The organism is Kitasatospora sp. NPDC028961, assembly GCF_055564815.1.
On record NZ_JBVHVO010000003.1, the window covers coordinates 423,215 to 479,908 of the forward strand.

A 56,694-nucleotide genomic window follows, 5' to 3' on the forward strand; every position below is an offset into this window, starting at 1 on the left:
GCACCATCGAGACCACGCCCCGACCCGCCTGCTTGCGGATGTCCTCACCCAGCGTGGGCCGGGTGGCGGGGCTGTAGAGGGTCGCGCCCAGCGCGGTGGCGAGGACGGCCGCGTCGCTCTCCGCCGAGAAGGCCCTGGGCTGTTCGAGGAAGAGCCGGCCGCGTACGTCGTCGGCGAGGTGGCCGAAATGGCGCATGGTGCTCTCCTCAGGGGTTGCGGCCGCCGGTCCCGGCGGGGTTCGTGCTCAGGGGCGTGCGGGGTTCGTGCTCGGGGATGTGCGGGCGGTGCTCGGGGGTGCGGAAGGGGGCCAGGAGGGGGTGCGGAGGCGGCTCGGGGGGTGCCGCGATCAGGTGGGGAGTCGGGCTGCGGGAGGTCGGAGTGCGGGCCGTCGGGCACCGTTGCGGGGTGCGGGGCGTCACGATGGTTAACCGGTCCACCGGGCCCGGTGGTTCCCGGGCGCGCGCTGCTGATCCCCCTCGCCGAACCCCCCGGGGCCCTCTGGCCGCCTATCGTACGGACGACTTCCGGTCGAATGCGATTCGGAAACATCGAATTCTCGGAAGATTACCCTCCGCTTCACAAACCGCAAGCATTGGCAAAGTCCGATGGCCGCGCCCCCTCCGGCCACGTTGTCCGAAGGGGTGGCGAACAGGCAGGATGGTCCGCTATGACGCACGTGATGGCCAAGGGCGCCAACATCGCACTGCCGGTGGCGGCGGTCCGCGCCGTGCTGCGCTGGAGCGCCACGCCCGGTGCGCCGGACGTGGACGCCTCCGCGCTGCTCCTCGGCGCCGAGGGCAGGGTTCGTTCGGATGCCGACTTCGTCTTCTACAACCAGCCGAGGCACCCGTCGGGCCTGGTGCGCCACCTGCCCAAGCAGCAGACCGCCGCCGGCGCCGAGATCGCCGACACCGTGGAGGCGGAGCTCGCCAAGCTGCCGCCCGAGGTGGACCGGGTGGTGCTGGCCGGCTCCTCCGAGGGCGGATCGTTCCGCTCCGTGACCGGGCTGCGCCTGCTGCTCTTCGACGCCGGCGCCGGAGAGGGCGCCGCCGCGCTCGCCGAGTTCGCGATGCCCGAGAACGACGACGTCACCGCGCTGGTCGCGGGCGAGCTCTACCGCCGGGCCGGGTCGTGGAAGTTCCGGGCCGTCGGCCAGGGCTACGCGTCCGGGCTGATCGGCCTGGCCACCGACTTCGGGATCACCGTCGAGGACGGCGCGGCGGACTCCCGCGGCGCCGGTCCGGCCGACCGGCCGGGCCCGCACGCGCCGGCGGCCGACCCGCGCGCCGCCGTGCCGGACCCGCGCCCCGTCGCCCGCCCCGAGCCGGGCACGTACACCCTGGCGCCCGCCGTCCCGCTCGGCGCCGCGCAGGCCGCCGCCCCGCAGCCGCCCGCGTCGGCCCCGGCCGTACCCGCCCACGCTCCCCCGCCGCCGCAGGCGCCGCCCGCGATGCCGACGACCGCGCCGACCGTCCCGCCCGCGCCCCCGGCCCGGCAACCGGGGTACGGGTACCCGCAGCCCGGCCCCCAGCAGGGCGGCTACGGCTATCCCCAGCAGACCCCGCGCCCCGGGTACGGCTACCCGCAGCCGGCCCACCAGGCACCGCAGCAGCCCTACCCGCAGCAGCAGCAGGGCACCTACGGGTACCCGCCGCAGCCCGCACCGCAGCAGCAGGGCGGCTACGGCTACCCCCAGTCGGCCACCGCGCCGCCGTCCCAGCAGCAGGCCCAGCAGCCCGCGCCGCCGGCCCCGCAGCCCCCGGCCACCCCCGAGGAGTTCGCGCTGCCGCCGCAGGGCCCGCAGTTCCAGCCCCGCTGACCGCCGCGCGGGGCCGCTACTCCGGCCCGGACGGGCCCTTGTACCCGCGCTGCCACTGCATCCCGAAGCCGTACAGCCGGTCGATGTCCGCCTGGAAACCGTTGACGTAGCGCACCTCGCGGCGCACCGTCAGCTGGTTGTCCCCGGAGTTCTCGATCAGCACCACCGCGCAGGAACGGGCGGCCGGGGCGCGTTCCTCCAGCTTGATCTCGATCCGCGGACCGGTCTGCGGCACGATCGTCACCACCGCGTTGGCCTGCTCGAACGCGGGTGTGCCGTCGTAGATGTAGACGAAGATGAGCAGCCGCTTGAACTGGTCCTTCTTCTCCAGGTTCACGTACATCGTCTCGCCGGACGGCGCCCCGTACTGGTCGTCGCCGCTGAGCTTGACGAAGGGCGCGCGCTGGAGGTCCCCGAAGTAGCCGCCGAGCGGTTGCACCACGCCCCGGCTGCCGTCGGACAGTTCGTACATGCAGGCCAGGTCGAGGTCGACGTTGAGCTGGGCCCCCTGCTGCGCGTCCGGCTCCATCGGGCTGAGGATGCGCGGGCTGAACCAGCGCTTGAGCGCGTCCCGGCCGGAGGAGCGCGGCGCTCCTATCCGGGTGGTCCAGTGCAGGTTGACGTAGAGGTAGCCGGTGGTGGCCGCGGCCCCGGTGATCGCGTGCTGCGGTGTCGACTTGGTGAGTGTGATCTTGTGCTGCCCGCCCGGGTCCAGGGTGTTCCGCTCCCCGCGCAGGTACTCCCAAATCGAGGCCATCCCAGTCCTCCCCCAGGGCCGCCGGTCGGTCCGGCGGTCCGTCGCCCAATGATCCGGCATCAGCCCGCCCGCCGGGTACCCGAACTGCTTACCCAGCCACGTGAACCGGACACCGAGAGTGCACCGGCGGGACACCGGCGGACCACCGGCCGACCACCCGAGGGCGGCCGGGAGCCGACGGCGGGTCGGCTGGCGGGACGAAGGTCCCCTCCCGTAACATGCCGCCCCTTCGGACGCGATATCGTCTAGCCGCACAGGTGTCCCGACCGCCCCTGCCCGGGCGCGGTGGGCGCCCGGCGGCGAGGACGCACCGTCAGGCCCTGTCCCGGCGACGGGATCTGATCGTCTGTGTCGCACTGTGACCTGTCCCCTGCGGAAACCCGAGGCCCGACCCGCAATGAACCTGACCTCCATACAGCTGGTCTGGACCGTCATCGGCGGCGCAGCCCTGCTGTTCACCGCCATCCTGGTGGCGACGCTGCGCTTCAAGAACACGACCAAGAACGAGGACTCGGGTGACTCCTGGGAGCGCACCGAGGAGCGCCGCCGGCGCAAGGAGATGATCTACGGAATCTCCTCCTACGTCCTGCTGTTCTGCTGCGCCGGCGTCGCCGCCGCGCTCTCGTTCCACGGCCTGGTGGGCTTCGGCAAGGAGAACCTGGGCCTGTCCAACGGCTGGGAGTACCTCGTCCCGTTCGGCCTGGACGGCGCCGCGATGTTCTGCTCCGTCCTCGCCGTGCGCGAGGCCAGCCACGGTGACGCGGCGCTCGGTTCGCGCCTGCTGGTCTGGGTGTTCGCGATCGCCTCGGCCTGGTTCAACTGGGTGCACGCCCCGCGCGGCGTGTCCCACGACGGCGCCCCGCAGTTCTTCTCCGGGATGTCCATCTCGGCCGCGATCCTGTTCGACCGGGCGCTGAAGCAGACCCGCAAGGCCGCGCTGCGCGAGCAGGGCCTCGTCCCGCGTCCGCTGCCGCAGATCCGGATCGTCCGCTGGCTGCGCGCCCCCCGCGAGACCTACGCCGCCTGGTCGCTGATGCTGCTGGAGAACGTCCGCAGCCTGGACGAGGCGGTCGAGGAGGTCCGCGAGGAGCGCCAGACGAAGGAGGCCGCCAAGCTGCGTGCCCGCAGCGCCGACCGCCGCGAGCGCGCCGAGCTCAAGGCCATCTCCCGCCAGAGCGGGATGCTGGCCCGGGCCCGCGGCGGCCGTCAGGTGCCCGCGCTCACCGCTGCCGGAGACGGCCCGAACGCTTCGGAGCCTGCCCTAGCCGCTGACGCCGACGCCACCTCCCAGACCGGCCGCTCCGTGCTGGAGCCCGCTTCGCTGAGCGCCCTGGAGGCCGGCCGCCGCCCGCGGGCCGCCGTCGGGTCCTCCTCGACCGACCCGTTCGGCGACTCGTCCTACCTCGGCAGCGGCTCCTCGTCGTCCTCCTACCGCAGCTCGACCATCGACCTGACGGCCGACGACGACACCCTGTCGATGCCCAAGCTGGACTCGCTGGAGCGCAAGCTGCGCGCCATCGAGCAGCAGCTCGGCTGACCCTCCCGCAGCGGGGACAACCGAACCGAGCACCACGCACGCAGAACGGCCGCCCCCTCACCGGAGGGGGCGGCCGTTCTCGTCGGGCCCCGGGGCGACGGCCCCGGGTGCGGAGCGCTACTTGCCGGCGCTCGCCAGTTCGTGGTCGTCCCCGCCGCCGCCCGCGGCGGCCTCCTTGCGGTTGCGCAGGATCGACGAGCCGAGGGCGAGGCCGATGAAGGCGACACCGATCAGGCCGGTGACGATCTCCGGGATGTGGTACTCGATGCCGACCAGCAGGATCACCGAGAGTGCGCCGATCGCGTAGTGCGCGCCGTGCTCCAGGTAGACGTAGTCGTCGAGGGTGCCCTGGCGGACCAGGTAGACGGTCAGCGAGCGGATGTACATCGCGCCGATGCCGAGGCCCAGGGTGATCTGGAAGATGTCGCTGGAGATCGCGAACGCGCCGACCACGCCGTCGAAGGAGAACGACGCGTCCAGCACCTCCAGGTACATGAAGAGGAAGAACGCGGCCTTGCCGCCCACCTGGACGATGGACTTCCCGGACTTGCCGGACTTCTCCTCCTCCTCCTCGGCCTCCTCCTCCAGACCCGCCTCGAAGATCGAGGAGAGCCCGTTGACGGCGAGGTAGGTGACCAGGCCGAGCACACCCGCGAGCAGCACCGTCTCGGCGTGCTCCCCGGCGAAGAAGTTGGACGCCAGCAGCAGCGTGACCAGCGCGACGACCGTCGAGAAGGCCTCCAGCTTGCCGACCTTCTCCAGCGGACGCTCGATCCAGGCCAGCCAGTTGTAGTCCTTCTCCTCGAAGATGAAGTCGAGGAAGATCATCAGCAGGAAGACGCCACCGAACGCCGCGATGGCCGGGTTGGCGGCCTCCAGGTACTGGGCGTAGGTGGAACCCTCGTAGGTCTTGTCGGAGTTGAGCGCGAGGTCGATGACGGTTGCGGGGCTGAGGTGCGCGGTGAGGCCGACGACCAGCAGCGGGAAGATCAGCCGCATACCGAAGACGGCGATCAGCACGCCGACGGTGAGGAAGATCTTCTGCCAGTACGGGTTCATCCGCTTCAGCACCGTGGCGTTGACCACCGCGTTGTCGAACGACAGGGAGATCTCCAGGATGGAGAGGATCAGCACGATGCCGAATCCTTCAGCTCCCCAGAGCAGGCCGGCTGCGATCAGCCCGATGACGGTGATCGCGAATGACCAGCCGAAGGTGCGGAGGAACACGGGACTTGGTTACCTTTCGAGTTCATGGCGCCGAGGACGTCGACCGCGTCGGACGCGGGTCTCGGGCCGCCGTTACTGTACGTTCACGCCGAAATCGAGGGCAATGCCGCGCAGACCCGAGGCGTACCCCTGGCCCACCGCGCGGAACTTCCACTCGCCCGCGTAGCGGTACAGCTCGCCGAAGATCATCGCGGTCTCGCTGGAGGCGTCCTCGGTCAGGTCGTACCGCGCGATCTCCTGCCCGTCCAGGGAGTTGACCACCCGGATGTAGGCGTTGCGCACCTGACCGAAGTTCTGCAGGCGCGACTCGGCGTCGTAGATCGACACCGGGAAGGCCACCTTGTCCACCTGCGGGGGGACGAGGTCCAGGTTGACCAGCACGACCTCGTCGTCGCCGTCGCCGTCGCCGGTGAGGTTGTCACCGGTGTGCTCGACCGAGCCCTCGGGGCTCTTCAGGTTGTTGTAGAAGACGAAGTACTCGTCACCGAGCACCCGGCCGCCCGAGCAGAGCAGCGCGCTCGCATCGAGGTCGAACGGCGCACCGGTGGTCGAGCGGGCGTCCCAGCCGAGGCCGATCTGGACCTGCGTCAGATTCGGCGCGGCCTTGGTGAGCGAGACGTTTCCACCCTTGGCGAGCGTGACACTCATGGCTGTCCTTCCTCCCTTTTCCTCCCGGGGCGCATCTCAAGGTCTATTCCCCCGTGGCCCCGCCCGGCCTCCTTCGGCCGGCTGAACTTCCTGAACTCCTATCCTTCCAGTGCGCCGGACCGGCTCGAAGCCGGGGCGCACGAACCGGTGACCCCCGGGCCGGGTCCCCACCCGCCGCCCGCCCCGGGCGCCACGAAGCCGCACAGCACGGACCCGAGCGACACGGCCCCGGACAGCACGAAGCCGGGGCGGCCGCCGACGCCCTCGCGTCCGCGGCCGGCCCCGGCCCGGTGGTGCTCCGTCAGGCCCGGTGGGCCCGCCGCCCGGCTCAGACGTTGACGCCGAAGTCCTGGGCGATGCCGCGCAGGCCGGAGGCGTACCCCTGGCCGATGGCGCGGAACTTCCACTCGGCGCCGCTGCGGTACAGCTCGCCGAAGACCATCGCGGTCTCGGTCGAGGCGTCCTCGGAGAGGTCGTACCGGGCCAGCTCCTTGTTGTCGGCCTGGTTCACCACGCGGATGAACGCGTTGCGGACCTGGCCGAAGTTCTGGGTCCGGTTCTCGGCGTCGTAGATCGACACCGGGAAGACGATCTTCTGCACATCGGCCGGCACGGTCGCCAGGTCGACCTTGATGGCCTCGTCGTCGCCCTCGCCGGCCCCGGTCAGGTTGTCGCCGGTGTGCTCGACCGAGCCCTCGGGGCTCTTCAGGTTGTTGAAGAAGACGAAGTTGCCGTCCTTGTCGACCTTGCCCTGGTCGTTGCAGAGCAGGGCGCTGGCGTCCAGGTCGAAGTCCGTGCCGGTGGTGGTACGGACGTCCCAGCCAAGGCCGATGACCACGGCGGTCAGGCCAGGGGCTTCCTTGGTGAGCGAGACATTGCCGCCCTTGCTCAGGCTGACACCCACTTGTCCTCCAAGATTCGGGAGGCACACGCTGGTGCCCCCGTGGTGCGGTCGGAGGTGCGGCGACGATTGCGCCGAGCCTCTGACCAGCCAACGGACCGATCGTAGTGCCGGGTTCCCGTCCTGGCCGGAGAACGGCCCGGCGTGGCTGTTCGAATCCGCACGGGGGCCCGCCCCGCGGTCCGTCCGCAGCCCGCCGGGCCCGTCCGGCGCCCCCGGGAAGGGGCGCGCGGGGGCCTCAGAGCGCGCCGAGGACCTTGAGGTACTCCTGCTCGTCACGGGCGTCCGGCAGGTCGTTGACGACGCTCCAGCGGACCACGCCGGCCTTGTCGATCACGAAGGTGCCGCGCACCGCGCAGCCCTTCTCCTCGTTGAAGACGCCGTAGGCGCGGGAGACCTCGCCGTGCGGCCAGAAGTCGGAGAGCAGCGGGTACTCCAGGCCCTCCTGCTCGGCGAAGACGCGCTGGGTGAACGGCGAGTCGTTGGAGACGCCGAGCACCTGGACCTCGTCGTTCTGCAGGCGCGGCAGCTCCTTCTGGATCGCGCAGACCTCGCCGGTGCAGACGCCGGTGAAGGAGAACGGGTAGAAGACCAGGACGACGTTCTTCTCGCCCCGGAAGTCGGAGAGCCTGACCAGCTCGCCGTGCTGGTTCTTCAGCTCGAAGTCCGGAGCCTCGGTGCCGACCTCGATGGCCATGGTGGGACCTTTCTGACGCGACAGGGCCGCGCGGCGGGCGCGGCGAGCGCCATCCTTGCATTCGCCGACCCCGATTCGGCCGAACGGGTGAGGCGGCCGGCGCTCGGGGCGGCCGCTTTCGCCCTCGGCGAACGCGACCCCCGGCAGGGGATCCAGCCCGGAACGCGAAACGGCCGGGCCCCGCTGGAGGAAGCTCCAACGGGGCCCGGCCCTGGATCGCGGCTCAGGCGCGAGGGGCGGTCAGCGCTTGCCCGCCTTGGCGGCCTTGGTCGCCAACCGGGTGGCGGCCCAGTCCTTGGCGATGGCGATCGAGCTGGTCTGCGAGAGGCCGGCGGTCCGGGCCGCGTCGGCGATGTCGGACGCCTCGATGTGGCCGTCCCGGCCGGTCTTGGGCGTCAGAAGCCAGATCAGGCCGCCCTCGGCCAGGTATTCCAGGGCGTCGACGAGGGAGTCGGTGAGATCTCCGTCGTCGTCGCGGTGCCACAGCAGGACGGCGTCGGCGACGTCGTCGTAGTCCTCGTCGACGAGATCTGTCCCGGTGATCTCCTCGATGCCCTCGCGGAGTTCCTGGTCACTGTCTTCGTCGTACCCCAGCTCCTGGATGATCTGGTCCTTCTCGAATCCGAGACGGTGGGCCGGGTTGGACTTGTCCGCGGGGTCCGCGGTCGCGCTCACGGGAATAACCTCCAGTATTCGGCTCGGCATCCATGCCGAGGCTGTGGCCGTAGTCCACACGGGCGCGGCGGTTCGCGCAAGTACCCGACCCCCGATCCCCTCCAAAGGTTGACGTGTCGCAGGGGGACACGCCGGTCGACGTGTCGTGAATCACACCGATTTGCCCTTCTCTGCATGGGACAAGGATGCTTCGGGTGACCCCGGTCCACAGGCCGTACGCGTGCCCGAGATGCGAACGGCATTCGGGTCCGCGCGTGCGCGGGCGTAGAGTCTCCTGTTGGCCCTCACCCCGACCGCCCGCCATCGGACGATCGGGCAACCAGGTCGGACCACCTCTGTTCGTAACACCCGGTGGTGCGGGGCGCAGGCAATAGCGCCTGCTCCGCGCGCCGCCAGACCGCTCCGCCTACCGGGCGCAGCGGTTACCGATCGGTAGAGATGACGGATCTCCGAGCGCGGTAGCACGATGGAGGCGGCGCGACACACCTCAGTTTCGACCGACAGTGAAGGAACAGCGTGGCTTCCGGATCCGATCGCAACCCGATCATCATTGGCGGCCTTCCGAGTCAGGTCCCGGACTTCGATCCCGAGGAGACCGCGGAATGGCTGGAGTCGCTTGACGCGGCCATCGACGAGCGGGGGCGCGAGCGTGCCCGCTACCTGATGCTCCGCTTGATCGAGCGCGCCCGCGAGAAGCGTGTCGCCGTGCCCGAGATGCGCAGCACGGACTACATCAACACCATCGCCACCAAGGACGAGCCGTTCTTCCCCGGCAACGAGGAGATCGAGCGCAAGGTCCTCAACGCGACCCGCTGGAATGCGGCCGTCATGGTCTCCCGGGCGCAGCGTCCGGGCATCGGCGTCGGCGGCCACATCGCCACCTTCGCCTCCTCCGCGTCGCTCTACGACGTGGGCTTCAACTACTTCTTCCGTGGCAAGGACGCCGAGGGCGAGTCCGGCGACCAGATCTTCTTCCAGGGTCACGCCTCCCCCGGCATCTACGCCCGCGCCTTCCTCCTGGACCGACTGTCCGAGCAGCAGCTCGACGCCTTCCGCCAGGAGAAGTCGAAGGCGCCCTACGGCCTCTCCAGCTACCCCCACCCGCGGCTGATGCCGGACTTCTGGGAGTTCCCGACCGTCTCGATGGGCCTCGGCCCGCTCGGCGCGATCTACCAGGCCCGGATGAACCGCTACCTGGAGCACCGGGGCATCAAGGACACCTCCGCCTCGCACGTGTACGCCTTCCTCGGCGACGGCGAGATGGACGAGCCGGAGTCGCTGGGCCAGCTGTCGCTCGCCGCGCGTGAGGGCCTGGACAACCTGACCTTCGTGGTCAACTGCAACCTGCAGCGCCTGGACGGCCCGGTCCGCGGCAACGGCAAGATCATCCAGGAGCTGGAGTCCCAGTTCCGGGGCGCCGGCTGGAACGTCATCAAGCTGGTCTGGGACCGCAGCTGGGACCCGCTGCTCGCACAGGACCGCGACGGCGTCCTGGTGAACAAGCTGAACACCACGGTCGACGGCCAGTTCCAGACGTACGCCACCGAGACCGGCGCGTACATCCGCGAGAACTTCTTCGGCGGCGACCTGCGGCTGCGCAAGATGGTCGAGAGCATGACCGACCAGCAGATCCAGCACCTGGGTCGCGGCGGCCACGACCACGCCAAGGTCTACGCGGCGTTCAAGGCGGCCCGCGAGCACACCGGTCAGCCGACGGTCATCCTGGCCCAGACGGTCAAGGGCTGGACGCTCGGCCCCAACTTCGAGGGCCGCAACGCGACGCACCAGATGAAGAAGCTGACGGTCGAGGACCTGAAGCGCTTCCGCGACCGCCTGCACATCCCGATCACGGACAAGCAGCTGGAGGAGGGCTACCCGCCCTACTACCACCCGGGCCGTGACTCGGAGGAGATCCAGTACATGCACGACCGCCGCGAGGAGCTGGGCGGCTACGTGCCGACCCGCAAGGTGCGGCCGCGTCAGCTGGAGCTGCCGGGCGACGACGCGTACAAGGCGGTCAAGAAGGGTTCGGGCAACCAGACCATCGCCACCACCATGGCGTTCGTCCGGGTGCTCAAGGACCTGATGCGGGACAAGGGCATCGGCAACCGCTTCGTGCCGATCGCACCCGACGAGTACCGCACCTTCGGCATGGACTCGCTGTTCCCGTCGGCGAAGATCTACAACCCGCTGGGCCAGACCTACGAGTCGGTCGACCGCGAGCTGCTGCTGGCGTACAAGGAGTCCCCGACCGGCCAGATGCTGCACGACGGCATCTCCGAGGCGGGCTGCACGGCCTCGCTGATCGCCGCGGGCTCCTCCTACGCCACCCACGGCGAGCCGCTGATCCCGGTCTACGTCTTCTACTCGATGTTCGGGTTCCAGCGCACCGGTGACCAGTTCTGGCAGATGGCCGACCAGCTGGCCCGCGGCTTCGTGATCGGCGCCACCGCCGGCCGGACCACGCTGACCGGCGAGGGCCTGCAGCACGCGGACGGCCACTCGCACCTGCTGGCCTCGACCAACCCGGGCGTCGTCGCGTACGACCCCGCGTACGGCTTCGAGATCGCGCACATCGTCCAGGACGGCCTGCGGCGGATGTACGGCTCGTCGGCGGAGTTCCCGCACGGCGAGGACGTCTTCTACTACATGACCGTCTACAACGAGCCGATCAAGATGCCGGCCGAGCCGGAGAACGTCGACGTCGAGGGCATCCTCAAGGGTCTGCACCGGTACGCCCCGGCGACCGCCGGCCAGATCCCGGCCCAGATCCTCGCCTCCGGCGTGGCGGTGCCGTGGGCCCTGGAGGCCCAGCGCGTCCTCGCCGAGGAGTGGAACGTCAAGGCCGACGTCTGGTCCGCGACCTCCTGGAACGAGCTGCGCCGCGACGCGGTGGAGGCCGAGGAGTTCAACCTCCTGCACCCGGAGGAGCAGCAGCGCGTCCCCTACGTGACGCAGAAGCTGCAGGGCGCCGAGGGCCCGTTCGTCGCCGTCTCCGACTGGATGCGCGCGGTGCCGGACCAGATCTCGCGCTGGGTGCCGGGGCAGTACCAGTCGCTGGGTGCCGACGGCTTCGGCTTCGCCGACACCCGTGGCGCGGCCCGTCGCTTCTTCCACATCGACGCGCAGTCGGTCGTCCTGGGCGTGCTCACCGAGCTCGCCAAGCAGGGCAAGATCGACCGCAGCGCCCTGAAGGACGCGATCGACCGCTACCAGCTGCTGGACGTGGCCGCGGCCGACCCGGGTGCCGCCGGCGGCGACGCCTGAGCGCTCGGTGAGCCGGTGAACCGGTGAACCCAGGGGCCGGACCTCCTCCGTGGAGGTCCGGCCCTTCGCCGTTCCCGCCGCCGGATCCCCGGCGTGACCTCCGTCACATCCCCTTGAACCTCACACAGGTGTGAGCTCCTAGGGTCGTTCCCAGACGAACCGGACCACCCCAGGAGGTCTCCCATGAACGCCGTCCACCCCGAGCCCGCCGCCGGCGGCAACGCGTACAACCGCGGTGTGATCACCGAGTTCCGGGCCTCGGCCGGCACGGTCGGCGGCTCCTTCGCGGGCACCCCGCTGCTGCTGCTCACCACCTGGGGCCGGCGCAGCGGCGAGCCGCGCACCACCCCGCTGGTCCATCTGACGGAGGGCGGCCGACCCGTCGTCTTCGCCTCGAACGGCGGCGCCCCGGCCGATCCGGACTGGTACCGCAACCTGGCCGCCCGCCCCGAGGTCACCGTCGAGCTCGGCGCCGAGCGCTACCCGGCGCTGGCCGTCCCGGTGACCGGCGGCGAGCGGTACGAGGCCCTCTGGGCGGCCCAGATCGCCGCCCAGCCGGCGTTCGCCGCCTACCGGGCGCGGGCCGGGCGCGTGGTGCCGCTGGTGGAGCTGGTGGAGCTGCGCCGCGCGGCGGGCTGACCCGGAAGGCCGACGCGCGAAGCCGGGGGCCCCGGACTCCCGAGGGAGTCCGGGGCCACCGGCTTCGCGGTGCGCGGGCGGTCAGATGTGGACGGCCGGGCCGGCCTCGCCCTTGCCCCGGCGGGCGAGCAGCCCGAGCAGGGCGGCGGCGAAGGCCACCACGGACGCCACCGCGAAGGCGAGCGACATCCCGCTGAGGAAGGACTGGTGGACGGCGCCGGCCATCGCGTCGACCACCTCGGCCGGGGTCCCCGCCGGGGCGGGCGGGGCGAAGCCGAGCTGGGCCGCCTGCTTGAGGCCCTCGGCCTCGGCGCCCTGGACCGGCGGCAGGCCGGCCTCGGCCCACTTGCCGGGCAGCACGTCGCCGACCTTGGCGGCCATCAGGGCGCCCAGTGCCGCGGTGCCGAGGCTGCCGCCGACCTGCATCGCGGCCTGCTGGAGGCCGCCGGCCACGCCGGAGAGCTCCATCGGCGCGTTGCCGACGATCACCTCGGTGGCGCCGACCATGACCGGGCTCATGCCCAGGCCCATCAGGACGAACCAGAGCGACATCACCCCGGCGCCGGAGCCCTCGTCCAGGGTGGACATCCCGAACATCGCCACGGTGGTGATCAGCATGCCGGCCACGATCGGGACCCGCGGGCCGAGCCGGCCGATGGCCAGCCCCGCCACCGGCGAGCCGATGATCATCATGCCGGTCATCGGGAGCAGGTGGACGCCGGCCTCGACCGGCGCCATCCCGTGGACGTTCTGCAGGTAGAAGGTCACGAAGAAGATCGCGCCGAAGAACGAGAAGGCCATCAGCACCATCAGCAGCGTGGCGGCCGACAGCGGGACGGAGCGGAACAGGCTGAGCGGGATCAGCGGCTCGCGGGCGACCCGCTGCCAGAGCGCGAAGGCCGTCATCAGGACCAGCGCGCCGCCCAGGAAGAGCAGGGTGCTGGTGTCGCCCCAGCCCCACTCGGGCGCCTTGATGATGCCGAAGACCAGCGCGAACATCGCCAGCGAGAGCAGCACGATGCCGGGGACGTCGAAGGATTTGGCCGCCTTCTCGGCCCGGACGTCCCGCAGGATCCAGATGCCGAGGGCCAGGGTGAGCAGGCCGACCGGGATGTTGATGAAGAACACCGACTGCCAGCTGACGTGCTCGACCAGCAGACCGCCGACGATCGGACCGGCCGCCGAGGACGCGCCGATCACCCCGCCCCAGATGCCGATCGCCATGTTGAGCTTCTCGACCGGGAAGGCCCCGCGCAGCAGGCCGAGCGCGGCCGGCTGGAGCAGCGCGCCGAACAGGCCCTGCAGGACGCGGCAGGCGATCACCGTCTCGATGTTGCCCGCGAAGGCGATCGCGGCCGAGGTGGCGGCGAAGCCGGCCGCGCCGACCAGGAAGGTCCGCTTGTGGCCGAAGCGGTCGCCGATCTTGCCGGCGGTGATCAGGAAGACCGCGAGGGCGAGCAGGTAACCGCTGGTCACCCACTGGATCTCGGACGGCGCGGCCTTGAGGTCGGCCTGGATGACGGGGTTCGCGATCGCGACGATCGTGCCGTCCAGCGCGACCATCATCACGCCGACGGCGACGGTCAGCAGGGTCAGCCAGGGATGCCCCTTCAGGCCGCCCCCGGAGGACGAGTCGGGCTGCGGCGGGTCGTCCGCCTTGGTGCTCTTGACGACGGACTGGCTCATCTGGGGCCCTCCGGGGGCATGGCAGCGAACAGACGTGGTCGTGGCGCCCCGGGCCCACCCGTCCCCACGAGTTACCCGGCCTGGGGGCGCCACGCTCCGGAGATTATGTCAGCAACTGACATTTGGCAAACTCTGCCTTGTTGCGGGGACTGACATTTGTCAGACCGCTACAGTTGTGCACCAGTACCCCCCTCCGCCTCGCCGTCCGGAAGGCCCCCGCCATGGCCGCTCAGCGCTCGCCCCTCGCCACCGCCCCGGCCGTCCGGCCGGCCGAGGGCGCCGGTCCCGGCCTGCGCGAGCGCAAGAAGCAGCGCACCCGGGACGCCCTGATCGAGGCCGCCCACCGGCTCTTCCTCAGCCAGGGGTTCGCCGGCACGACGGTGGACGAGATCGCCGCCGCCGTCGACGTCTCGCAGCGCACCTTCTTCCGCTACTTCGCCAACAAGGACGAGGTCGCCCTCGCCGTCATGGCCGACGCCGAGGACTACTTCATCGACCGGCTGCGGGCCCGCCCCGCCGAGGAGAACCCGCTGCAGGCACTGCGGGCGGCGATCGTCGAGTCCTGGCACGACCTCGGCTCCCGGCACCGGACCGGCCCGGGCTCGGTGACCAGCGCGCTGGAACTGATGCAGATGATCGAGGACACCCCCACACTGCTCGCCGCCCACCTGCGCCGGGTCACCGAGCAGGAGCGGGTGGTGGTCCAGGTGCTGGCGGCCCGCGAGGGCCTCGACCCGGCCGAGGACCTGCGCCCCACCGTGATGGCCGCGGTCTTCGGCAGCGTGCTGCGCGCGGCCCACCTGTCCTGGAGCGCCGACCACGAGGCGTCCGGCCTGGAGGGCATGATCGCGCTGATCACCCGTCACTTCGACCAGCTCGGCCCCGCCCTGGCCGGCGACTGGCGGCCCTAGCACCCCGTCCGGGAGCGGCCCCGGCGGCCACCGGGTCATACCGGAGTACTACGGCGGAGTCCGGTCCCCGGTCCGACGCCCGTCGGCACGGGCCGCCCTAGGCTGACGGGATGATCGATCCGCCCACCGGGCCGGCCCGGGGCGGCCTGCTCCCCGGTCTGCTCGCCCCGCTCGCCCGCCCGTCCACCGACCACACCCCGCTGCTGGCCCACGCCGCCGCCCGCTGGGTCCGCTGGCTGCCGTACGTCCTCGCGCTGGCCGCGATCAGCTCCCTGCTGCCCAGCGGGATCAACGTCCTGGCCACCGACTACGGCCTCAACGTCGGCCTCGCGGCGGCCCTCTCGATCGCCCAGACCGTGCCGCTGCTGCTCGCCGTGAGCCGCCCGCTGCCCGCCTGGTGGATGATCGGCGCCGCCGACCTGCTGACCTCCCTGCTGATCCTCACCACCGGCCGGGACACCTCCTCCTCCTGGCCGTGGCCGGCCCCCGGCGTGGTCGGCTACCTGCTGCTGATGCTGCCGCTCGCGCTGCGCGAACGGCGCCGCACCCTGCTCTCCGTCTGGCTGGCCACCACCGCCACGAGCCTCGCGCTGTCGCTGCTCGGCATCGGCGCGGACGTCGGCAGCGACAACAGCCTGCTCGCGGTGGCCCTGACCGGGGCCGTCCTGGTCCTGGGCGGCGCCCTGCGGGAACGGGCCGAGGCCCAGCGGCTGCTCGCCGAGCAGGAGCACATCAGCGAGGCCGAGCGCGAGCGCCGCACCCTGCTGGAGGAGCGCGCCCGGATCGCCCGCGAGCTGCACGACGTGGTCGCCCACCACATGTCGGTGATCGCCGTCCAGGCCGCCAGCGCCCCGTACCGGATCGCCGGCGTGCCGGCCGAGGCGGCCGAGGAGTTCGGCGCCATCGCCGGCACCGCCCGCGACTCGCTGTCCGAGATGCGGCGGCTGCTCGGGGTGCTGCGCAGCGAGGAGTCCGGCACCGAGAAGGCGCCCCAGCCCGGGATCGCGCAACTGGCCCAGCTGGTCGAGACGGTCGGCCGGGCCGGGGTGCCGGCCGAGCTGGCGGTGCTCCCGGAGCTGGTCGACGCCCTGCCGCAGGCCGTCGACCTCTCCGTCTACCGGATCGTCCAGGAGGCGCTGGCCAACGTCGTCCGGCACGCGCCCGGCGCCGAGGCCTGGGTGTCGCTGGCCGTCGACGGCCCGGCCCTGCTGGTCACCGTGGTGAACGGGGCCCCGCCCGCGCGTGCCGAGTCGCTGGAGGCCGCCGCCGAGGGGACCGGTCACGGGCTGGTCGGCATGCGGGAACGCGTGCGGCTGCTGGATGGGAAGCTGGACACCGGCCCGCTGCCCGACGGCGGCTTCAAGGTGGCCGCCGTCCTGCCGATCGACACCCCCCGGGAGCCCACCGCATGACCATCCGCGTGATCATCGTCGACGACCAGGCGATGGTGCGGGCGGGCTTCGCCGCCCTGCTCGGCGTCCAGAGCGACATCGACGTGGTGGGCGACGCGGCGGACGGCGCGCAGGCCCTGGAGGTCTGCGGCCGCACCCACCCCGACGTCGTGCTGATGGACGTCCGGATGCCCGTGATGGACGGCCTGGAGGCGGCCCGCCGGCTGCTCGACCCGGCCGTCCCCGGCGCCCACCGGCCGAAGGTGCTGATGCTGACCACCTTCGACGTGGACGACTACGTGTACGAGGCGCTGCGGGCCGGGGCCAGCGGCTTCCTGCTCAAGGACGCGCCCCCCGCCGACCTGATCGCCGCCGTGCGGGTGGTGGCGGCCGGCGACGCGCTGCTCGCCCCCTCGGTCACCCGCCGGCTGATCGAGGACTTCGCCCGGACCAGGCCGGCCCGGCGCCGCGACCCCAAGCTGCGGCTGAACGGCCTGACCCCCCGGGAGACCGAGGTGCTGGAGCTGATCGCCCGCGGCCTGTCCAACCAGGAGATCGCCGCCGGCCTGGTGCTCGCCGAACAGACCGTCAAGACCCACATCGGCCGGATCCTCGCCAAGCTCGACCTGCGCGACCGCGCCCAGGCGGTGGTCCTGGCCTACGAGTCCGGCCTGGTGACGCCGGGTCAGTGACGGCCCGGCCCCGGCCCGTCCCGTTCCCCTCCTGCTACCCGGGTAGCACCCGGGAGTTGGCCCCGCGGAGTGACGTCCGCGGGGCCGCCGCGTTTCTACCTTCCTCTCCGTCGACACCTGACGGACAAGGGAGAACACGCACATGCGGCAGCCTCGCAACGAGCACCGACCCCGGCCCCGGCGCTTCGCCCGCACGGTCGCCGCCGCCGCGGTCGCCCTGGCCGCCGTACTGGGCGCCGGGGGCTGGGCCTGCGACACCCAGCACCCGGTCACCGGCCCACCGCCCGGCACCGCCGGCTGGGTCGCCGACACCACCCTCGGCCTCCGGCTGCCCGACCCGGCCACCGCCTCCCCCGCCGCGGTGGCCGCCTTCCTCGCCGAACTGCCGACCGCCCGTCAGGACGCGCTGGCCGTCCGCCACCCGCTGGTGGTCGGCAACCTCGACGGCGCCCCCGTCGGCCTCCGCTACCGGGCCAACGCCCTGGCCCTGGCCGAGGAGCGCGGCCGCGAACTCGCCCGCGCCGCCGACCCGGCGCTCACCCCGCAGGACCGCACCACCGCCCGCGAACGCGCCGAGCGCTACCGCACCCTGCTGGACGGCGACCGGCGGATCCTCGCCTTCGACCCGCGCGGACGCGGCCAGGTCGCCGAAGTCCTCGGCGACCTGGCCACCGCACCCCGGACGGCCGTCGTCGTGCCCGGCTCGGACATCGACCTGCGGAGCTTCGACCGGCCCACCGACCCGTACGGCACCCCGGCCGGGATGGCCCGCGCCCTGTACGAGGCCACCGGCCGGCAGACCGCCGTGATCGCCTGGGCCGGCTACACCACCCCGGTCGGCCTCGGCCCGGACGCCGCCACCGAGACCCTCGCCCGGGCCGGCGCCCGGCGGCTCACCCGGCTGCTGGACGGGCTCGCCGTCACCACCCGGCCGGCCGCGCCCGCCACGGTGTTCTGCCACAGCTACGGCTCGGTGGTCTGCGGCCTGGCCCGCCCCGGGCCGGAGCAGGCCGCCGCCCTGGTGGTGCTCGGCTCCCCCGGGATGGGCGTCGGCTCGGCCGCCGACCTCGACCCCCGGGTGCCGCTCTGGGCCACCCGGCGCAACGGCTCCGACTGGATCGGCGACGTGCCCAACGTCTCGCTCCTCGGCCTCGGCCACGGCGCCGATCCGACCGGTCCCGCGTTCGGCGCCCGCCCGCTGCCCGCCACCGGATCCCACGGCCACACCGGCTACTTCGCCCCGGGCACCGCCTCGCTCGCCGCCTACACCGCCCTCGCGCTCGGCCGCTGAGCCCCACCACCTCCCGAGGAGCAACGCCATGCCCCACCCGCTGACCGCCCTGCGCCGCGCCGCGCACCAGGTCGACACCCGCACCCCCGAGACCCGCGACCGCGCCCTGGACGGGCTGCGCGCCCTCGCCCTGCTCGCCGTCCCCGTCGGCCACTGGCTGCTCGGCGGCTTCACCCGCTCCGCCGACGGCGCCCTGCACAACGCCAGCCCGCTCGGCTCGCTCGGCTTCCTCGCCCCGGCCAGCTGGGTGCTCCAGATGCTCGGGGTGTTCTTCCTGGTCGGCGGCCACTCCTCGGTCCGCTCGCTGGAGCGGGCCCGCGCCCGCGGGGTCGGCCACGCCGGCTGGCTGCGGGCCCGCTCGGTGCGGCTGCTGCGCCCGGTCCTCGGGGTGGCGGCGGTCTGGGCGCTGCTGATCCCGGTGCTGGGCCGGCTCGGCGTCCCCGGCGACACCGTCCGGACCGGCTCGGTGCTGGTGGTGCAGCCGCTCTGGTACATCGGCGTCTACCTGGGGCTGACCGCGCTGACCCCGCTCTGCGTGGCCGCCGCCCGGCGGCTGCGCGGCTGGTCGGCGGGCGTCCTGGCGGCCGTGGTCGCGGTGGTCGACCTGCTGCGCTACGGCCCGTGGGCGGACGCGGTGCCGTCCTGGGTCGGGCTGCTGAACATCCTGCCGGGCTGGCTCTTCGGCTATCAGCTGGGCGTGCTCTGGGCCCACGGGCGGCTCGGCCGTCCGGCCGCGCGCCTGCTGCTGCTCGGCGGCGGCGCGCTGTTCGCCACGCTGCTGCTGGTCTTCCACTACCCCGCCAGCATGGTCGGCGTGCCCGGCGCCGGGCGGACCAACTCGCACCCGCCGTCCCTGCTGGTCCTGGCGCTGGCGGCGGTGCAGATCGGCGCCGCGGTGCTGCTGCGCGAGCGGCTCGGCCGGCTGCTGCGCCGCCCGCTGCTCTGGCTGCCGGTGGTGGCGGTCAACCTCTCGGCGATGACGATCTTCTGCTGGCACCAGAGCGCGATGCTGGCCGTCGCGGTGCCGGGCGCGGCCGTCCTCGGCACCGTGCCCGGCCTGACCGGCGCCCCGGACTCGCTGGCCTGGGCGGCCGCCCGGGTGGCGCTGCTGCCGCTGTTCGGCGCCGTCCTGGTCGCGATCGGGTGGTTCACCCGCCGCTTCGACGGCCCCTGGACGGCGTTCTCCCGCCCCTGGAAGACGGTGGCCGGCGCCGCCGCGGCGCTGTTCGCCGCGTACGCGCTGGGCGTGGTGTGAGCCGGTCGGCGCAGCCGGGGAACTGACGGGGCGTGAGCCGCACGGGCCCACGCCCCGTCCGTCGGCGACACGTACCCGGCCGGGGGATGGATCCGCATGCGGACCGACACGCACTGTGATGTCCTGTGACGGTCGGCGACGATCGGTCGTCCCCGCCCGCCCACGGCCGGGCCGTCCGCACCCGCCGGCTTCTCCCCCACACCCCCTTCCGAGGAGTCCCATGTCCCTGTCCCGACCACGGCCGAGATCCGGCCGCCGGCTCGCCGCCGTCGCCACCGCCGTCGTCTGCGCGCTGACCACCGGCACCGTCCTGACCGCCGCCACCCCCGCCGTCGCCCTGGTCCTCGCCCACGGCGGCGGCCACGACGGAGCCGCGGTCCCGGCCGACACCGCCCCGCACATCACCGCGCCCCGGGTGCTGGCCGAGATGCGCGACGACGAGGTCGCCGCGCTCGGCCCGGAGCACGCCGAGGAGCACGCCCGGATGCGCGCGGCCGTCCGCGGCGTCGGCGACTACCCGCAGACCACCCGGACCAACCGGCTGAAGGCGCTGACGGACTCCCAGACCGCCGCCAACGCCGGCTTCGATCCGGCGACCTTCGGCGCGTTCAAGGCGTACTTCCCCTCCCCCGACTTCGGCGACCACATCGCCCTGCTGCCGACCGGCAAGGTGCTGCTGTTCTCCTTCGAACGGATCGAGACCAACCCGGAGAAGGAGCCGGCCCCCACCCAGACCATCGGCCGGGAGAACGCCGGCCGGGCCTTTCTCTGGGACCCGGCCAAGGGCACCGGCACCGCCGCCTTCAAGCAGGTCACGCCGCCGGTCGTCGACATGCCGGACGGCCTCGGCCAGGAGCGCCCGGCGCCGTTCTTCTGCGCCGGGCACTCCTACCTGCCCAACGGCATGCTGGGCGTCTTCGGCGGCAACCTGGGCGGCAACGGCGGCACCGGCGCCAAGCTCTCGCTGATCTTCGACCCGTGGACCGAGACCTGGACCCGCAACCCCGACATGTCGGTCGGCCGCTGGTACCCCTCGGTGGTCACCGGCGCCGACGGCCGGCAGCTGATCATGTCCGGCCAGTCCGAGCTCGGCTGGGGCACCCCGACCCCGGTCGTCGAGCGCTTCCCCGCCAAGGGCCACCCGGTGCCGCACCTGAAGACCGAGACGCCGAGGAACACCCCGGTGGACCGGTTCAAGGCGGACGCGCCGTTCACCCTGGACTACCCGCACCTGTTCTCGCTCAACGACGGCAACATCTACGGCTTCGGCCGCCAGGCCGCCGAGCAGTGGAAGTTCGACCCGGTCAACGAGACCCGCAGCGACCTGACCGCCCGCCCGGACGGCCGCAAGCGCAACTACGGCTCGGCCGTCATGCTGCCCGGCGGCGTCAACGGCCCGGACTCCGCCCTCGTCCTCGGCGGGGACCGCGACAACCCGAGCACCCTGCGCTTCTCCAACGGCAGTTGGACCGCCGAGAAGTCCCGCGCCTTCGGCCGCACCCAGGACGACACCATCCTGCTGCCCGACGGCAAGCTGATGACCGTCAACGGCGCCTACGACATCCGGGACTACGGCAACGGCCCCTACAACCCGAACGCCGACCTCAAGTACCGCCAGGTCGAACTCCGCGACGACCAGGGCAACTGGAAGCTCGGCCCGGTCCAGCGGCTGCCGCGCGGCTACCACTCCAACGCCGTCGTGCTGCCCGACGGACGGGTCATGGTGACCGGCGACGAGCTGCAGCAGATCGCCAACAACCCGGACATCGACGGCACGGTGAGCGGCATCCCCGGCACGACCGGACCCGTCACCATGAACGGCACCATCGAGATCTACGAGCCCGCCTACCTGCACCAGGCCAACCGCCCCTCGCTCGACCGCGGGCCCACCTCCCCGGTCGGCTACGACAAGAAGTTCCTGGTCACCACCTCGACCCCGGAACGGGCCGCCAAGGCCGTCCTGCTGGCGCCGACCACCGCCACCCACTCGGTCAACACCAGCCAGCGCCAGATCGAACTGCGGCTCAGCAGCCGGGCCGGCAACCGGCTGGAGTTCCAGGCGCCGCCGGACGCCAAGGCCGCGCCCCCCGGCTGGTACATGCTCTTCCTGCTCAACGACAAGGGCGTGCCCAGCGTCGCGCAGTGGGTGCAGCTCGGCTCCCCGGCCTGATCCCGGCCTCCCCCACCCACCCCACGGAGGAACCCCATGGCAACGGATCTGAGACTGCGCCGGAGCGAGGAGATCCAGGGCGACATCGTCGCCGGCTTCAAGAAGGACAACGTCACCCTGCTGTTCCTGAAGTTCGAGGACGCCGCCAGGGCCCGCGACTGGCTGCGCGCGGTCGCCCCGCAGATCGCCACCACCCGGCAGGTCGCCGAGTTCAACGCGGCGTTCAGCGAGGCCCGCAAGAGCTCGGGCGGCGACGACCCCAAGACCCTCAAGGCCACCTGGCTGGGCCTCAGCCTCACCTACGAGGGCATGCGCCAGCTCTCCGCCACCGACCCGTTCGAACAGGCCCCGCCGGTCGGCAGCGGCCTGGAGGCGTTCAAGGAGGGCTCGGCCAAGCGGGCCGGCGCGCTCGGTGACACCGGCGACAACTCCCCGGAGAACTGGCTCTTCGGCAACGGCAGGAACCAGCAGGTGCACGCCGTGCTGACGATCGCCTCGGACACCGAGCAGGACCTCGCCGCCACCGTCACCGCCCAGCGCGAGGCGGCCGCCGAGGCGAAGATCGTCACCATCTTCCAGCAGAACGCCAGGACCCTGCTCGGCAGCCGCCGCGGCAAGGAGCACTTCGGCTTCAAGGACGGCATCAGCGAGCCCGGCGTCCGCTTCTTCGACCCGCCGGACCCGGCGAACGAGGAGGAGGTCGAGGGCCATCCGGGCACCCGGATCATTCCGGCCGGCGAGTTCGTCGTCGGCGAGCAGCCCGCCCCCGGCAGCTTCACCGACTTCCCCGGGTGGGCCCGCGACGGCTCCTTCCAGGTCGTCCGCCGGCTCTCCCAGGACGTCCCCGGCTGGTGGTCCCAGGTCTCGGTCAAGCTGAAGGAGCTCAAGCAGGCCAAGGCCGTCCCGGACACCGCCACCGCCGAGTGGCTGGCCGCCCGGCTGGTCGGCCGCTGGCGCTCCGGGGCGCCGGTCTGCAAGCACCAGGACCGCGACGTCCCGAACGACCCGAAGGCGTCCTCGGACAACGACTTCGACTTCCGGGACGACCTGGAGGGCCTGGTCACCCCGCTCTTCTCGCACCTGCGCAAGTCCAGCCCGCGGGCCGGGCTGCAGGCCCCCGACCCGAGCCGGCCGCCGTTCGACGCCAAGGAGCTCGACGGCCGGCGGATCATGCGGCGCGGCGCGCCCTACGGGTTCCCGTTCGACCCGGCCTCTGAGGGCCCCGGCGGGCCCGACGACCCGCGCGGCCTGCTCTTCGTCTGCTACCAGGCCGACATCGCCCGGCAGTTCGAGTTCATCCAGGCCGACTGGATCGACCAGCCGGACTTCCCGCCCGGCCGCAACCCCGTCCCCGGCAAGGACCCGGTGATCACCGAGGCCGACGACGTCGACTTCGAGAGCCGTGGCCCGGACGGCGCGATCAAGCACACCCCGCTGCACTTCCAGCAGTTCGTGCAGACCCAGGGCTCGGTGTACGCCTTCGCGCCGTCCATCAGCACCCTCAAGGCGCTCGCCGAGGGGCGGCTCACCGGGCAGTCGCAGGGTCAGCAGGGCGGCCAGACCTCCGCGCGGCAGGACAGGGGCTACCCGTGCGACGACTTCGTCGCCGTCCCGGACCAGTGGCGCAAGGGCGGCCGGAGCCAGTTCTGGGCGTTCCACGGCCCGCAGTGCCGCCGGATCGCGGTCGAGGACGGCGCCGCGCACACCGACCACCCGGTCGAGCGCGACACCGCGCTGACCACCTGGCCCTGCCTGCGGGGGGTCGAGCGGATCGACTGCGTCCTGCCGATGGCCGATCTGCAGAACCCGGCCGGCAAGAGCTGGTACTGGGTGTTCCACACCACCGGCGGCCGCCAGCAGTACCGGTCCGTCTCGATCACCTGCGGCGGCGGGACGTACACCGACGCCCTGGAGCGCCCGGACCGCGGCCTCTCGGCCTGGAACTCGCTCGTCGGCGTCGAGCGGATGGACTGCTTCCTCCCGGTGCCCGACCAGCAGCGGGTCGGCGGCAAGAGCTGGTACTGGGCGTTCCACACCACCGGCGGCCGCCAGCGGTACCGGCTGATCTCGGTGGCGGACGGCGCCGCGCACACCGACGTCTGCGAGCGCACCGACCGTGAACTCTCGCGGTGGAGTTCGCTGGACGGCATCACCGGGGTGGACTGCTTCCTGCCGGTGCCCGACGTCCAGCGGGTCGGCGGCCGCAGCGAGTACTGGGTGTTCCACGGCGAGAACTACCGCAAGATCTCGGTGGCCGACGGCAGTGGACACCCGGACCGCAAGATCGCCGACGACCGCTCGTGCGACGGCTGGGCCTCCCTGGTCTGAGCCGGTCACCGCGCCCCCGCCCGTGACGCGTGCCGGGGGCGCGGTGTCGGTCCACTGCCCTACGCTGCCGCCATGGTGACGTTCGATGAGTTCCGCGCGATGGCGCTCGCCCTGCCGGAGGCCGTGCAGCAGCCGACCTGGGAGATCGAGACCCTGCGGGTCCGCACGAAGATCTTCGCGATGGGCTCGCCGGACGGCACCGGCGTCAGCGTCAAGGCCTCCCCGGAGGACCAGAGCGAGCTGCTCGCCGCCGCGCCCGAGGTGTTCTCCTACCCCCCGTACGTCGGGCGGCACGGCTGGGTCGGTGTCCGGCTCGACCTGGTCGACCCGGAGGAGCTGCGCGAGCTGCTCACCGAGGCCTGGCGCCGCACCGCTCCCAAGCGCATGGTCAGGGAGTTCGACGCGGCGCAGGACCGGTGACGCCGAAAGGACACCGCCGGTTCATGTGATCCATCCCACAGTTTGAGCGGGCCCGACACCGCGCCACGCCCCCTACGCTTACCCAGGGAAGTTGGCAGTCGTACCACCTCCGGGCCCCGCCCGCAGAACGGTCACGGGCCCCTAGGGAGTTGACGCGATGCGCCGTCGGCGGTGGAAGCGTGTACTGATCGGCGCCTTCGCCGGATGCGCCGTGCTGGCCGACGCCGGCGCCGCCGCGGCCCAGGCCGCCGCGTCCACCGAGCAGTTGGCGATCTCCACCCCCCCGGCCGGCAGCGCCGCCTGGGTCGAGGACCACTCCTTCGACCGCACCCTGCCCGATCCGGCCCTCACCACGCCGGCCGCCGCCGCCGACTTCTTCGCCTCGCTGGCGCCCACCGAGCTGGACCGGCTGATCCAGGACTACCCGCTGGTCGTCGGCAACTTCGACGGCGCCCCGGTCGAGCTGCGCTACCGCGCCAACCGGATCGCCCTCACCGCCGAGCGGGACCGCGCCCGGGCCCGCGCCGCCGACCGGACCCTCGACTCCGACCTGCGCGCGCTCGCCGTCTCCCGCGCCAACGACGTCGAGCACCTGCTCGCCCCCGAGCGCCAGGTGCTCGCCTTCGACCCGCGCGGCCGCGGCCTGGTCAGCGAGGTCTGGGGCGACCTCACCGACGCCGACCGGATCTCCGTCCTCGTGCCCGGCTCCGACGCCGACCTCGGCCACTTCGACCAGGCCGCCGACCCGCTGCGCTCCCCCGCCGGGATGGCCCGCGCGCTGTACGCCGAGGAGCGGCGGCAGTCGCCCGGCACCCGGACCGCAGTGATCGCCTGGACCGGCTACGTCACGCCCTCCGGCCTCGGCCCGGACGCCGTCACCTCCCGGCTCGCCGATGTCGGCGCGCCCCGGCTGGAGCGGCTGCTCGCCGGCCTCAAGGAGACCACCCGGCCCGACGCGCCGCCGTCGCTGCTCTGCCACTCCTACGGCTCGGTGGTCTGCGGCACCGCCGCCCCCGAGATCCCCCGGGCGGCCGCCTCGCCGTCCGACACCTCCGGGATCACCGACCTGATGGTGTTCGGCAGCCCGGGCATGGGCGTGCAGAGCACCTCCGAACTGGGCACCGGCGTACACGTCTGGGCCACCCGCAACGGCAGCGACTGGATCGGCAACGTGCCGTACCTGGAGGTCGGCGGGCTCGGCCACGGCGCCGACCCGACCTCGGCCGAGTTCGGCGCCGAGCAGATCTCCTCGGCCCGCTCCTCCGGCCACAACGGCTACTTCACCGAGGGCACCGACAGCCTGCACAACTTCGCGGCCATCTCGCTCGGCCACTACGAGGACGTGGTCCGGCCCGTTCCCGAGGCCTGACGGCCACTCGGCCCCACCCCGGTCACTCCTGGTAGAGCCGGACCGCCTCGACGGCGGCCCGGGCCAGCTCCCGCCGGGCGGCCGGCGGCGCGAGCACCTCGGCGTCCGGCCCGAAGGAGAGCAGCGCTCGGACGGCCGGCAGCGCCGGGAAGCCCATTGCCAGCTCGACCCACTCGTCCGGGGCGCCCGCGCCCGACTCCGGCGGCGGCGCGGTGAGCCGGCTGCCGTGGATCCGGACGAACAGGTCCAGCCGCCCGCGCCGCACCCGGACCTTCACCAGCACCTCCTTCGGCAGCCGCTCCACCTGCTCGCGGAGCACCGCCCACACCTCGCCGAGCCCCAGCCCCGGGCGCCGGCGCACCGGCTCCTCGGTGGCCTCGGCCGCCAGCACCCGGTCGGCCCGGAACAGCCGGGGCTCACCGCGCAGATCGGCCACCAGGTACCAGACGGCGGCCTTGCTCACCAGGCCGTAGGGGTCGACGGTGTACTCGGCCGGGGCCGGCGCGCCGCTGTGCCGGTAGCGCAGCCGCAGCCGGCGGTCGGCGAAGACGGCGTACTGCAGCTCGCCGAGGTCGGGCCCGGCGGGTGCGCCGGCCTGGAGCCAGCGGGCCGGGTCCACCAGGATCCGCTCGCTGATCCGCTCGGCGGCCGGGCGGTGCGGGGCGGGCAGCGCGGCCATCACCTTGCGCAGCGCGGAGCCGAGCGCGCCGTCCAGCCCGAGATCGCTGTGCGCGCCCTGGGCGGAGAGCACGAACAGCGCCCGGGCCTCGTCGGCGGTCAGGCCGCTGACGTCGGTGCGGTACCCGGGCAGCAGGGCGATCCCGCCGTGCCGGCCCCGCTCGGTGTACACCGGGACGCCGGCCGACGAGAGCGCCTCGACGTCGCGGTAGATGGTGCGGACCGACACCTCCAGGCGCTCGGCCAGTTCGGTGGCGGACACCAGGCCGCGGGTCTGGAGCAACAGCAGGATCGAGAGCAGGCGGTCGGCCTTCATGGCACGAGGGTTCCAGAAACCCTGACGGCGGTTGTCAGGTTTTACCGGGAGATTGCCTCCCGAGAGCCGAAACCCCTTCCACTCGACGGAGCCGATCACCGATGGACACCACCCAGGACCCCCGCCCGCCGTACCTGCTCGCGCTCGGCCAGCTGGAGAAGCTGATCGCCGAGGTGACCCCGGAGGCGCTGGACCGCCCCACCCCGTGCCCCGAGTACGACCTGCGGCAGCTGCTCAGCCACGTGGTCGGCGGCGTGCACCGGCTCGCCTACATCGGCGAGGGCGGCCGGGCGGAGGACGTCGTGGCGGCCACCGGCGAGTTGGCCGACGACGCCTGGCCGGCCGCCCTCGACCGGGCCCGCGCCCGGGCCGTCGCCGCCTGGGCGGACGACGCGAAGCTGGACCGCCCCGCCGTCGCCCCCTGGGGCGAGGTGCCCGGCCGGGCCGCGCTGGGCGGCTACGTGATGGAGACGGTCACGCACTCCTGGGACATCGCCCAAGCGCTCGGCAGCCGGCTCGCCCTGGACGAGCGGTTGGCGCTGACCGCGCTGGCCGTCGCCGAGGCCGTGCTGTCGCCCGAGTACCGCGGCGGCCCGGTGCCGTTCGCCGCCGTGCAGCCCGTGCCGGACGGCGCCGACACCTACACCCGGCTGGCCGCCTGGACGGGCCGCGCGGTCTGAACCCCCGCACCGGGCGGGCGGTTCGCGGCCGGCGGGCAGGGGCGGGTCAGGCGCTCCGCTTCCTCCCCCGCGGGCCGTCCGCCGGGTCCGGGGCGTCCGCGGGGGCGCCGCGGTCGGCGATCATTCCGGCGTACAGGTCGATCTTGTAGTCGATGACGGCGAGGGTGGCGTGCAGGTCGGCGATCCGCTGCCGGACCTCCTCGCGGTGGGCGAGCAGCAGCCCGCGCCGGTCCTCCAGGGTCCGCTCGCCGCGGCGGGCCAGCTCCACGTACCGGAGCATGTCGGCGACCGTCATGCCGGTCAGCCGGAGCCGGCCGAGGAAGGCCAGCCGGTGCAGGTCGGCGTCGCAGTACCGGCGCTGGCCCGAGGCGGAGCGGTCGACCGGGTCGAGCAGGCCGATCCGCTCGTACCAGCGCAGGGTGTGGGCGGTCAGTCCGCTGGCCGCCGCCACCTCGCTGATCGTGTGCCGAGGAGTCCGGTTCGGCTCGCCGACCGGTGTGCTGAACACCTCGGAGCAGGTCCGCAGGTCGACGGCGATCGGTGCGAGTGTGGCCATGATCGGTACCCCCAGTGGTGAACGACGACGACGACGCTAGTGAGTTGGAGTGCACTCCAGGCAAGCCTGCCACCCGGGTGACCCGGCACCCGCCTTCGGCCGCCCGTTAGAGTCGGCGCCATGGAGAGCTTGCGGATGATCGAGACCTGGCCGGTGCCCAACGCCGCGGCGGCGGTGGTGCGGGGCGCGGACGGCGCGGTCCTGGGCGGGCACGGCCCGCAGCAGCACCTGTTCCCGCTCGCGTCGGTGACCAAGCTGCTCACCTCGTACGCGGTGCTGGTCGCGGTCGAGGAGGGCGTCTTCGAGCTGGACGACCCGGCCGGGCCGGCCGGCTCGACCGTCCGCCACCTGCTGGCGCACACCTCCGGGCTGGCCTTCGACGAGCACCGGGTGATGGCCGCGCCGGGCAACCGCCGGCTCTACTCCAACGCCGGGTTCGACGTCCTGGCGCGGACCCTCCAGGAGGCCTCGGGCATCGAGTTCGGCCGCTACGCCGCCGAGGCCGTGTTCGAACCGCTCGGGATGCACTCCACGCTGATCAACACCGCGCACAAGTCCCCGGCCGGCGCCGGCGGCCTCTCCACGGTGGCGGACCTCTCGCTGTTCGCGGCCGAGCTGCAGTCGCCCAAGCTGCTGGACCCGTCCACCCTGCGCGCGGCCACCCGCGAGGTCGCCTTCCCCGGGACGAGCGGCGTGCTGCCGGGCTTCGGCCACCGCCGGCCGAACGACTGGGGCCTCGGCTTCGAGATCCGGGACGGCAAGGCGCCGCACTGGACGGGCACCACCAACTCCCCCGCCACCTTCGGCCACTTCGGCCAGTCCGGCACCTTCCTCTGGGTGGACCCGGAGGCCGGCGTGGCCTGCGTCGCGCTCACCGACCGGGACTTCGGGCCGTGGGCCGCCGAGGTCTGGCCGGCGCTCGGCGACGCGGTGCTGGCCGAGCTGCGCGGCTGAGCCCGGCGGGCCCGGTCGGCGGCGCGCCGACCGGGCCGCCCTCAGCCGTACGAGACCGGCGAGTGCATCTCCCAGAGCAGCAGGACGGCGCCGTCCTGGCCCGCCGTCGGGTCGGCGAAGGCCTCGCCGGTGATCCGCACGCTGTCGCCGGGCACCATCGAGCGGCCGCCGCCCTGCGGTCCCGGTACCGTCCTGAAGCCCAGCGAGCCGGCCGTCAGATGGGCGTACCGCCAGGCGGCGGGCGGGAGCGCGGGCAGCGGCTGCCAGGGGTCGGCGGTCACCAGCCAGAGCGCGGCGTCGCCGCGGCGCAGCCGCAGGGCGTCCGTCCCGGCGTCCCGTGCCAGCCCGGAGGCGAGCAGCGTCAACCCGCCGTCCGCCGGTTCCACCCGGCGCAGCCCGTACGCCGGCGGCGCGTCGAAGACGTCCGGCTGGAGCCACATCTGGACGAAGCGGACCGGCCCGTCGGCGCCGCCGACGTTGCGCTCGGTGTGGCTGACACCGGAGCCCGCGCCGAGGTACTGGAGCATCCCGGGGCGGACCACCCCGCTGTGGCCCCGGGAGTCCCGGTGGGCCAGCGCGCCCTCCAGGACCCAGGTGAGGATCTCGGTGTCCCGGTGCTTGTGCTCCTCGAACCCCGCCCCGGGGGCGAGCAGTTCCTCGTTGCAGGCGAGCAGCGCGCCGAAGTGCGTGTTCTTCGGGTCGTAGTGGCCCGAGAAGGAGAACGCGTGTCTGGTCTCGATGCCCTCGGCCGGGGTGGAGCGGTAGCGCTCGGCGGTGCGGCGCAGGTCGGCGCGGGGGCGGGCGGGGGCGTCGGTCACGGGCTTCACCGTAGCGTGGTCCGCGGCCGGTCCGCGGGCACCGCGGCCCCGGCGGCGACGCTCCCCGGCGGACCCGGTGGCCGGGGCGGGGCCGGCGCGCCCGCGGCGCGCGACACCCGCCGTCGTGCCGCTCCGCCGGGGGCTGTGCACGAGCAGTCACTCCGGTGAGGCAGTCTTGTCCTTGTGCCAGCCGCCTCCGCGAACTCCAAGAACGATCCGACCGCCAAGCCCGACAAGAACGGGAAGAGCCCGACGCCCGGCTCCGGGCGGGACCGGCCCGGGCGGGCGGCGCCACGCCTGACCGCGCAGGAGCGCAGACTCGCGGCCGATCGGGCCGAACGGCGGGTCGCGACGCTGAAGCGGCTGGAGAAGTCCTCGGGCAAGCTGGCCACCGCCGCGATCGCGCGGATGGACGACCAGCTCGGCTGGTACCGGCGGATGCCGCCGGAGCACCGCTCCTGGATCGGCCTGGTCGCCCAGGCCGGCATCGCCGCCTTCACCGAGTGGTACCGCCACCCCGACGCCCCGCAGGCGATCTCCACCGACGTCTTCGGTACCGCGCCGCGGGAGCTGACCCGGGCGATCACACTGCGCCAGACCGTCGAGCTGATCCGCACCACCATCGAGGTGATGGAGGAGGCCATCGAGGAGGTGGCCTCGCCCGGCGACGAGGCGGACATGCGCGAGTCCGTCCTGGTCTACGCCCGGGAGATCGCCTTCGCGACCGCCCAGGTGTACGCCCAGGCCGCCGAGGCGCGCGGGGCCTGGGACGCCCGGCTGGAGGCGCTGGTCGTCAACTCGCTGCTGTCCGGCGACGCGGACGAGGGCGTGCTGTCGCGGGCCGCCGCACTCGGCTGGGGCCAGCCGAGCCAGGTCCGGGTGGTCATGGGCAGCGCGCCGGACGGCGACAGCGAGCTGGTGGTCGAGGCGATCCGCCGGGCCGCCCGCTACGCCAAGCTGCACGTCCTGACCGGGGTGCTGGGCAAGCGCCTGGTGGTGGTGGTCGGTGGCGAGAAGGAGCCGGTGCACGCGGCCCGGGCGCTGATCGGCCAGTTCGCGCCGGGGCCGGTGGTGGTCGGTCCGACCGTGCCCGACCTGCTGTCGGCGACCCGCTCGGCGCACGCCGCCGCGGCCGGCCTGCGGGCCTGCGCCGCCTGGCCGGACGCCCCGCGCCCGGCCCTGGCCGACGACCTGCTGCCCGAACGGGCGCTCGCCGGCGACCAGGCGGCGCGCCGTCAGCTGGTGGAGGAGATCTACACACCGCTCGACGAGGCCGGTTCGGCACTGCTGGAGACCTTGAGTGTCTACCTGGAGCAGGCCTCCTCCCTGGAGGGAGCCGCCCGGATGCTCTTCGTTCACCCCAACACGGTGCGCTACCGGCTCCGACGTGTGACAGACGTCACGGGCTACGCTCCCTCCGACGTACGTTCGGCCTTCACGCTGCGTATCGCACTGGCGCTGGGCCGACTCGCCGCGGCCGGGGAGCAGAGTTGACCCCGATGTAGGGAACTGACAATCCCGGATGCTTTTCTTCGTTACCGTCGCCTACCCGCCCCCGGGCGCCTGGCGAGAGAGGGTTGAACCGTGCTCGTAATCGTCGCCCCTGGACAGGGTGCCCAGTCCCCCGGTTTCCTCAGCCCCTGGCTGGAGCTCGACGGCGTCGCCGACCGCCTGCGCGGCTGGTCGGAGGTCGCCGGGCTCGACCTGGTGCACGCCGGCACAGAGGCGTCCGCCGAGGAGATCAAGGACACCGCCGTCGCCCAGCCGCTGCTGGTCGCGGCCGGTCTGGTGACCGCCCGCGCGCTGTTCCCGGACGAGGACCGCGCGCGTGCGCTGGTCGGTGCCGTGGCCGGTCACAGCGTGGGTGAGATCACCGCCGCCGCCGGCGCCGGGGTGCTGTCCGCCCACGACGCGCTGACCTTCGTCCGCGAACGCAGCCTGGCGATGGCCGAGGCCGCCGCCGCCACCGAGACCGGCATGCTCGCCGTGCTCGGCGGCGACCCCGAGGTCGTCGCCGCCAAGCTGGCGGAGCACGGCCTGACCCCGGCCAACAACAACGGCGGGGGCCAGATCGTCGCGGCCGGCACGCTAGCCCAGCTGGAGGCCCTCAAGGCCGACCCGCCGCCGGTCTCCCGGCTGATCGGCCTCAAGGTCGCCGGCGCGTTCCACACCGAGCACATGGCGCCCGGTGTCGAGCGGCTGGCGAAGCTCGCCCCGACCCTGACGGTCGCGAACCCGGAGGTCACCTACGTGTCCAACCGGGACGGCGAGGTCGTGACGGACGGCACCGAGGTGCTGGACCGGCTGGTCTCGCAGGTCTCCAACCCGGTCCGCTGGGACCTCTGCATGGAGACCCTGCAGCGGCTGGGCGCGACCGCGGTCATCGAGCTCGCGCCTGCGGGTACCCTCACCGGACTGGTCAAGCGCAACCTCAAGGGTGTAGCGACGCTTGCCCTCAAGACCCCCGCCGATCTGGACAAGGCCCGTGACCTCGTCGCGGAGCACGGCGGTCAGGATCAGGAGAACAAGGCATGAGCCAGCCCCAGATCAAGCCCGTCACCGGTGCCCGCTACTCGCGCATCCACGGCGTCGGCGGCTACCGCCCGGTCCGGGTGATCCCCAACTCCGAGGTCCTGAACTGGATCGACTCCTCGGACGAGTGGATCCGCACCCGCAGCGGGATCGCCGAGCGGCGCTGGGCCGGCCCGGAGGAGACCGTCGCCGAGATGTCGGTGCAGGCCGCCGGCAAGGCCATCGCGCAGGCCGGGATCAGCCCCGAGCAGATCGGCGGCGTGATCGTCGCCACCGTCTCGCACCTCAAGCAGACCCCCGCGATCGCCACCGAGATCGCCGAGCGGCTGGGCTGCGGCACCGCCCCGGCCTTCGACATCTCGGCCGCCTGCGCCGGCTTCGGCTACGGCCTGGGCCTGGCCGACGGCATGATCCGCGGCGGCAGCGCCGGGTACGTGCTGGTGATCGGCGTGGAGCGACTCAGCGACCTGACCGACCAGTCGGACCGCTCGACCGCCTTCATCTTCGGTGACGGCGCCGGTGCCGCGATCGTCGGCCCGTCCGACACGCCCGGAATCGGCAAGGTCATCTGGGGCTCGGACGGCTCCCAGAAGGACGTCATCTCGCAGACCCAGGCCTGGGACACCGCCTTCGCCAAGGAGGACGCCGTCAACGGCGCCGGCGAGGAGATCAAGTGGCCGGCCCTGCGCATGGAGGGCCAGTCGGTCTTCCGCTGGGCGGTCTGGGAGATGGCCAAGGTGGCCCAGCAGGCGCTCGACGCCGCGGGGATCACCGCCGACCAGCTGGGCGCGTTCATCCCCCACCAGGCCAACATGCGCATCACCGATGCCATGATCAAGGCGCTGAAGCTGCCCGAATCGGTGCCCGTCGCACGCGACATCACCGAGACCGGCAACACCTCCGCGGCCTCCATCCCGCTGGCGATGGAACGCATGCTGGAAAGCGGTGAGGCCCGCAGCGGGGACCTCGCGCTGATCATCGGGTTCGGGGCGGGTCTGGTCTACGCGGCAGCAGTCGTTACGCTCCCCTAGGCAACTTTCGCCCCAACCCATCCACAAGCCTGCGTCCGTCCGCCGGGCGGCGCATTCAACACCGAAGAGGAGCAGCCAGTATGGCTACCAAGGACGAGGTCCTGGAAGGTCTCGCTGAGATCGTCAACGAGATCGCCGGCATCCCGACCGAGGACGTCGAGGTCGACAAGTCCTTCACCGATGACCTGGACGTCGACTCGCTCTCCATGGTCGAGGTCGTCGTGGCCGCCGAGGAGCGCTTCGACGTGAAGATCCCGGACGACGAGGTCAAGAACCTGAAGACCGTCGGCGACGCGGTGGACTACATCCTCGCCAACGCCTGAGCGTTCGACTCGTTCGACGCCTGACGTCGGTCGCCTCCAGCAGGCGGCCGACACGCCGGCCGGGACGCCCCACCGGGCGCCCGGCCGGGCCATCCACGGCTCGCCGCCGCCCCCCGCACAAACGTGAGAGAAGAAGATCCAGTGACCGCTGAAAACCGTACCGTGGTCGTCACGGGTATCGGCGCCTTCACGCCGCTGGGCGGCGACGCCGCCACCACCTGGGAGAACCTGGTCGCCGGGCGCTCCGGAGTGGCTGCCCTGACCGAGGAGTGGGCCACCGAGCTGCCCGTCCGGATCGCCGCGCGCACCGCGGTCGAGCCGGGCGAGGTCCTCCCCCGTCCGCTGGCCCGCCGGCTGGACCGCTCGGCGCAGTTCGCGCTGATCGCGGCCCGCGAGGCGTGGGCCGACGCCGGCTACGAGACGCCGGCCACCGACGACTCCTCCAAGCTCGCGCCGGAGCGCCTGGGCGCCGTGATCGCCTCGGGCATCGGCGGTGTCACCACCCTGCTCGACCAGTACGACGTGCTGAAGGACAAGGGCGCCCGCAAGGTCTCCCCGCACACCGTGCCGATGCTGATGCCGAACTCCCCGGCGGCCAACGTCGGCCTGGAGGTCGGCGCCCGGGCCGGTGTGCACACCCCCGTCTCCGCCTGCGCCTCCGGCGCCGAGGCGATCGGCTACGCGATCGAGATGATCCGCAGCGGCCGCGCCGACGTCGTGGTGGCCGGTGGTACCGAGGCCGCGATCCACCCGCTGCCGATCGCCGCGTTCGCCAACATGATGGCGATGTCCAAGAACAACGACGACCCCGAGGGCGCCTCCCGCCCGTACGACAAGGGCCGCGACGGCTTCGTGCTCGGCGAGGGCGCGGGCGTGGTCGTGCTGGAGTCGGTCGAGCACGCCGAGGCCCGCGGCGCCCGGATCTACTGCGAGGCGGTGGGTCAGGGCCTCTCCTCGGACGCCCACCACATCGCCCAGCCCGAGCCCACCGGTGCCGGTGTGGCCCGTGCGCTGGCCGACCTGTTCGAGCGCAACCCGCTCGACAAGGCCGAGATCGTGCACGTCAACGCGCACGCCACCTCGACCCCGCAGGGCGACACGGCCGAGCTGAAGGCGCTGCGCAAGGAGCTCGGCGAGCACCTCGACCACATCGCCGTCTCGGCGACCAAGTCGATGACCGGCCACCTGCTGGGCGGCGCCGGCGGCATCGAGACCGTCGCCACCGTGCTGGCCCTGTACAACCGGATCGCCCCGCCGACCATCAACGTCGGCGAGCTGGACGACGACGTGGACGCGGACATCGTCCGGGACGAGCCGCGCAAGCTGCCGGAGGGCCGGATCGCCGCGCTGAACAACTCGTTCGGCTTCGGTGGCCACAACGTGGTGCTGGCCTTCCGCACCGTCTGAGGCCCGCTCCGACGCCCATGACGAAGGGGCCGGCGCTCGTGACGAGCGCCGGCCCCTTCGTCATGGTCCGGGCCGGACGGCTCCGGCCCGGACCACCTGACTCAGACCATCTGCCTCAGAGCACCTGACTCAGACCACCTGGTGCAGCCAGCGCACCGGGGCGCCCTCGCCGGCGTAGCGGAAGGGCTCCAGTTCGTCGTCCCAGGGCTTGCCGAGCAGCCGGGCGATCTCCGCCTCCAGGTCGGCCCCCTCGCTGCGGGCCCGCAGCAGGACGGCGCGGAGCCGGTCCTCGGGGATCAGGATGTCGCCGTGGATGCCCGTGACGGCGTGGAAGATGCCGAGCGCGGGCGTGCTGCTGTACCGCTCGCCCTCCGCCGTGGCGCAGGGCTCACTGGTGACTTCGTACCGCATCAACTGCCAGCCGCGCAGCGCGGAGGCGAGCTTCGAGGCCGTACCGGTCTCTCCCTGCCAGGAGAGCTCGGCCCGCCAGTGCCCGGGCGCGGCCGGCTGGCGGATCCAGTCCAGACTCACCCGCACACCGAGCACCCCCGCGACGGCCCACTCGACGTGCGGGCACAGCGCGCGGGGCGCGGAGTGGACGTACAGGACTCCACGTGTCGTCACCGGGACCTCCAGGCTGTGGACGAGGGTCGCCTTCCCCAGCTGCCTCGCGTTCGCGCCTGTAGTTGATCCACAGTTACCCACGTTAGCCGACATTAAGCCACTAAATTGAGCAAAACGGACAGGCTTTCGCTCAATGCTAATCGAATCCCCAAGGAGGTCCACCCCTCGGTGGGATCTCTCCCCCGAACGGCCCCATCGTCGGGCGGGACCACCGTACCGCGCCGCCCCGCACCATGACTGACGCACTTTCGGATCGGGCCAGAATGCGGTAGTGCGGCCCGCCTCCCTGCGCCCGGTACGCAAACCGCCCCGCGCCCGGGGAGGGCGACGGGGCGGTCGACGGGCCGATCCGGCGTCAGCCGTCCAGGCGGACCACCATCTTGCCGGTGTTGGCGCCGCGCAGCAGGTCCAGGAAGGCCTCCGCGGTGTTCTCGAAGCCGTCCACCACGGTCTGCTCCTCGCGCAGCTTCCCCTCCCGCAGCCAGCCGCCGACCTCGGCGACGAACTGCGGCTGGAGGGCCGCGTGGTCGCGCACCAGCATGCCCTCCAGGCGCAGCCGCTTGCCGATCGCCTGCGCCAGGTTGCGCGGGCCCGCCGGGGCGGTGGTGTCGTTGTACTGGGCGATCGCGCCGCAGAGCACCGCGCGGCCGTGCACGCCGAGCGCGCCGATCGCGGCCTCCAGGTGGTCGCCGCCGACGTTGTCGAAGTAGAGGTCGATGCCCTCCGGGGCGGCCTTGGCGAGCTGCTCGTGGACCGGGCCGTCCTTGTAGTTGAACGCGGCGTCGAAGCCGAAGTCCTCGACCAGCCGGGCGACCTTCTCCGCCGAGCCGGCCGAGCCGACCACCAGCGAGGCGCCCTTGAGCCGGGCGATCTGGCCGACGATCGAGCCCACCGCGCCGGCCGCGCCGGAGACGAAGACCCGGTCGCCCTCCTTGAGGCCGCCGACCGCGAGCAGGCCCGCGTAGGCGGTCAGACCGGTCATGCCGAGGACGCCGAGGTAGGCGGAGAGCGGTGCGGCGGCCGGGTCGACCTTCACCGCCTGCTCGGCGGGCAGGGTGGCGTACTCGCGCCAGCCCAGGCCGTGCAGCACGGCGTCGCCCGGGGCGAAGCCCTCGGCCGCGGAGGCGACCACGTAGCCGACCGCGCCGCCGTCCATCGGCGCGCCGAGCCGGAACGGCGGGGCGTAGGACTTCACGTCGTTCATCCGGCCGCGCATGTAGGGGTCGACCGAGAGGTAGGCGTTGCGCACCAGGATCTCGCCGGGGCCCGGGGTCCGGACCGGTGCCTCGACCAGGGCGAAGTCCGTCGGGACCGGCCAGCCCTGCGGGCGGGCGGCGAGGTGCCATTCGCGGGCGGTGGCGGGCGCTTCCTGCGTTGCCATCGGTGGTGCTCCTTGAGGTGTCTGGGTGGTCCCCCGGTGATGCCGCGCGACCTGAAAGGTTGAGCGACTGAAGTAACGATGGACATGAAAGGTTCAGGTTGTCAACTGTTCAGGTAGACTGTCACCCATGGACACCCAGCCGACCGGGGCCGCCACGCCGCAGCCCGACGAGATCACCCGTGAGGTCGTCGACCTGATGGCCAATCTGGTCGCGCTCTTCCACCGCGAGTACGAGGAGGCCGCCGCCGCCCGCTCGCTCACCGGCGCCCAGGCCAAGGTCCTCGCCCTGCTGCGGCGCGGACCGATGCCGATGCGCCACATCGCCCAGACGCTCAGCTGCGAGCCCTCCAACATCACCGGCATCGTCGACCGCCTGGAGTCGCGCGGCTTCGTGACCAGGGAGGCCGACCGGCAGGACCGCCGGGTCAAGCTCGTCGCCGCCACCGAGACCGGCTCCGCCGCGTCCGAGGAGCTGCGCGAGTCGCTGAACTTCGCCCGCGAACCGCTGGCCGCGCTCGGCCCGGACGAGCGGACGGCGCTGCGCGACCTGCTCCGCCGGATGCTGGCGGGAGCCTCCGGCCCCGGCGCATGAGAAGCGGCCGAGTGAGAAGCATCACAGGCCCCGGGGCCGATCCGGCCGAATTGGCCGCCCGTCGGCTGTAACCGAACCCTCCCCCGAAACGTCTAACGTTCGAGATTCGCACGGGCCTGCCCATGGGCCGGTGCGTGCAGGGACGACATCAGGAGACGGGGGGCCCGGGGGATGAGCAGCAGCTCGCGCCGGCGGCGCATCGTGAAGACCGCCGTGGGCCTCGCCGCCGTTCTCGTGCTGTCGGTGGCGGGGGCCGGGGCGTGGTTCTACCACCGGCTGGACAGCAACATCACCACCTTCGACGCGGGCGGCGTCGCGACCGAGCGGCCGCCGGCCCCCGTCCCGGTCACCCCGGGCGCGTCCGTCCCGGTCAACGTCCTGGTGCTCGGCTCGGACACCCGCACCGACGGCAACGCCGACCTCGGCGGCGGCGAGGAGGGCGTCGGCCACTCGGACACCGCGATCCTGCTGCACGTCTACGCGGACCACAAGCACGCCGTCGGCGTCTCGATCCCCCGCGACGCGCTGGTGACCATCCCGGCCTGCAAGCTGCCCAGCGGCCGGTGGACCGAGCCCCGGACCAACCAGATGTTCAACTCGGCGTTCACCATAGGCGAGTTCCCCCAGGGGAACCCCGCCTGCACGCAGAACACCGTCGAGGCGCTCACCGGCCTGCGGGTGGACCACACCATCGTGGTCGACTTCAAGGGCGTCGCCGCGATGACCGAGGCGATCAACGGCGTGGACGTCTGCGTCCCGAACGACGTGAACTCGCACAACATCAAGCTCAGGAAGGGGCTGCAGAAGCTCTCCGGGCAGCCCGCGGTCGACTACCTGCGGGCGCGGTACGGCTTCGGCGACAACTCCGACATCGGGCGGATGAAGCGCCAGCAGGCCTTCCTCTCCGCGATGATCAGCAAGATCCAGGGGCTCGGCTTCTCGCTGCCGACCCTGCTCCCGCTGGCCGACGCCGCCACCCGCTCGCTCACCGTGGACGAGGGCCTGGGCACCGCGATGAAGCTGGTGGACTTCGCCCAGTCGCTGCAGGGCATCAAGCTCTCCGACATCACCTTCGTCACCACCCCCTGGCGCTTCTCCGGCGAACGGGTCGCGCTGGTCCACCCCGACGTGGACACCCTCTGGAAGCTGCTGCGCGAGGACCGCACCCTGGACGGGCAGAGCACCGGCCAGGCGGCCGACCCGGCCGCCGCCTCGCCCTCCGCCGCCCCGGACGCCTCGCCCACCGCGCTCTCGCCCGAGCAGTCGGCCGTGCCGATCACCGTGGTCAACGGGGTCGGCACCCCGGGGCTGGCCGGGAAGGGCGCCGAGGCGGTCCGCGCCAAGGGCTTCCAGAACATCACCCTGGACGCCACCGGCGGCAGCCGGCTGCGCACCGAGATCGCGTACGACCCGGCCTTCAAGACCGCCGCCGACCAGCTGGCGCTGGTCTTCCCGCAGGCCCGGTCCGTCGAGGAGCCGGGCGCCGGGGGCATCGTCATCACGCTCGGCCGCGACTACCACCCCACCGCGACCACCGGGCCCGTCCCGGGCACCCCCGGTGTCGCGGGTGCCCCCGGGGCCCCGGCCGGGCCGGCGGCCGACCGGACGGCCGCACCGGGTGCCGCCGCCACCGGCACCCCGACCGGCGTCCCCACCGGCATCGCCGAGAACGCCCGCGGGGCCGACACCGACCCCTGCGCCAACCTGACCTTCGGCTAGGGAGCGGCGGCGTCGGGGTCCGCGCGGCGCGGGCGGAGGAGATCCGCGCGATGGCGACACCTCCCGCCGGAAGGCCGGGGACGCGTGGTCGCACCAGCGGGCGTCCCGGGCCCGTCAGGTCGGCGAGGGCCGGCCCTGCTGCGGGTCGGGCAGGCCGGTGACCACCGCGGTCAGCCGGGTGCCGGCCGGGAAGGCACCGGCGGCGGCCAGCTCCGTCAGGGCGGCGAGCAGCTTGGCGACGTAGCGGTGCTCCAGCGCGATCCCGTGGCGCCGCTCGAAGTCCTCGGCGAAGGCGGCGAGCGCGGCCGGCACCTTGCCGTAGCCGCCGCCGTGGTGGTCGTGGTCGATCCGCCAGTTGTCGAACTCGCGGCCGTACGCGGCCCGGTGCAGCCGGGCGACCTCGCCCTCCAGGTAGCCGGCGCCGCCGCGCAGCACCGCCACGCCGAGCGCCCGCGCGCCGGGCGGCAGTCCGGCCGCGATACCGGCGAGGGTGCCGCCGGTGCCGACCGGGCAGCAGACGACGTCCCGTGCGCCGAGGTCGGGCAGCTCCGCCGGAACGGCCGCCGCGCCAATCGCCGCCAAGGCGTTGGAGCCGCCCTCCGGCAGGACCAGGCAGGGGCCCCAGCGCCGCCGCAGAGCCGCCTCGACCCCGGCGTCGACCGCCCACCGGCCGGCCGTCTCCCGGTAGGCCGACCGCGGCAGGAACTCCAGCCGCATGCCCGCCGCCTCGGCCGCCCGCAGCGACCAGTTGCGCGGGGCGCCGGCCAGTTCCTCGCCCCGCACCAGCCCGACGCTCTCCAGCCCGAGTGCGCCGGCCGCCACCGCGACCGCCCGCAGATGGGTCGAGTAGGCACCGCCGAAGGTCAGCAGCCGGGTGTGCCCCTGCTCCACGGCGGCCGCCAGGTTGGGTGCGAGCTTGCGCCACTTGTTGCCCGGCACCGTGGGGTGCAGCAGGTCGTCGCGCTTGAGCCGGAGCTCCACCCCGGCCCGCGCCAACGCCTCGTCGGTGCAGTCCGTCAGCGGCGTCGGCAGCAGTGCGGGTTCGAGCATCGGGCCAGGATACGGAGCCGGCGGCGACGCCCCTGCGGCCGCGGGCCGGACGGGACAGCGGTCCGACCGGGGCGCTGGGATCGCCCGCCCGGGCCTCCCCGGTGCGCTGAGCACACGCACCATGGCTCACACTAGTGCTGGCACGGATATTCATACTTACTGCTCAATATTCTCAACTTTTCATCATGTCCATGGGGGATAGATGTCGATCGCGACGCCCGTCAGATCTGTGGAGGATCCGGTGACGACGGGACAGGGTTCCGCCGGGGGCGGACGGTTCCGCGTTCCGCGGGACAGTCGCCGCCCGAACTCCCGGCAGCTCTGGTTCGCCGCCGCCCTCCTCGGGCTCCCGCCGGTGCTCCACCTGGCCTCGGCCGACCTCGTGACCTTCGCACTCGTCTGGTTCGCCGCCGCGTCGCTGATCCGCTCCCGGGCCTCCGCCTTCGACCGGCTGATGATCTCCGGTGGCCTGCTGATCGGCTGGGCCTGCGCGCTCAGCCTGCTGGCCGGCTACTGGCCCTGGGGCCTCCACCCGGTCGCGCTGGCCGAGGCCACCTCCGTCCTGCTGGTCGCCGTCCTGCTCGCGCAGGGCCCCCGGCCGGCCGGCCCGCGGCACCCGCTCCGCGACCGGCTCCGCCTGCTGGTCCCCACCCGGGACCTCCCCCTGCTGTTCTGCGTCGCCGCGTCCTCGGCGTTCCTGCTCTACCCGGTCGTCCGCCGGAACGCCGTCGAGCGGCTGGCCGGCATCATCACGGCCGAGGACCTCGCCAGGCACGCCGCGCTCTACGACACCATCCTCCGTCTGGGCGGCCTCACCTCCCTGCACCAGGGCGACGCGGCCGCGACCGTGACGCAGGGCCTCGGCACCTACCCGCAGGGCAGCCACCTGACCATGGCCGTGGTCACCAGCTTCCTCCACGGCGGCACCGAACGGGGTTCGGCACTCACCCAGATCTCGCTCTTCGTGGCACTGTTCGCGATGGTCACCGCCGGCCTCACGGCAGCCGTCCTCTGGGCGGTGCAGCGTGCCGCCGGCCCGGCGCTGCGCGGCTGGCGGGGCCTGGCCCTCGCCCTGCCGACGTCCGTGTACCTGGTGGTCGTCGAGCTGCCCCGGATGCACGCCCGGGGCTTCCTGAGCGAGATCTTCGCGCTCGGGCTGCTCGCCCTGCTCGTCGGCCTGGCGATCCGGCCGCTGAACCGCGTCCGGGAACAGGTCGTCGCCCTCGGGGCCCTGTCGGTGGGCGTCTCCTTCGGCCACTACCTGCTGCTGCCGGCCGCCGCCGCCACCGTGCTCGCCTGGGCGGTCGTGCACTGGCGCGGCTGGCGTCGGCACTGGCCGACCGTGCTGGCCGTCGCCGTGGTGGCGGGCGCGCTCGTGCTGTTCCCGCCGCTCGTCAACGCCAAGTCGGCCGGTTCGGCGGACGTGCTGACCCTGCCCGGCGGCATAGCCCCGGTCGGCCGCCACCTGCTCATGCCGCTGGTGGTCTCGGCGTTCGGGGCCCTGCTGACCCGGCGTTCGCTGGCCGACAGGCCGCGCCGGGTCGCCCTGCTCACGCTCGCCGCGGTCTCGGCACTCTGCTTCGGAGTGATGGAGTACCAGCTGGTCACGGTCGGCTCGACCTCCTACTTCTACGAGAAGATGATCCACCAGCTGATGGTGGTCGGGGTGATCTGCTTCGGCGCCGCCCTGCTGCCGCTGCTCGGCCGCCGGGTGCTCGCAGGCCGCAGCGAGCGGACGGTCCCGGGAGCGCGCCGGCCCCGGGCGGACCGGCTCCGCACCGGGGTGGCCCTGCTGACGGCCACCGGCTGCCTGGGCTTCGCCGTCCTGAGCAACGCCGGCCCCGGCAGTGAACTGCCGGGTTGGTCGGGCAGCCCCGGCCGCGCACTGCTGCGCGGCGAGGACGCCCAGCCGGCGATCGCCCAACGGATCGCCGTGATCGAGGCCAACCACCCGCAGGACGGCCGGATCGCGGTCTCGCTCGCCGGCACCCGTGCCTGGAACGAGGACAACGGGGACTGGGGCTCGGCGGAGGACAACCTCTGGCTCAGCGTGCTGAACCGGAACCAGGGCAGTGCCTGGGAGCCGTGGGCCTGGTCGCTCACCCGCCGCAGTGCCGAGGAGGTGGTGAAGTTCGCCGCCGCGTCGCCGACGCCACTGCGCTTCTACGTCGACGACGCCTCGCCGGTGCTCGCGGACCTCAGGACCTTGACGGCCGGCGGCAAGCACCCCGAGCTGGCGGTCTCCGTCCTCAAGCCCGACGGCCACGGCGGCCTGACCGTCCAGCCGGCCAAGCTCGGCTGAGCCGCCGACGCCGCGTCCAAGGCGTGGGGACGTCACCGGGTACGGTGGCGGCCCCACGCCTTTGTGCGGGGCCGCCACCGTGCCCGGCGGACCCGTCCCGTGGGTCGGTACTCACCGCGGAAGCCGGGGAGGAGCGCGAAGGCGGCGAGTGCCACGAAGGCGGGGGAACGGGCGCGGCGGCCGCCGGGGGCGTCAACGTGGCTTCGAAGCGGCCCTATTCGGGTGATTCCCGGCCTGTCGGTACAGTCGCCGCCGTCGCCGGTCACTAGAGTTCGTGCAGATGACCACACCTGGTCAAGCCCGGTCGTCCGGGCGAAAGGTGGGGCGGGTGGGACTCGAACCCACGACCAAGGGATTATGAGTCCCCTGCTCTAACCGGCTGAGCTACCGCCCCGGTTCGCCGCGCGCGCCGGTGACCCGGTCACGGCAGCAGCAGACGGCCCCGGAAGGCCGTCCCGGGCAGCATAGCCGGTCGATCACCCGTGGTGCGCGCCGGGGGCGCACATGGGTGCGCCCGGACACTCACGCCTCCCCGGCCGGAGCAGCCCCACTGGCGGGCCCGTGGCGGCCCCGGGAGCCTGGGCGGATGACGGTACGTGAGCTGGCGGCGGCCGGCGCCGCGCTGGCGGTCCTGGCGGCGGCGGGCTGCACCACGGCGGCGGGCCCCGGCGGCGCCACCCCGACGGTGAGCTCCCACCCGGCCACGGCCCCCGCGGACAGCCACGGCTGGAGCAGCGAGCGGCTCCGCGGCGCGCTCGCCCGGCACACCGGCGTCACCCGCACCGCCAAGCCCACCGTGCTCAACGGCCTGGTCGGCGCCGTCTTCACGCGCAACGCGGACGGCGACCACTTCTGCACCGCCAGCGTGGTCGACAGCGCCGGGCTGAACCTGATCGTCACCGCCGCGCACTGCGTCTGGGACCCGAAGCTCGGTCAGCGCGGCGACCTGGTCTTCGTCCCCGGCTACCGGGACGGCGAGACCCCGAGCGGCGTCTGGCCCCTGCTGGCCGTCACCGTCGACCAGGCCTGGAAGGACGGCGCCGACCCGGACGTGGACGTCGCCTTCGCCGTGGTCCAGCCGCAGGGCGGCCGGCAGGTGCAGCAGGTGCTCGGCGCCAACCGGCTGGGCGTCGACCGCGGCCACCGGCTGCCGGTGAAGGTGACCGGCTACCCCGGCACCAGCGACGTCCCGATCACCTGCAGCAACACCACCTCCGAACAGAGCCCCTCCCAGCTGCGGATCGACTGCCCGGACTGGACCGGCGGCACCAGCGGCAGCCCCTGGGTGACGGATTTCGACCCGGACACCCGGACCGGGACCGTGGTCGGCGTGATCGGCGGCTACCAGGAGGGCGGCAACAGCCCCGACACCTCGTACAGCTGCTACTTCGGCGACCGCGTGCGGGCCCTCTACGACCGGGCCACGGGCTGACCGGGCCGGGCTGGCGTCGCCGCGCCCGGCCTGGTAGATCTTCCTCACGAACGGCGGACCGCAGGACCGGCAGGGCCCGCCCCGAGGACGAGACGGAGCCCCGATGGACCCCCGCCCGGTACGGCCCGCGCGCGCGGCCCAGGCGGCCGCCCTGGCGGCCCTGCTGCTGGCCGGCGCCGCCTGCGGCGGGAGCGACCGGGCGCCGACCGCCGAGGTGGCGCCGCGGAGCCCGGTGGGCGACCGGATCGGCACCCTCTCGGTGCGAACCCCGCAGGGCCCGCGGGCCTGTACGGCGAGCGTGGTGCAGAGCCCCGGGCGCAATCTGCTGGTGACCGCCGCGCACTGCGTGCAGAGCCGCCGGATCGGCCTGCTGGACGGCCTGGTGTTCACCCCCGGCTATCGCAACGGGTACTCGCCGTACGGGAGTTGGCCGGTCGAGTCGATCACCGTGGATCCGCGTTGGGTCTCCGACGACGACCCCGAGTACGACGTGGCCTTCGTCACCCTGCGGGCGGCGGGCGGGCGGGACATCGAGGACGCGGTCGGCGGCAACCCGCTCGGCACCGGCCAGGGCTTCGGCCTCGCCGTCTCGGTGACCGGTTATCCCAATGGAAGCGATGAACCGATCACCTGTTCGGCACATACCCGCTCACAGAGTCCGACCCAGGAGCGCTTCGACTGCGGCGGCTACACCGACGGCACCAGCGGGAGCCCCTGGGTCACCACGACCGGCGCGGTGGTCGGCGTGATCGGCGGCTACCAGGAGGGCGGGGAGACGCCCGGCACCTCGTACAGCGTCACCTTCGACGAGCGGGTCGCCGCGCTGTACCGGCAGGCCACCGCCTGATCCCGACTGCCCCGATCCGGCCCGGCCCGGTCGGGTCGGGTCAGGTCAGGTCGGGTCGGGTCGAGTCGGGGAAACACGAAGGCCCCCCGGTGGCCGGGGGGCCTTCGCTCTGAGCACTCACCGGGCGGGACCGGTGAAGCTCCCGCATTTGGACTCGAACCAAAAACCTGCCGGTTAACAGCCGGCTGCTCTGCCAATTGAGCTATGCGGGATCGCGGTGGACCACGGTCGCACCACGGCCAGGACGGCCGACCCGAAGGCCCGCCACCTGAGCTCCCCCAATTGGACTCGAACCAATAACCTGCCGATTAACAGTCGGCTGCTCTGCCAATTGAGCTATGGGGGATCGAGCTTCCGCTTCGGCCCCCGGTTCCCCGGGCTCCTCGGCGCTCGCTGCGGGACATACATTAGCGCACTCGGGGGGGTGGTCCGCCAATCGCTTTCCCCGGCCGCCCCGGCGGACCCCCTGCCCGGCGTGCCCCGCGCGCGCCCGGCGCGGCACCCGGGGATGCTGGGGAGCGCGGACGGTTCGCCGCCCCGCTGAACGGGTAGAGCATTGCGGCAATGGCCGCCAGGAGAGGGTGGAATCCGATCATGTGGAAGCTGTCGTTGACCGTGGGACTCGCGGCGGGCTACATCCTGGGCTCGCGGGCCGGGCGCCAGCGGTACGAACAGATCGCCAAGGCCACCCGGCAGGTGGCCCGGAACCCCAAGGTGCAGGGCGCGGCCGACAAGGCCAAGCAGCAGGCCGGCGCGGTGGCCGGGAAGGCGGCGGGTGCCGTCGCCGACAAGGTCGGCGACAAGCTGCCGAACGCCGTCACCGACCGGGTGTCGTACTTCAACCGCACCCGGGTCGAGGACGACAGCTGGGGTACCTTCCGCCCGTGACCGGGCGGTGACGGCGGGGTGGCCGGGACGGCTCCGGAGCGGTACCGAACGAGCAACACTTACCGGGCCTGGCAGCGTCCGGACGTGCGCTGAGGCATGATCTCGACATGGCCATCGTCGCGGGGATAGACAGCTCGACCGGTCGCACCCGGATCGTCGCGTGCGACAGCGAGACCGGCGCGGTGCTGCGGTCCGGCAAGGCGCCGCACCCCGTGCCGCAGGCGGCCGACCTGCGGGCCGGCGAGGCCGACCCGCAGGTCTGGCTGCACTCGCTGGGGGACGCCGCCGCCGGTGGTCTGCTGGAGGGCGTCCGGGCGATCGGCGTCAGCGCGCAGCAGCACGGCATGATCGGCCTGGACGCCGGCGGCGTCCTGGTCCGCCCCGCGATCCTCTGGAACGACCCGCGCTCCAGCGGCGCCGCCGCCGCGCTGCTGGACGCGCTCGGCGGCCCGGCGGCCTGGACGGCGGCGATCGGGGCCGTCCCCGGTCCGATGTACACCATCGCCAAGCTGCGCTGGCTGGCCGAGTTCGAACCGGCCAACGCCCGCCGGGTGGCCGAGGTGCTGCTGCCGCACGACTGGCTGGTCTGGCAACTGCTCGGCCACCCCAAGCGGCGCACCACCGACCGGGGCGACGCCTCCGGCACCGGCTACTGGTCGCCGATCACCGGTGAGTACCGGCAGGACCTGGTGGAGCTCGCGCTCGGCCACGAGCTGAGGCTGCCCGACGTGCTCGGCCCCGCCGAACCCGCCGGGCACACCCCCGAGGGCCTGCTGATCTCGGCCGGCACCGGCGACAACATGGCCGCCGCGCTCGGGCTGGGCCTGCGGCCCGGCGACGCGGTGGTCTCGCTGGGCAGCTCCGGGACGGTCTTCGCGGTGAACGAGCAGGCCGTGGTGGACGCCACCGGGCTGGTCTCCTCCTTCGCCGACGCCACCGGCCGCCACCTGCCGATGGTCGCCACCCTGAACGCCGCCCAGGTGCTCCGCTCCACGGCGGCGATGCTCGGCTGCGACCTGGACGGCCTCAGCGACCTGGCCCTGCGCTCCTCCCCCGGCGCGTACGGCCTGGTGCTGCTGCCCTACCTGGACGGCGAGCGGACGCCCGCGCTGCCCCACGCGGCCGGCACCCTGACCGGGCTCCGGGCCGAGTCGATGACCCCGGAGCACCTGGCCCGGGCCGCCGTCGAGGGCATGCTCTGCAACATCGCGGACGCGCTGGACGTGCTGCGCGCCCAGGGCGTCGGGGTGAAGCGGGTCTTCCTGCTGGGCGCCACCGGGCGGCTGCCGGCCGTGCGGCAGATCGCCCCGCAGCTGTTCGGCATCCCGGTCGTGGTGCCGCCGCCGGGTGCCCACGCGGCGCGCGGCGCGGCCCGGCAGGCCGCCTGGGCGCTGGCCGGCACCCCCGAACCGCCGCGCTGGGAGCTGCCGGAGGCCGTCACCGTCACGCCGGACGCCGAGCAGGACCTGCCGGTCGGCTCGGCGGTCCGTCAGCAGTACCGGGCCGCCCGCGAGCAGATCCATCCGGAGACGGCCGCCTGATCCGCCCGGCGGCCCGGGAGCGGGCGTGCCGCGCCGTGGAGATGCGCCTTCCGGTGGCCGGTGGCAGCGTGAGGAGCGACGCGGTCACCGGAGCGAAGGGCGACAGGAGCACATGGCGCTGCACAAGGGGACCGGCGACGACCGCCGGCTGTCCGTCAATCCGTTCGTCGGCTCCGCCGACCCGCTGAGCGCGATGGAGCTGGCCCCGCCGCTGCACCGCCTCTCCGACGGCCCGGTGGCGGCCGACACGGCGTACCAGCTGATCCACGACGAGCTGATGCTGGACGGGAACGCCAAGCTGAACCTGGCGACCTTCGTCACCACGTCGATGGAGGTCCAGGCCACCCGGCTGATGACCGAGTGCCTCGACAAGAACATGATCGACAAGGACGAGTACCCGCAGACCGCCGAGCTGGAGCGGCGCTGCGTGGCGATCCTCGCCGACCTCTGGCACGCGCCCGACCCGAGCGCCGCGGTCGGCTGCTCCACCACCGGCTCCAGCGAGGCCTGCATGCTGGCCGGCCTCGCCCTCAAGCGGCGCTGGATGAAGCGCAACGCCGACCGGTACGCGGCCGGCGCCCGCCCGAACCTGGTGATGGGCGTCAACGTCCAGGTCTGCTGGGAGAAGTTCTGCACCTTCTGGGAGGTCGAGGCACGCCTCGTACCGATGGCCGGCGAGCGCTTCCACCTCGGCACGGAGGAGGCGCTGGCGCTCTGCGACGAGGACACCATCGGGGTGGTGGCCGTGCTCGGCTCGACCTTCGACGGCTCCTACGAGCCGGTGGCGGAGCTCAGCGCCGCCCTCGACGCGCTGCAGCAGCGCACCGGGCTGGACATCCCGGTCCACGTGGACGGCGCCTCCGGCGCCATGGTCGCGCCCTTCCTGGACCCCGAGCTGGTCTGGGACTTCCGGCTGCCGCGGGTCGCCTCGATCAACACCTCCGGCCACAAGTACGGCCTGGTCTACCCCGGGGTCGGCTGGGCGCTCTGGCGGGACCACGACTCGCTGCCCGAGGAGCTGGTGTTCCGGGTCAACTACCTCGGCGGGGAGATGCCGACCTTCGCGCTGAACTTCTCCCGCCCCGGCGCGGAGGTGATCGCGCAGTACTACACCTTCCTGCGGCTGGGCCGCAGCGGCTTCACGGCCGTCCAGGGAGCCTGCCGGGAGGTCGCGGTCTACCTCGCCGGGCAGATCGAGGCGCTCGGCGACTTCCGGCTGCTGACCCGGGGCGACGAACTGCCGGTCTTCGCCTTCACCACCTCCGAGGAGGTGAGCTTCGACGTGTTCGACGTCTCGCGGAGACTGCGCGAGCGCGGCTGGCAGGTACCGGCGTACACCTTCCCCGCCGACCGGGAGGACCTCTCGGTGCTCCGGGTGGTCTGCCGCAACGGCTTCTCCCGGGACCTGGCCGACCTGCTGCTCGCCGACCTCGACCGGCTGCTGCCGGAGCTGCGGAGCCAGCCCCGCCCGCTCAAGGAGTACGGGGTGCCGCCCAGGACGGCCTTCCACCACTGACGCCGGCTCGGCCGAGGCGGGCGCGGGCGGGCCCGTGATCACGGCGGGGGAGGGCGCACAGAAGCGCCCTCCCCCGCCGTACGTCCCTCGGACGGGGCAGCCTCCCCCCGCGAGGCTGCCATGTCCGGTGGGGGATCGGGACGTCGGGGACCGGCCTGGAAAGCGGTGTCCGGACGAAACATCCGGACCGCGAAACGCACCGGTGAGAGAACTCTGCATGACGACCAGGCACCTGTTCGAGCGTCAGCCGGGGTTGTGAGACACTTCCGTCCGTCTCAGGGCCAGGACCTGGTGTTTGGGACAACATGCCGATGAGGTTGGAGACACGGGAGCGGCCCCCACGGCCCGGGCCGGAGCGCCTTCAGGCCCTTCCGGCGCCTCCGCCGCCCGCCTCCGATGTTGGGACTGACCGAATGGGCTCCGCCTGGAAGCAACTGCCGGACGACCTCTCCGTGCCCGCGCGGCGCCTGACGGAGGAGCTCCGTGCGGTCAAGGACGCCACCGGGTTCTCGCTCTCCGAGCTCGCCTCCCGGACCCACTACAGCCGGGCCTCCTGGGAACGCTGGCTGAACGGCAAGCGGGTCATCACCGAGCAGGCGCTCGACGCCCTGATCAGGGCGGTCGAGTGCGACGGCCCCGCGCTGCGGGCGCTCTGGGAGCAGACCGCGGCGGGTGCGCGGGACGCGGCCGGCACCGACGGCGTTCCGGCGGACACGGAGGCGGAGGCGGAGGCGGACCCGGACGGCCCGGCGGTCCAGGAGCCGGCGGCGGAAGGGGCCGGGGCGGACCCGGAGCCGGAGCCGGAGCCGGAGGCGGAGGCGGAACCCGCGGAGCCCGACGGCGCCGAACCGGTGGTCGAGGACCGGCCGGACCTGGCGCCGTCCGTCCGCTGGTGGCGGCGGCCGGTCGCCCTGGTCGGCTGCGCGGCCGCGGTGGCCGCCCTGATGGTGCTGGCCGGGGTCCACTACACCCGCGGCGACGGCGCCGAACCGGCCGCCGTCGCACAGGTCACCGGGGCCGGGACGGCCACGGCCACCCCGACCGCGCGGACCGCCCCGACCGAGTCGTCCTGCCAGGCGATGGGCTGCTCGCACAAGGACCCCAAGGCGACCGGCTGCGGCGCCGACGCCCGCACCCTGCTGACCGGCAACATCGGCAAGGTGGTGATCTACCTCCGCTACAGCCAGCGCTGCCAGGCCGCCTGGGCCGCCATCACCGAGGGCGCGCCGGACGACTGGGCGACCATCACCAGCAGCGGCGGCGAGACCGAGACGGCGCTGATCCACTGGGGGTACGACAACTACTCGGCGATGGTGAACGCGGGGGACCCGAACGCCACCTTCCGGGTCTGCGGCCACCAGCCGGCCGGGGACGCCTGCACGGCGGGCGTCTCGGGGCTGGCCGAGATGATCGCCTCGACCCCGATCCCGATCGGCCCGGCCTCGCCGCCGGCCATCCCCGCCGCCCCGGTGCCCAGCTCCTAGTCCAGGTAGCCGCGCAGCTGCTCGGCGAAGGCGTGCTCCCGGAGCTTGACCAGGGTCTTGGACTCGATCTGGCGGATCCGCTCCCTGGTCACGCCGAACAGCACGCCGATCTCCTCCAGGGTCCGCGGGCGGCCGTCGTCCAGGCCGTAGCGGAGCTGGACGACCTGGCGCTCGCGGTCCCCCAGCGTGGCCAGCACCGCCTCCAGGTGCTGGCGCAGCAGCAGGAAGGTGGCGGACTCGGCCGGTGAGGCCGCGTCCGCGTCCTCGATCAGGTCGCCGAGCGCGACGTCGTCCTCCTCGCCGACCGGGGTGTGCAGCGAGATCGGCTCCTGGGCCAGCCGGAGCAGCTCGCGCACCCGGGCCTCGGTCAGCTCCAGGGCGACGGCGATCTCGGCCGGGCCCGGCTCGGTCCCGCTCTCCTGGAGCAGCGCGCGCTGCACCCGGATGACCCGGTTGATCAGCTCGACCACGTGCACCGGCACCCGGATCGTCCGCGCCTGGTCGGCCAGCGCCCGGCTCATCGCCTGGCGGATCCACCAGGTCGCGTAGGTCGAGAACTTGTACCCGCGGGCGTAGTCGAACTTCTCCACCGCCCGGATCAGGCCGAGGTTGCCCTCCTGGACCAGGTCCAGCATGGTGAGGCCGCGGCCGATGTAGCGCTTGGCGACCGAGACCACCAGACGCAGGTTGGCCTCGATCAGCCGCCGTTTGGCCATCCGCCCGGTCACCACCAGGGTGTCCAGCTCCCCGGCCAGCGGGTCGGGCGGCGGCGGCTCGCGGTTGAGCCGCTCCTCCGCGAACAGGCCGGCCTCGATCCGGCGGGCCAGCTCCACCTCCTCGGCGGCGTTCAGCAGCCGGATCCGGCCGATCTCGCGCAGGTACTGGCGGAAGAGGTCCGCCGCCGGGCCGGTGGCACCCGCCGGGCCGGGGTCGGGCTCGGCGTCGAGGTCCGGCTCGGCCTCGGACCCCGGCTCCGCCGCCCGACCGGCGGCGGGCACGGCATCGGGATCGGGGTCGGCGGCCCCGGGGTGGCCCTCCGGGAGGCCCTGCGCGGGCACCCGGGCACCGTCGGCGGGCGGCGGGCCGGCCCGGCCGTGGTCGTCGTCGTGGGGGGCGAGCGGATCGGTGGTCGGGCGGGCGGTCGCGGCTAGGCCTTGGTCCACGGGCATCCCTCGGGGCGGGCGCGACTCTGGCGGACCCGCGCGCTGGACGGAGGTGGGACGCCCTCCAGTGTGCGGTACGCCACGCTTCGTGGCCGAGACTCGTGCGCGGACTTTCTCCGGCGGGCCGCGAGGGCCGCTCCCCCGGGAGGCACCCGCGCCGGCGTCGGGCCGGACCCGGCGTCAGAGCGCGGCGGCGCCCCGGCTGCGCAGGCTCTGCCCGTACTGCTGGAGCTGCCACAGCTCGGTCTGCACCGCGTGCAGTTCCTCGGCGGAGGCCCGGGTGCCGAGCCGCTGGAGGTGCCCGCGGACCTCCTCGACGCGGCGGTCGACCGCCAGCAGCCGCAGTTTGACCAGGAACTCCCCGGCGTAGATCGCGTCCACCTTGCGGCGCGAGCGCACCGGTTCGACGATCAGCTCGGTGACCAGCGAACGGACCCGGTCGTCCGGGGCCGCCTCGCGGACCGTACTGGTGAAGTCGGCCAGGGTGGCCCCGTACGCGGCGCCGCCGGCCTGGCCGATGGCGCGGCGCACGGCGGTGTACGGCGGCGTGGGGAACTCGTCCTCGCCGTAGTGGTCGAAGGCCGGGCTGACCAGGTCCGGGTGCTGCAGGGCCAGCTTGAGCAGCTCGCGCTCGACGAACTGGGCCGGGTCCCGCGGGTTGAGCCGGAAGGCCGGCGGGGCGGAGCGGACCGGCTGGGCCTGCTCGGGGCGGCGCTGCTGGCCGTTGGCGCGCGGGTTCTGCTGGCGCTCGCGCTCCCAGCGGGCCAGCTGGGAGATCCGGCGGACCACGAACTGCTCGTCCAGGATGCCGAGCATGCCGGCCAGCCGGACGGCGTACTCGTGCTGGATCGAGCGGTCCTTGATCTTGGCGACGATCGGCGCGGCCTCCTCCAGGGCCGCCGAGCGGCCCTCCGGGTTCTCCACCCGGTGCCGGGCGACGGCCGAGCGCAGCGCGAACTCGAACAGCGGGACGGGGTTGTCGATCAGCTCCCGGACCGCCTCGTCGCCCTTGGCCAGGCGCAGGTCGCACGGGTCCATGCCGCCGGGGCTGACCGCGATGGAGGTCTTGGCGGCGAACTTCTGGTCGTCCTCGAAGGCCCGCAGGGCGGCCTTCTGGCCGGCCGCGTCGCCGTCGAAGGTGAAGACCGTCTCGCCGCGGTACTGGGAGGTGTCCATCAGCAGCCGGCGGATGATCTTGATGTGGTCCTCGGCGAAGGCGGTGCCGCAGGTGGCCACCGCCGTGGTGACCCCGGCCAGGTGGCAGGCCATGACGTCGGTGTAGCCCTCGACCACCACCGCCCGGCCCGTCTTGGCGATCTCCTTCTTCGCCAGGTCGATGCCGTACAGCACGTGGGACTTCTTGTAGATCGGCGTCTCGGGCGTGTTGAGGTACTTCGGGCCGTTGTCGTCCTCGCGCAGCCGGCGGGCGCCGAAGCCGACCGTCTCACCGGCGATGTCGCGGATCGGCCAGACCAGCCGGCCCCGGAAGCGGTCGATCAGGCCGCCGCGCTGGCCCTGCGAGGCCAGGCCGCCGAGCAGGATCTCCTTGTCGCTGAAGCCCTTGCCGCGCAGGTAGCGGACCAGGTTCTCCCAGCCGGCCGGGGCGTAGCCGACGCCGAAGGTCGCCGCCGCCGCCTCGTCGAAACCGCGCTCGGCGAGGAAGCGCCGCCCGATCTCGGCCTCCGGCGAGCCGAGCTGCTCCCGGAACCAGGCGGCGGCCACCTTGTGCGCCTCGACCAGCCGGGTGCGCTCGCCCTGCTGGTGGCGGGGGCTGTAGCCGCCCTCCTCGTAGCGGAGCGTGATGTTGGCCTGGGCGGCCATCCGCTCGACGGCCTCGGCGAAGGTGAAGTGCTCGATCTTCATCAGGAAGGCGATGGTGTCGCCGTTCTCCTGGCAGCCGAAGCAGTGGAAGACGCCCTTGGCGGGGTTCACGTAGAAGGAGGCGGACTTCTCGTCGTGGAACGGGCAGACGCCCTTGTACTCGCCACCGCCACCGTTGGTGAGCTGTACGTAGTCGCCGACCACCACGTCGATCGGCAGTGCGCTCCGCACCGCCTGTACGTCTTCGTCCCTGATCCGCCCGGCCACCCCGGAAGTCTACTGGGGCGGCGCGGGTTGCCGACCGCGCCGGGGCGGCCTCCTCACGACCGGGGCGGCCCCACCAGTCTGGCGTGCAGCGCCAGGGCGGAGGCGTCGGTGAGGGTGGCGATCTGGTCGATCACCGCGCGGAGGGCGCCGCGGTCGTCCTCCGCCTCGCGGTAGAGGGTGGCGAAGACCGGGTCCAGGCCCTCGGGCGCCCGCTCGGCGAGGACGTGGGCCAGCTCGGCGATCACGATCCGCTGGCGGGCCCGGAGCTGGGCCTGCTCGTCGCGCTGCATCACGAAGCGCACCGCGACGGCCTTGAGCACCGCGCACTCCAGCCGGACGTCCCGCGGCACCACCAGCTCGGCCGCGTACCGGCTGAGCCGGCCGGGGCCGTAGCGGGCCCGGGTCGCCTGCTCGGCGGCCAGGCAGAAGCGGCCGATCAGCTGGCTGGTGAGGTCCTTCAGCCCGGCCCGGGCGCGGGCCGAGCCGTCGTAGGCGCTGGGCCACCACTCCTGGCCGAGCAGCCGGTCCAGCGCGGCGGCTAGCTCCTCGGGCTCGGCGTCCGGCGCGTAGCGCTCGGCCACCTTGAACAGCTCGGCGCGCTCGCTCGGGGCACGCAGCACGGCCGGCTCGATGTGGCCGGCCTGGAGGCCGTCCTCCACGTCGTGGGTGGAGTAGGCGACGTCGTCGGACCAGTCCATCACGGTGGCCTCGAAGCACTTGCGCCCGGGCGGGGTGCCGGCCCGCAGCCAGCGGAACACCGGCAGGTCGTCGGCGTAGACGCCGTACTTGGACGAGGCCGGGTCGACCGGGTGCGCGCCGTACGTCCAGGGGTACTTGGTGGCGGCGTCCAGTGCGGCCCGGGTCAGGTTGAGGCCGACGCTGCGGCCGGGCCAGGGGGCGAGCCGGGCGGGCTGCTCGTCCTGCGGGGCGAAGCGCTTGGGCTCCAGGCGGGTCAGGATGCGCAGCGACTGCGCGTTGCCCTCGAAGCCGCCGCAGGCCTCGGCGGCCTGGTCGAGGGCCTCCTCGCCGGTGTGGCCGAACGGCGGGTGGCCGATGTCGTGGGCCAGGCAGGCGGTCTCGACGAGGTCCGGGTCGCAGCCGAGGGCGGCGCCCAACTCCCGCCCGACCTGGGCGCATTCGAGCGAGTGGGTGAGCCTGGTCCGGGGGAAGTCACTGCGCATCGGGGCAACGACCTGGGTGGTGCCGGCGAGTCGGCGCAGGGCCGCGGAGTGCAGCACGCGGGCGCGGTCGCGCTGGAAGGCCGTCCGGCCCGGGCGCTTGTCCGGCTCGGGCACCCAGCGGGCCTCGGCGGCGTGGTCGTACGGGAACGGGGCGTCGGGGAGGCGGTGTGCAGTGTCGTCCATATGCCAATCACCGTACGCCGCCGCTCCGACAGCCGGGATGTGCCGCGCGCGAAGGGGTGCGGGCCGGGACGTGAACCCTGGCCGTCCGGCCGGGGCCGGTCCGGCACCCGGCCGGACCGGCACCCGGCCGGACCGGCACCCGGCCGGCGGGGGCTCAGCCCCGGACGGCCTTCAACACGGCTGCTGCCACGCCCTCCTGGCCCCTCGCGTTGGGGTGGATCGCCGCCAGCCCGGGGGCCGGGAACGGCGGCTCCACCCAGCGGGCCGCCTCGCCGGCGCACATGTCGTGACCGGCCGAGGGCGCGGCCGCGTCCACGAAGACGGCGCCCGCCGTCTCCGCGCGCCGCTTGAGCATCGCGTTCAACTGCTGCTCCTTCTCCGCGATGAAGCCGAGGTCGGCCGCGGCCAGGGCCCGGCCGAGCACCGGTGCGCAGCTCGCCGGGTCGGCCGGCAGCAGCACCGGGTAGCCGACCACGTAGACGCGGGCCTGCGGGGAGCGGCGCTTGACCTCCTGCAGCACCTGGCCCAGCCGTTCGCCGGCGGTGTCCACCTTGCGCTGCACCTGGTCGGCGGCGCCGCCGGCGGAGGCGTAGTGGTCCTTGCACGGCGCCGGCGCCCGCCCCGAGCCGATCAGGCTCTTCACCACGTCCGCCAGGTTCTCCTTGGCGCACTCGCCGACGACCTCCATGAACCCGGCGTCGTTGCCGCCGATCCCGACCGTGACCAGGCGGGTGGCCGGGGAGAGCGCGTCCAGCTGCGGCGGGTTGACCCCGCCGCCGTCGGTCTCCTGGGAGCCGGTGAGGTCCCCGGTGCGGGCACCGCTGCAGCTGACGTCCTTGAACCGGTCGTCCGCCAGGCCGAGGGCCTTCGCCACCAGGGACGGGTAGTTGACGGCCGAGCGGGCGCAGCCCCTCGGTTCGCCCACCTGCGGGGCGATCTTCAGCCCGGAGGTGTAGGAGTCCCCGAGGGCGACGTAGGGGCCGGTGGGGAGCGGGGTCGGGGTGGGGGTGGCCCGCACCGGCTCGGGGCCGCCCGGTGACCGGGCAGCGGTACCCGCGGCACCGCCGCCGCTGCAGGCGGCCAGCAGCAACGCGGCCAGCCCGGTGGCCAGAACCGCGGTCGGGCGTGTGGACACGGACATGGAATCCCCCCGGGGGCCGGAGCCGGCGACGCATCTCTTCACGGCGGCCCGTCCCCCGGGCACCTCACCGCCAACGAACGACGGCGCCCGAACTCTCCCGCCCGGGGCGGAGAGTCCGGCGGACGCCGGCGCGCGGACTACTCGGGGCCGCGCTCGTGCTCGGCCAGGAACTGCTCGAAGCGCCGGCCCAGCTCGTCCGCCGACGGCAGGTCGACCGGCTCGGCCAGCAGGCTCTCCCGGCCCTCCGCCCCCGCGACCGCGTCGTACTGGCCCTCCATGCCGCGGATCGCGGAGCGCAACTCGCCGTCCCCGTGGGCCAGCTGCTCCTCGATGTCGGCGTACACCTCGCCCACCCGCTCGCGCAGCCGGGTGCCCGGCAGCACCAGGCCGGTGGCGGACTGCACGGCCTCCAGGATCAGCACCGCGGCCGCCGGGTAGGCCGAGCGCGCCACGTAGTGCGGCACGTGCACGGCGAAGCCCAGCACGTCGTGCCCGGCCTCGGCCAGCCGGTACTCGAGCAGCGCCTGCGCGCTGCCCGGCACCTGGGCCTGCTCGAACCACTGCGGGTAGCCGGCGGCGAGGTCCAG

The 56,694-nt window shown here is 73.4% G+C and carries 48 protein-coding genes and 3 tRNA genes (2 of these 51 only partly in view); 29 read left to right on the forward strand and 22 right to left on the reverse strand.

From position 1 onward, the window contains the following. Positions 1–196, reverse strand: the start of a protein-coding gene (locus ACZ4UX_RS09355; protein WP_465706189.1) for an HpcH/HpaI aldolase/citrate lyase family protein. Its footprint begins 1,151 nt before the window's first position; only the first 196 of its 1,347 coding nucleotides appear in the window; it begins with the start codon at positions 194–196; the stop codon falls past the left edge of the window. Positions 197–667: 471 nt separating this feature from the next. Between ACZ4UX_RS09355 and ACZ4UX_RS09360 the strand changes: the two genes are divergently transcribed. Then, positions 668–1,819 (forward strand): TerD family protein, encoded by a 1,152-nt coding sequence (locus tag ACZ4UX_RS09360; RefSeq protein ID WP_465706190.1) that lies wholly within the window; start codon positions 668–670, stop codon positions 1,817–1,819. 16 nt (positions 1,820–1,835) lie between these two features. On the opposite strand, the gene ACZ4UX_RS09365 is transcribed toward ACZ4UX_RS09360, so the two are convergent. After that, positions 1,836–2,576, reverse strand: a complete 741-nt coding sequence (locus ACZ4UX_RS09365) for a Tellurium resistance (RefSeq protein ID WP_465706191.1) — start codon at positions 2,574–2,576, stop codon at positions 1,836–1,838. A 397-nt stretch (positions 2,577–2,973) separates the two neighbouring features. Between ACZ4UX_RS09365 and ACZ4UX_RS09370 the strand changes: the two genes are divergently transcribed. Then, a complete protein-coding gene (locus ACZ4UX_RS09370; RefSeq protein WP_329487471.1) occupies positions 2,974–4,113 on the forward strand; it encodes a DUF2637 domain-containing protein in 1,140 nt (379 codons plus the stop codon). Positions 4,114–4,230: 117 nt separating this feature from the next. Here ACZ4UX_RS09370 and ACZ4UX_RS09375 read toward each other — a convergent pair whose 3' ends face one another. From ACZ4UX_RS09375 to ACZ4UX_RS09395, 5 genes are all read right to left on the reverse strand, one after another. Continuing rightward, on the reverse strand, positions 4,231–5,340 hold the full coding sequence (locus tag ACZ4UX_RS09375; protein ID WP_465706192.1) for a DUF475 domain-containing protein: 1,110 nt from the start codon (positions 5,338–5,340) through the stop codon (positions 4,231–4,233). 72 nt (positions 5,341–5,412) lie between these two features. Then, positions 5,413–5,988: a TerD family protein gene (locus ACZ4UX_RS09380; RefSeq protein WP_329487473.1), complete on the reverse strand. Its 576-nt coding sequence runs from the start codon at positions 5,986–5,988 to the stop codon at positions 5,413–5,415. 328 nt (positions 5,989–6,316) lie between these two features. After that, positions 6,317–6,892, reverse strand: a complete 576-nt coding sequence (locus ACZ4UX_RS09385; protein WP_465706193.1) for a TerD family protein — start codon at positions 6,890–6,892, stop codon at positions 6,317–6,319. Positions 6,893–7,127: 235 nt separating this feature from the next. Then, complete coding sequence (locus ACZ4UX_RS09390; RefSeq protein ID WP_329487475.1) at positions 7,128–7,586, reverse strand: peroxiredoxin; 459 nt, start codon at positions 7,584–7,586, stop codon at positions 7,128–7,130. A 240-nt stretch (positions 7,587–7,826) separates the two neighbouring features. Continuing rightward, positions 7,827–8,261: a DUF3052 domain-containing protein gene (locus ACZ4UX_RS09395; protein WP_329487476.1), complete on the reverse strand. Its 435-nt coding sequence runs from the start codon at positions 8,259–8,261 to the stop codon at positions 7,827–7,829. A 516-nt stretch (positions 8,262–8,777) separates the two neighbouring features. On the opposite strand from ACZ4UX_RS09395, the gene aceE reads away from it, so the two are divergent. Beyond that, complete coding sequence (aceE, locus tag ACZ4UX_RS09400) at positions 8,778–11,528, forward strand: pyruvate dehydrogenase (acetyl-transferring), homodimeric type (RefSeq protein WP_465706194.1); 2,751 nt, start codon at positions 8,778–8,780, stop codon at positions 11,526–11,528. 183 nt (positions 11,529–11,711) lie between these two features. Continuing rightward, positions 11,712–12,167, forward strand: a complete 456-nt coding sequence (locus ACZ4UX_RS09405; protein WP_465706195.1) for a nitroreductase/quinone reductase family protein — start codon at positions 11,712–11,714, stop codon at positions 12,165–12,167. Between the two features lie 81 nt (positions 12,168–12,248). Here the strand turns inward: ACZ4UX_RS09405 and ACZ4UX_RS09410 are convergent, their stop codons facing one another. Continuing rightward, a complete protein-coding gene (locus tag ACZ4UX_RS09410; RefSeq protein ID WP_465706196.1) occupies positions 12,249–13,853 on the reverse strand; it encodes an MFS transporter in 1,605 nt (534 codons plus the stop codon). A gap of 221 nt (positions 13,854–14,074) precedes the next feature. Between ACZ4UX_RS09410 and ACZ4UX_RS09415 the strand changes: the two genes are divergently transcribed. From ACZ4UX_RS09415 to ACZ4UX_RS09455, 9 genes are all read left to right on the forward strand, one after another. Then, on the forward strand, positions 14,075–14,764 hold the full coding sequence (locus ACZ4UX_RS09415; RefSeq protein ID WP_465706197.1) for a TetR/AcrR family transcriptional regulator: 690 nt from the start codon (positions 14,075–14,077) through the stop codon (positions 14,762–14,764). 110 nt (positions 14,765–14,874) lie between these two features. Further along, positions 14,875–16,176: a sensor histidine kinase gene (locus tag ACZ4UX_RS09420; RefSeq protein ID WP_465706198.1), complete on the forward strand. Its 1,302-nt coding sequence runs from the start codon at positions 14,875–14,877 to the stop codon at positions 16,174–16,176. After that, the gene (locus tag ACZ4UX_RS09425) at positions 16,173–16,847 is read left to right on the forward strand and encodes a response regulator transcription factor (RefSeq protein ID WP_352289714.1); all 675 of its coding nucleotides are present in this window, start codon (positions 16,173–16,175) and stop codon (positions 16,845–16,847) included. Before ACZ4UX_RS09420 ends, ACZ4UX_RS09425 begins: the two co-directional genes overlap by 4 nt. A 142-nt stretch (positions 16,848–16,989) precedes the next feature. Next, positions 16,990–18,138, forward strand: a complete 1,149-nt coding sequence (locus ACZ4UX_RS09430; RefSeq protein ID WP_465706199.1) for an alpha/beta hydrolase — start codon at positions 16,990–16,992, stop codon at positions 18,136–18,138. 28 nt (positions 18,139–18,166) lie between these two features. Continuing rightward, entirely contained in the window at positions 18,167–19,393 is a 1,227-nt protein-coding gene (locus tag ACZ4UX_RS09435) for an acyltransferase family protein (protein WP_465706200.1), read from the forward strand. A 220-nt stretch (positions 19,394–19,613) separates the two neighbouring features. Next, positions 19,614–21,563, forward strand: coding sequence for a galactose oxidase-like domain-containing protein (locus tag ACZ4UX_RS09440; protein WP_465706201.1), 1,950 nt, complete (start codon positions 19,614–19,616; stop codon positions 21,561–21,563). 36 nt (positions 21,564–21,599) lie between these two features. Further along, positions 21,600–23,891, forward strand: coding sequence for a Dyp-type peroxidase (locus ACZ4UX_RS09445; RefSeq protein ID WP_465706202.1), 2,292 nt, complete (start codon positions 21,600–21,602; stop codon positions 23,889–23,891). Between the two features lie 72 nt (positions 23,892–23,963). Next, positions 23,964–24,311 (forward strand): MmcQ/YjbR family DNA-binding protein, encoded by a 348-nt coding sequence (locus ACZ4UX_RS09450; RefSeq protein ID WP_329487489.1) that lies wholly within the window; start codon positions 23,964–23,966, stop codon positions 24,309–24,311. Positions 24,312–24,468: 157 nt separating this feature from the next. Further along, positions 24,469–25,680, forward strand: a complete 1,212-nt coding sequence (locus ACZ4UX_RS09455) for an alpha/beta hydrolase (RefSeq protein ID WP_465706203.1) — start codon at positions 24,469–24,471, stop codon at positions 25,678–25,680. 22 nt (positions 25,681–25,702) lie between these two features. On the opposite strand, the gene ACZ4UX_RS09460 is transcribed toward ACZ4UX_RS09455, so the two are convergent. Beyond that, positions 25,703–26,674: a helix-turn-helix transcriptional regulator gene (locus tag ACZ4UX_RS09460; protein WP_329487491.1), complete on the reverse strand. Its 972-nt coding sequence runs from the start codon at positions 26,672–26,674 to the stop codon at positions 25,703–25,705. Positions 26,675–26,775: 101 nt separating this feature from the next. Between ACZ4UX_RS09460 and ACZ4UX_RS09465 the strand changes: the two genes are divergently transcribed. Further along, positions 26,776–27,354 carry a TIGR03086 family metal-binding protein gene (locus ACZ4UX_RS09465; protein ID WP_465706204.1) on the forward strand — a complete coding sequence of 193 codons (579 nt, stop codon included), beginning with the start codon at positions 26,776–26,778 and terminating at the stop codon, positions 27,352–27,354. A 46-nt stretch (positions 27,355–27,400) separates the two neighbouring features. On the opposite strand, the gene ACZ4UX_RS09470 is transcribed toward ACZ4UX_RS09465, so the two are convergent. Further along, positions 27,401–27,910, reverse strand: coding sequence for a MerR family transcriptional regulator (locus ACZ4UX_RS09470; RefSeq protein WP_465706205.1), 510 nt, complete (start codon positions 27,908–27,910; stop codon positions 27,401–27,403). Positions 27,911–28,030: 120 nt separating this feature from the next. Here ACZ4UX_RS09470 and ACZ4UX_RS09475 point away from each other — a divergent pair, with 120 nt between their 5' ends. Then, positions 28,031–28,864 (forward strand): serine hydrolase domain-containing protein, encoded by an 834-nt coding sequence (locus ACZ4UX_RS09475; protein ID WP_465706206.1) that lies wholly within the window; start codon positions 28,031–28,033, stop codon positions 28,862–28,864. A gap of 41 nt (positions 28,865–28,905) precedes the next feature. Here the strand turns inward: ACZ4UX_RS09475 and ACZ4UX_RS09480 are convergent, their stop codons facing one another. Beyond that, positions 28,906–29,682 carry a pirin family protein gene (locus ACZ4UX_RS09480; RefSeq protein ID WP_465706207.1) on the reverse strand — a complete coding sequence of 259 codons (777 nt, stop codon included), beginning with the start codon at positions 29,680–29,682 and terminating at the stop codon, positions 28,906–28,908. Between the two features lie 297 nt (positions 29,683–29,979). Between ACZ4UX_RS09480 and ACZ4UX_RS09485 the strand changes: the two genes are divergently transcribed. The 5 genes from ACZ4UX_RS09485 (at position 29,980) to fabF (ending at position 34,975) form a co-directional block, all read left to right on the forward strand. Continuing rightward, complete coding sequence (locus ACZ4UX_RS09485) at positions 29,980–31,176, forward strand: PucR family transcriptional regulator (RefSeq protein ID WP_329492090.1); 1,197 nt, start codon at positions 29,980–29,982, stop codon at positions 31,174–31,176. A 90-nt stretch (positions 31,177–31,266) separates the two neighbouring features. Then, positions 31,267–32,217: an ACP S-malonyltransferase gene (locus ACZ4UX_RS09490; RefSeq protein WP_329487498.1), complete on the forward strand. Its 951-nt coding sequence runs from the start codon at positions 31,267–31,269 to the stop codon at positions 32,215–32,217. Beyond that, positions 32,214–33,245: a beta-ketoacyl-ACP synthase III gene (locus ACZ4UX_RS09495; RefSeq protein ID WP_359802924.1), complete on the forward strand. Its 1,032-nt coding sequence runs from the start codon at positions 32,214–32,216 to the stop codon at positions 33,243–33,245. Before ACZ4UX_RS09490 ends, ACZ4UX_RS09495 begins: the two co-directional genes overlap by 4 nt. Positions 33,246–33,325: 80 nt before the next feature. Beyond that, on the forward strand, positions 33,326–33,568 hold the full coding sequence (locus ACZ4UX_RS09500) for an acyl carrier protein (RefSeq protein WP_329487501.1): 243 nt from the start codon (positions 33,326–33,328) through the stop codon (positions 33,566–33,568). A 141-nt stretch (positions 33,569–33,709) separates the two neighbouring features. Next, positions 33,710–34,975 carry a beta-ketoacyl-ACP synthase II gene (gene fabF, locus ACZ4UX_RS09505; protein ID WP_465706208.1) on the forward strand — a complete coding sequence of 422 codons (1,266 nt, stop codon included), beginning with the start codon at positions 33,710–33,712 and terminating at the stop codon, positions 34,973–34,975. Positions 34,976–35,104: 129 nt separating this feature from the next. Here the strand turns inward: fabF and ACZ4UX_RS09510 are convergent, their stop codons facing one another. Both ACZ4UX_RS09510 and ACZ4UX_RS09515 read right to left on the reverse strand, forming a co-directional pair. Then, a complete protein-coding gene (locus tag ACZ4UX_RS09510; protein ID WP_329487504.1) occupies positions 35,105–35,599 on the reverse strand; it encodes a DUF3145 domain-containing protein in 495 nt (164 codons plus the stop codon). Positions 35,600–35,954: 355 nt separating this feature from the next. Further along, complete coding sequence (locus tag ACZ4UX_RS09515) at positions 35,955–36,980, reverse strand: NADP-dependent oxidoreductase (RefSeq protein WP_380389245.1); 1,026 nt, start codon at positions 36,978–36,980, stop codon at positions 35,955–35,957. Positions 36,981–37,107: 127 nt separating this feature from the next. Here ACZ4UX_RS09515 and ACZ4UX_RS09520 point away from each other — a divergent pair, with 127 nt between their 5' ends. Both ACZ4UX_RS09520 and ACZ4UX_RS09525 read left to right on the forward strand, forming a co-directional pair. Continuing rightward, the gene (locus tag ACZ4UX_RS09520) at positions 37,108–37,572 is read left to right on the forward strand and encodes a MarR family winged helix-turn-helix transcriptional regulator (RefSeq protein WP_329487507.1); all 465 of its coding nucleotides are present in this window, start codon (positions 37,108–37,110) and stop codon (positions 37,570–37,572) included. A 171-nt stretch (positions 37,573–37,743) separates the two neighbouring features. After that, positions 37,744–39,291 (forward strand): LCP family protein, encoded by a 1,548-nt coding sequence (locus tag ACZ4UX_RS09525; protein ID WP_465706209.1) that lies wholly within the window; start codon positions 37,744–37,746, stop codon positions 39,289–39,291. A gap of 114 nt (positions 39,292–39,405) precedes the next feature. Here the strand turns inward: ACZ4UX_RS09525 and ACZ4UX_RS09530 are convergent, their stop codons facing one another. Then, complete coding sequence (locus ACZ4UX_RS09530; protein WP_465706210.1) at positions 39,406–40,341, reverse strand: 1-aminocyclopropane-1-carboxylate deaminase/D-cysteine desulfhydrase; 936 nt, start codon at positions 40,339–40,341, stop codon at positions 39,406–39,408. Positions 40,342–40,582: 241 nt separating this feature from the next. Here ACZ4UX_RS09530 and ACZ4UX_RS09535 point away from each other — a divergent pair, with 241 nt between their 5' ends. Next, positions 40,583–42,643: a hypothetical protein gene (locus ACZ4UX_RS09535; RefSeq protein WP_465706211.1), complete on the forward strand. Its 2,061-nt coding sequence runs from the start codon at positions 40,583–40,585 to the stop codon at positions 42,641–42,643. Positions 42,644–42,963: 320 nt separating this feature from the next. Here ACZ4UX_RS09535 and ACZ4UX_RS09540 read toward each other — a convergent pair. Then, positions 42,964–43,037 (reverse strand) — tRNA-Ile (locus tag ACZ4UX_RS09540). A gap of 192 nt (positions 43,038–43,229) precedes the next feature. Here ACZ4UX_RS09540 and ACZ4UX_RS09545 point away from each other — a divergent pair. Next, on the forward strand, positions 43,230–44,075 hold the full coding sequence (locus ACZ4UX_RS09545) for a trypsin-like serine peptidase (RefSeq protein WP_352289763.1): 846 nt from the start codon (positions 43,230–43,232) through the stop codon (positions 44,073–44,075). A gap of 103 nt (positions 44,076–44,178) precedes the next feature. After that, positions 44,179–44,922 (forward strand): trypsin-like serine peptidase, encoded by a 744-nt coding sequence (locus tag ACZ4UX_RS09550; RefSeq protein ID WP_465706212.1) that lies wholly within the window; start codon positions 44,179–44,181, stop codon positions 44,920–44,922. A 139-nt stretch (positions 44,923–45,061) separates the two neighbouring features. Here the strand turns inward: ACZ4UX_RS09550 and ACZ4UX_RS09555 are convergent. Next, positions 45,062–45,134, reverse strand: a tRNA-Asn gene (locus ACZ4UX_RS09555). A gap of 61 nt (positions 45,135–45,195) precedes the next feature. Continuing rightward, positions 45,196–45,268: transfer RNA gene (locus ACZ4UX_RS09560), tRNA-Asn, on the reverse strand. A gap of 245 nt (positions 45,269–45,513) precedes the next feature. Between ACZ4UX_RS09560 and ACZ4UX_RS09565 the strand changes: the two genes are divergently transcribed. The 4 genes from ACZ4UX_RS09565 to ACZ4UX_RS09580 all read left to right on the forward strand — a co-directional run bounded on the left by ACZ4UX_RS09565 (position 45,514) and on the right by ACZ4UX_RS09580 (position 50,351). Beyond that, positions 45,514–45,810: a hypothetical protein gene (locus ACZ4UX_RS09565; protein ID WP_396487126.1), complete on the forward strand. Its 297-nt coding sequence runs from the start codon at positions 45,514–45,516 to the stop codon at positions 45,808–45,810. A 107-nt stretch (positions 45,811–45,917) separates the two neighbouring features. Continuing rightward, entirely contained in the window at positions 45,918–47,351 is a 1,434-nt protein-coding gene (locus ACZ4UX_RS09570; protein ID WP_465706213.1) for an FGGY family carbohydrate kinase, read from the forward strand. A 112-nt stretch (positions 47,352–47,463) separates the two neighbouring features. After that, on the forward strand, positions 47,464–48,867 hold the full coding sequence (locus tag ACZ4UX_RS09575; protein ID WP_465600876.1) for a glutamate decarboxylase: 1,404 nt from the start codon (positions 47,464–47,466) through the stop codon (positions 48,865–48,867). Between the two features lie 413 nt (positions 48,868–49,280). Next, positions 49,281–50,351: a helix-turn-helix domain-containing protein gene (locus ACZ4UX_RS09580; protein WP_465706214.1), complete on the forward strand. Its 1,071-nt coding sequence runs from the start codon at positions 49,281–49,283 to the stop codon at positions 50,349–50,351. On the opposite strand, the gene ACZ4UX_RS09585 is transcribed toward ACZ4UX_RS09580, so the two are convergent. The 5 genes from ACZ4UX_RS09585 to ACZ4UX_RS09605 form a co-directional block, all read right to left on the reverse strand. Further along, positions 50,348–51,520: an RNA polymerase sigma factor gene (locus ACZ4UX_RS09585; RefSeq protein ID WP_465706215.1), complete on the reverse strand. Its 1,173-nt coding sequence runs from the start codon at positions 51,518–51,520 to the stop codon at positions 50,348–50,350. The two genes, ACZ4UX_RS09580 and ACZ4UX_RS09585, sit on opposite strands and share 4 nt — an antisense overlap. A 174-nt stretch (positions 51,521–51,694) precedes the next feature. Beyond that, positions 51,695–53,602, reverse strand: a complete 1,908-nt coding sequence (gene dnaG / locus ACZ4UX_RS09590; protein ID WP_465706216.1) for a DNA primase — start codon at positions 53,600–53,602, stop codon at positions 51,695–51,697. 53 nt (positions 53,603–53,655) lie between these two features. Further along, on the reverse strand, positions 53,656–54,966 hold the full coding sequence (locus ACZ4UX_RS09595; protein WP_329487526.1) for a deoxyguanosinetriphosphate triphosphohydrolase: 1,311 nt from the start codon (positions 54,964–54,966) through the stop codon (positions 53,656–53,658). A 154-nt stretch (positions 54,967–55,120) separates the two neighbouring features. After that, positions 55,121–56,101 carry an SGNH/GDSL hydrolase family protein gene (locus ACZ4UX_RS09600; RefSeq protein ID WP_465706217.1) on the reverse strand — a complete coding sequence of 327 codons (981 nt, stop codon included), beginning with the start codon at positions 56,099–56,101 and terminating at the stop codon, positions 55,121–55,123. 143 nt (positions 56,102–56,244) lie between these two features. Continuing rightward, positions 56,245–56,694 carry the 3' portion of a PAC2 family protein gene (locus tag ACZ4UX_RS09605; RefSeq protein ID WP_465706218.1) on the reverse strand. It continues 495 nt past the right edge of the window, so only the last 450 of its 945 coding nucleotides appear in the window; its start codon lies off the right edge, out of view; the stop codon is at positions 56,245–56,247.

Bases quoted from the DNA above. Each gene is read 5' to 3' on its own strand.
- ACZ4UX_RS09470 (WP_465706205.1), bottom strand. From the start codon at position 27,910: ATGGCCACACTCGCACCGATCGCCGTCGACCTGCGGACCTGCTCCGAG.
- ACZ4UX_RS09365 (WP_465706191.1), bottom strand. From the start codon at position 2,576: ATGGCCTCGATTTGGGAGTACCTGCGCGGGGAGCGGAACACCCTGGAC.
- ACZ4UX_RS09515 (WP_380389245.1), bottom strand. From the start codon at position 36,980: ATGGCAACGCAGGAAGCGCCCGCCACCGCCCGCGAATGGCACCTCGCC.
- ACZ4UX_RS09465 (WP_465706204.1), top strand. From the start codon at position 26,776: ATGGACACCACCCAGGACCCCCGCCCGCCGTACCTGCTCGCGCTCGGC.
- ACZ4UX_RS09575 (WP_465600876.1), top strand. From the start codon at position 47,464: ATGGCGCTGCACAAGGGGACCGGCGACGACCGCCGGCTGTCCGTCAAT.
- ACZ4UX_RS09430 (WP_465706199.1), top strand. From the start codon at position 16,990: ATGCGGCAGCCTCGCAACGAGCACCGACCCCGGCCCCGGCGCTTCGCC.
- ACZ4UX_RS09390 (WP_329487475.1), bottom strand. From the start codon at position 7,586: ATGGCCATCGAGGTCGGCACCGAGGCTCCGGACTTCGAGCTGAAGAAC.
- ACZ4UX_RS09420 (WP_465706198.1), top strand. From the start codon at position 14,875: ATGATCGATCCGCCCACCGGGCCGGCCCGGGGCGGCCTGCTCCCCGGT.
- ACZ4UX_RS09435 (WP_465706200.1), top strand. From the start codon at position 18,167: ATGCCCCACCCGCTGACCGCCCTGCGCCGCGCCGCGCACCAGGTCGAC.
- ACZ4UX_RS09585 (WP_465706215.1), bottom strand. From the start codon at position 51,520: ATGCCCGTGGACCAAGGCCTAGCCGCGACCGCCCGCCCGACCACCGAT.
- ACZ4UX_RS09520 (WP_329487507.1), top strand. From the start codon at position 37,108: ATGGACACCCAGCCGACCGGGGCCGCCACGCCGCAGCCCGACGAGATC.
- ACZ4UX_RS09570 (WP_465706213.1), top strand. From the start codon at position 45,918: ATGGCCATCGTCGCGGGGATAGACAGCTCGACCGGTCGCACCCGGATC.
- ACZ4UX_RS09380 (WP_329487473.1), bottom strand. From the start codon at position 5,988: ATGAGTGTCACGCTCGCCAAGGGTGGAAACGTCTCGCTCACCAAGGCC.
- ACZ4UX_RS09410 (WP_465706196.1), bottom strand. From the start codon at position 13,853: ATGAGCCAGTCCGTCGTCAAGAGCACCAAGGCGGACGACCCGCCGCAG.
- ACZ4UX_RS09370 (WP_329487471.1), top strand. From the start codon at position 2,974: ATGAACCTGACCTCCATACAGCTGGTCTGGACCGTCATCGGCGGCGCA.
- ACZ4UX_RS09440 (WP_465706201.1), top strand. From the start codon at position 19,614: ATGTCCCTGTCCCGACCACGGCCGAGATCCGGCCGCCGGCTCGCCGCC.
- ACZ4UX_RS09580 (WP_465706214.1), top strand. From the start codon at position 49,281: ATGGGCTCCGCCTGGAAGCAACTGCCGGACGACCTCTCCGTGCCCGCG.
- ACZ4UX_RS09495 (WP_359802924.1), top strand. From the start codon at position 32,214: ATGAGCCAGCCCCAGATCAAGCCCGTCACCGGTGCCCGCTACTCGCGC.
- ACZ4UX_RS09405 (WP_465706195.1), top strand. From the start codon at position 11,712: ATGAACGCCGTCCACCCCGAGCCCGCCGCCGGCGGCAACGCGTACAAC.
- ACZ4UX_RS09425 (WP_352289714.1), top strand. From the start codon at position 16,173: ATGACCATCCGCGTGATCATCGTCGACGACCAGGCGATGGTGCGGGCG.
- ACZ4UX_RS09450 (WP_329487489.1), top strand. From the start codon at position 23,964: ATGGTGACGTTCGATGAGTTCCGCGCGATGGCGCTCGCCCTGCCGGAG.
- ACZ4UX_RS09455 (WP_465706203.1), top strand. From the start codon at position 24,469: ATGCGCCGTCGGCGGTGGAAGCGTGTACTGATCGGCGCCTTCGCCGGA.
- ACZ4UX_RS09545 (WP_352289763.1), top strand. From the start codon at position 43,230: ATGACGGTACGTGAGCTGGCGGCGGCCGGCGCCGCGCTGGCGGTCCTG.
- ACZ4UX_RS09445 (WP_465706202.1), top strand. From the start codon at position 21,600: ATGGCAACGGATCTGAGACTGCGCCGGAGCGAGGAGATCCAGGGCGAC.
- ACZ4UX_RS09460 (WP_329487491.1), bottom strand. From the start codon at position 26,674: ATGAAGGCCGACCGCCTGCTCTCGATCCTGCTGTTGCTCCAGACCCGC.
- ACZ4UX_RS09475 (WP_465706206.1), top strand. From the start codon at position 28,031: ATGGAGAGCTTGCGGATGATCGAGACCTGGCCGGTGCCCAACGCCGCG.
- ACZ4UX_RS09525 (WP_465706209.1), top strand. From the start codon at position 37,744: ATGAGCAGCAGCTCGCGCCGGCGGCGCATCGTGAAGACCGCCGTGGGC.
- ACZ4UX_RS09360 (WP_465706190.1), top strand. From the start codon at position 668: ATGACGCACGTGATGGCCAAGGGCGCCAACATCGCACTGCCGGTGGCG.
- ACZ4UX_RS09530 (WP_465706210.1), bottom strand. From the start codon at position 40,341: ATGCTCGAACCCGCACTGCTGCCGACGCCGCTGACGGACTGCACCGAC.
- ACZ4UX_RS09500 (WP_329487501.1), top strand. From the start codon at position 33,326: ATGGCTACCAAGGACGAGGTCCTGGAAGGTCTCGCTGAGATCGTCAAC.
- ACZ4UX_RS09550 (WP_465706212.1), top strand. From the start codon at position 44,179: ATGGACCCCCGCCCGGTACGGCCCGCGCGCGCGGCCCAGGCGGCCGCC.
- ACZ4UX_RS09595 (WP_329487526.1), bottom strand. From the start codon at position 54,966: ATGGACGACACTGCACACCGCCTCCCCGACGCCCCGTTCCCGTACGAC.
- ACZ4UX_RS09415 (WP_465706197.1), top strand. From the start codon at position 14,075: ATGGCCGCTCAGCGCTCGCCCCTCGCCACCGCCCCGGCCGTCCGGCCG.